Genomic DNA, 57,671 nt, shown 5'->3' on the forward strand with positions numbered 1-57,671 from the left:
GGGCAGCCGGGCCACCTCGACGCAGGCGCGCGCCGGGTGGTTCTCTTTGAAAAATTCGCCGTAAACTTCGTTGATCAGAGGGAAATCGTCCATGTTCTTGATGAACAGGGTTGTTTTGACCACCTTATCCAGGCTGCTGCCGGCCGCCTCGATGATGGTTTTCAGGTTGTTTATTGCCTGGCGGGTCTCTACCTTGATGTCATCGGTGACCAGGTCTCCCGTGGTCGGGTCGAAGGCCAGCTGGCCCGAAACATACACCATGGTGTCGGTTTTTACCGCCTGTGAATAGGGGCCGATGGCCGCCGGCGCATCCGGCGTGCTGACGATGGATCGCGTTGCATTCATGGGTCGATTTTCTCCTTTGTTGGAAATCCAGTAGATACCCGGGCCCTTAGTACCGGGATTTCAATACGTTGTTAAACCTGAGCCTTGCGGGCAGTCAGGCCCGCGATGGCTTTTCAAGTTTACCCGACGGCCATTCTACCATCTTTATCCCTCTGGTCAACGATGGATATGACCATTGACGGCATTCGCCATAGCAGTCTCCCGAAAAGACAAACCGCTGCAGCCGTGCTCCCTCAAGCGTTATGCGGGTTACGTCTTGACAGGTTTTTCAATCTCTTCTATATGTTGTCCTCATATGCCCAAAAAGATCAGGCCGTTATGAAACCGACCGAGACACGGCCATCTCGGCGCCAACCGGCAAGAGGGTCAACGCATGAAAAAAATAGCCAGGGCAACCGGCCTGTGCCTCCTTTCGCTCCTGCTCGGGGCCTGTTCTCCTTCTTCCGAAAGCAGCGGCCCTCCGGAACCGCCGCCGAAAGCGGTGCGTGTTATGGAAATCCGGCGCGACCCGATACCCATCGTGGCCGAGGCGGTGGGCCGGCTGGTACCCAACCGGGAGGTGACCCTGGCCGCCGAAATATCCGGGGTTGTTGCGGAATACAGTGTCGATACCGGTGACAGAGTTCAGGAGGACAGCATCCTCGTCCGCCTGGACCCCGTCGATTATCAACTCGCGCTGAAAGAGGCAGAGGCTAATTTCAGCGTGGCCCAAACCCGCCTGGACCTGGCCCTGAAAGCCTACAACCGTTCTAAAAACCTCTTGCCGCGCAAGGTCATCACCCAGGATGCCTTCGACCGGGCAGAATCGGAGTACCTGTCGGCCAGAGCATCGCTGGAGCGGCTGACGGTACTGGTGGATATTGCCAAGGCCCGTCTGGCAAAAACCAGGGTGCACGCTCCTTTCAACGGCCATGTTGCAGCCCGGATGATCGAAACCGGTCAGATGATCGGGGCCGGACAGCCCTTGATGAAAATCGTCGATGCGAACCCCATGCGGGTCAAGATCTGGTTGCCCGAAAAAGGGTATGTGCACCTGGACAAAAGCGACCCTGTTTCGATCGTGGTGGAAGCTTTTCCCGCAAGCACCTTCACCGGCACGATCGACCGTATCGACATTGTCGCAGATGAAAAAACCAACACCTTTGGCGTGGAAATCCTGCTGGACAATACCGAGCTTCTCTTGAAGGCAGGCATGAGCGCCAGGGTCCAAATTGTCACGGGCTTGATACCCGACGCCATCCTCATCCCCCAAAGCACGGTTCTCTACCGATCGGATCGAGAGGAAGTCTTTATTGCAGGCCCGGACAACCGCGCAATCCTGCGGCAAATCGAACCGGGCCTGAGCGCCGGTGATAAGATCGAGATCCGCAAGGGCCTCTCCGAGGGCGATCAGCTGATTGTCACCGGGGGACAGTTCCTCGAGCCGGGGGACAAAATATTGATCTCGGCTTTCACCAGGACCGCGGAAAAATGAGCATCTTCGGCTTCATCATCCGGCAGGGGCGCATCTTTACCCTTATCGTGATCGTCCTGCCCATCATCGCCGGCACTTTTGCTTATCAATCCCTTCCCAAGGAGGGGGAACCCGAGATCGCCATCCCGCATGCCATCGTGACCACCGTCTACCCCGGTGCTTCCCCTAGTGAAATAGAGAGCCTGGTGACCAATCCTCTGGAGGAGGCCTTGAGCGATCTCAAAGAAGTCGATGAGATGCGCTCCTCGTCGGCCGAGTCCGTGTCGGTTATCGTCATCGATTTCGTAGTGGATGCCAACCTGGAGCTTTCCCTCCAACGGGTCAGGGAAAAGGTGACCGATGCCCGGAAGGAGCTGCCCGAAGAGGCTGAAGATTCGACGGTGTCGGAAATCAGCTTCAGCGACGTCCCCATCATGCTCGTATCCGTGGTGGGGGACATGGATCCCGTTCTGCTCAGACGTCTGGCCGAAGATGTTGCCGATGAGTTAGCCTTGATACCGGAAGTGCTCTCAACGGACGTGGCCGGCGGGCGCACCCGGGAGATCCACATCTATCTGGATCCTAAAAGGCTCAACCAGTTCGGCTTGACGATTCTGGACGTTTACAATGCCGTCAAACACTCGGACATCAATATTCCCGGCGGCATGGTCAACATACCCGAGCGACGTTTTTTGCTGCGCACGCTGACCGAGATTAAAACAGTGGCCGATTTTGAGCGGGTCCCCCTGGTCCGCAGGGGGGACCGGGTGGTGTTTCTGGGTGACGTCGGCATGGTAAGGGACGGGCACCAGGAGGATATCAGCTATTCCCGCGTCGATGGCGAGTCTTCGGTCGCCATTGCCGTAAAAAAAAGGGACGGGGCCAACATCCTGCAAACATCGGCCAAGGTTCGGGCGGCCATCGAAGACCTGCAGCAAGACTTCCCGGCCGGCATCCACATGGTGGTCACCGCGGACCAGGCCAAATACATTCAGCAGGGGTTCGACACGATGAACAACTCCGCCATCACCGGGTTGATCATTGTCATCATCGTCCTCTATTTTGCCATGGGGTTCAGAAACTCCCTCATCACGTCCCTGTCCATCCCCCTGTCGCTGCTGATCACCTTTATTCTGCTCAAGGTTTTCGGGCAAACCAACAACAACATGGTTCGATTTTCACTGGTGCTCTGCATCGGTTTGCTGGTGGACAACGCCATCATCGTGGTGGAAAATGTCTATCACCATTATCAACTGGGCAAAGAGCGGCTGGCCGCTGTCATCGAAGGGGTTGCGGAAATCGCCGCTCCGGTCGTTTCCGCAACCCTGACCACCATGGCCGCCTTTCTGCCGATTTTGCTGATGACGGGCACCACTGGCGAGTATATGGGGTTTCTGCCCAAGACGGTCACCATCGCGCTGTCGGCATCCCTGATCGTTTCACTGGTCGCCAATCCGCTGCTGCTGTCCCGCTTTATGAAGCGCTCGGTCAAAGACGGCAGGATCGTCAGGCCCGAGGAGGATCTGGCCTTTTTGAAAAAGATTTATGTCCGGGTTGTCGCCTGGTCCCTGAACCACCGATTCAGCGTCGTTTGCCTGACCCTGGTCAGCATGGCCTGGGCCGTCGGCCTCGTCGGGCTGAACGTCATCAAGATAGAAATGTTCCCGGACATCGATTTCGATTACATCTATATACCCATCGAAACCCCCACGGGTACGGATGTGGAAATCACCGACCGTGTCGCCAGGCGGGTGGAATCCATCGTTGCCGACATGGTGCCGGAGGCCACTCAAGTGGTCGCGACAGTGGGGTACCGGGGTCAGAGCGCTTACGAACTGTCTTTCGGGCAGGGCGCCGTCAGCCATTTTGCAGAAATTACCGTGGAGTTGCTGGACGGCAAGGAGTTCGCCCGCGCCTCCCACCGGGAAATTCAGCGGCGCATCCGAGGCCGGCTGGACAGGATACCCGGTGCCGCCATCCGCTTTCGCCCGCTGTCCTGGGGCCCGCCCACCTTTGCACCGGTGGTGGTGAAAGTCATCGGTCCCGAGCTCGCGATCCTGCGGAAAATTTCCACCGAAATTAAGACGCGTCTATCCCGCATCGAGGGAGCTGTGGACGTGACGGACGACTTTTCGAATGCGCCCCCGGAATTACGGATAAAGGTTGATCGCGAGAAATCGGCATCCCTCGGCATCCCGCTGGATCTGTTGGCCATGACTCTCCGCGGTGCCACTGCCGGACTGGATATCCGGGAATTTCAAGATGAAATGGATATATCCAAAAAGTACGACGTGCGGGTTCGGTTTTCGCCTGCATCACGGACCACCGCCAGGATGCTGGAAGATGTCAAGGTGCGCTCGGACACCGGCATGCTGGTGCCCCTGTCCAATATTGCCGAATTTTCCCGGGGGCCGGGAATCAGCAAAATTGGGCACGTGGACCGGCGCAGGGTTGTACGCGTTTCGGCACGCAACGAGGGGCGGCCGGCGGTGGAAATCTCCAAGGAACTCATCAGAAAGCTTTCAGGGTTTGAACTGCCGCATGGCTACAGCCTCGATTTTTCGGGGGAACATCAGGAAACCGAAGAGTCCTTCGCCAGCCTGAAGCTGGCCTACCTGATCGCTTTTCTCCTGATCTTTGCGCTTCTGGTTACCCAATTCGATTCCTATTTTCAGCCGTTGGCCATCATGACCGCACTGCCCCTGTCGATTGTCGGCGCCATGCTCGGGTTGCTGGTAACGGGCAACAATTTCTCGATCATGAGCTTTGTGGGACTGGTAGGTCTTACCGGCATCGTCGTCAATGACTCCATTGTGCTGGTGGACTGCATCAACAGCAAGCGCACAGAGGGCATGCACATATTCGAGGCCGTCGTGTCTGCCGGTCAACAACGGCTGCGGCCCATTCTTTCAACCACCCTCTCCACCATCGGCGGCATCATCACCCTGACCATCACCGACAAGTTGTGGGAGGGGCTGGGCGTGGTGATCATCTTCGGTATCGGATTGGCCACCGTGCTGACCCTGGTCGTGGTGCCGGTGATGTACTCGCTTTTCGAAAATCTGGGCTACTACACCATTTCCGCCTTCAAGGGCCCCCGGTTTCAGGACGTACCCCAGGGAACCAGCTTTTTTCTGTCGAGAAGGCGCCGCGCAAAAATTTGGCTTGTCGCGACCGTCCTCGTGCAGGCGGCGGCTTTTGTTGCCGCGGCTTATGCGCTGGCCCCTGAAGTACTCCGGTTGTGGTCCACGACCCAGTTCCAGGCGCCGAACCTGATAAAACTGGTGATCGAAGTGGTGGTGTTTTTCCTGATTCTCGGGTTGAAGGCTGCCGGTGTGGTGGTGGTCGTCATGCTGCCGACCTGGATCGGGTTCTTTTTTCTGATGGGCCGCAGGACGACGGAAGAACACTATGTGGACGTCACCCCTGAGGGGCTGACCCTGACGTCGCCGGTGGAGTCGCTCTTCCTTTCAGCCGAATCGATTGAACGGGTAAGCTACTCCCGGGTCACCGGAAGATTGACCATTCGGGCGGGAAGACGACGCGTCAAACTGCACGGCGTTTTGCCCGCCAGACGAAAGCCTCAAAAAGTGCCGTTGAAAAAATGGCTCGCACATCGCCCGCCCTCGCGTGGAGAGCTTCGGAAGGGCATACGCGATCTGAAAACCGCCATAGAGGCGGTGGTAAGCGGTGTATAGAGTGGTTGCCAGAAAAACGTTCCGATTGTGTTGCATCCAAAAAATGGCGCTGTCGATTTTATATCCACTGTAATAACAAAGCATTATATACACTTTGCCATGTTGTTTGTGCAACCATGAGGTTAAGCGCCGATCCGCAAGACCTTGGCGCCCCGGATCTTGCGCTGCTTGAGTTCCAGCAGGGCGGTGTTGGCCTCATCCAGGGCGTACGCCTGGTATTCCGGTTTGATGGGGATGTCCGCGGCAATTTTCAGAAACGCCGACACGTCCCCGCGGGCCACGTTGGCCACGCTTTTGATCTCCTTCTCCATCCAGAGCTGCGCCGGATAGTCCAGCCCCATGAGCAGGTCATTGTCCCGGCTTTCCTTGCGGATGGCATTGATGACCAGCCGGCCGCCCGGCTTGAGGCACTTCAGGGCCTCCAGCACCGGTTTCCAGACCGGAGTGGTATCGATGACCGCATCCAGAAGCGCCGGGGGCTTATCGCCGATCTCCCCGGCCCAAACAGCGCCCAGTTCCAGGGCAAAGGCCCTTTCCCGGGCGCTGCGCGCAAACACATAAATCCGGGAGCGGACATAGCGATGCTGCATCATTTTCAGCACCAGGTGCGCGGACGCCCCGAATCCCGTCAATCCCAGGTGCTGCCCGTCCTCGATGCCGGTCAACCGGAGGGAACGGTAGCCGATAGCCCCCGCGCATAAAAGCGGCGCGGCCTCTGCATCGGCCATGCCGGACGGAATGGCAAAGGCGAATTTTTCGGGCACGCGCATGTATTCCGCATAGCCGCCGTGGGCGTCACGGCCGGTGGCTTTGAATTCCGGACAAAGGTTTTCTCTGCCGCTGCAGCAGAATTCACAGTTGCCGCAGGCGGAAAAAATCCAGGCCACGCCGACCCGGTCGCCGTTGTTGAACCGCGTCGCGTTCGCCCCCCTGCCCACGACCCTGCCCACGGCCTGGTGTCCCAGCACCATCGGAAAAAACGCCGGGGGGGTGCGCCCCTCGATCTCGTCCAGCTCCGTGTGGCACACGCCGCAGGTGCTCACCGCGATGACGATATCCCCCTCCCCCGGCTGCGGGTCCGGCAGCGTCACCGCCTTGAGCGGCCGGGTTTCCTTTTCCAGGTCGCAGAGTCGCTCCAATACCATTGCTTGCATACGATCAATCCTCGCTGATGGTCATCTTCCTACCCAAGTTGCAACCCCCATGGGGTTTATCCCCCGCCAGTTGCGCGCATCCGGGTGCTCGATATTCTTTTTATTGATTCAGGGTTGCATAGCATACCACATGACCCGTCACTTATGCAAAAATTACAGTACTGTTGGCGCGGAAAGCGTTTTGAACCTTGACAGCGGGAACAGCCTCATTGTATTTTTTGTTTACAGATTTGCACCAACAATGGAGAAATTCGAGGTTTGATGATAAACATGCGGGCAGATCCTGATTCAATTTAAATTTTCATGGGTGGGTATGAAGCATCGGTGGCCGTTAAGATCAGTTGAACATGAAAATTTACAACTATGAAATCACTCGGTATATGTCTCGGCGCTTCCTCGGTATCGATTGCCCGGCTTGAAACCGACGGCAGTGCACCCTCAACTTCCGGCAAGGCGAGAAAACAGCCTCCACGCATGATCGGCAACGCCGTCTACCCCCACGACGGCAACCCGAAAAGGACCCTCGTCGAGGCACTTGCAGGACTGGATGTAAACCGCTTCGACCGCATCGCCGTCACCGGCAGAAAATTCCGCAGCGTTCTCCGTCTATCGTCAATATCCGAACCCCGCGCCGTGGAATACGCCTACCGCTACACCCGCCCCCCCGGCGTGTCCTGCCCGGCCATCGTTTCCGCCGGCGGTGAAACCTTCATGGCCTACGTCCTGGACAGTTCCGGACGCATCGCCAACGTCCTCACCGGCAACAAGTGTGCATCGGGAACGGGAGAATTTTTCCTGCAGCAAATCCGCCGCATGAACGTATCCCTGGACGAAGCCGCCCGCTGGTCCTCGACGGAAAAGCCATACCATGTTTCCGGACGTTGCTCCGTTTTCTGCAAATCGGACTGCACGCACGCCACCAACAAAGGGGTTCCCAAGTCCCAGGTAACCGCCGGCCTCTGCAAAATGATGGCCGATAAAATTATCGAGCTGCTGAAAAGGGTGGATCGGCGCAACATCATGCTCACCGGCGGTACGACCAGGAACGGCATGATGGTGACTTACCTCAAACAGGCGATTCCCGGGCTGATTATCCCTAGCGAGGCACCGTACTTCGAAGCGCTGGGAGCCGCCTTGTGGGCCCTCCAAAACAGCACCCAACGTCCGGCCGACCAGGTCGCCGAGTGGTTTATCGACGGCGCGGCCGCTCCCGCTTGTCTGCCCCCGCTGAACGAAGCCGCCGATCAGGTCACCTTCAAAACCATAAAAAGCGGCCGCATCGTTCCCGGAAAGGATTGCATTCTGGGGCTGGACGTGGGCTCCACCACCACCAAAGCGGTGCTCATGCAAAAGGACAGCAACGCACTGCTGGCCTCGGTCTACCTGCGCACCGACGGCGATCCCGTGGGGGCCTCACGAAAATGTTACACCGCTATCCTGAAACAGGTAAAAGGCGTTGTCGACCCGGCCGAGCTTCCCATCGTGGGACTGGGGGTCTGCGGCTCCGGCCGCCAGATTGCCGGCCTGCATGCGCTGACCGACGGCGTCATCAATGAAATCGTCGCCCACGCCGCGGCCGCCGTTTTTTTCGATCCGGAAGTCGACACCCTGTTCGAAATCGGCGGCCAGGATGCCAAATACACCTACATCACCAACGCCGTGCCATCCGATTACGCCATGAATGAAGCCTGCTCGGCGGGGACGGGATCCTTTCTCGAAGAATCCGCCCTGGAATCGCTGGGCGTCGCCATGGAAGATATCGCCGGCATCGCCCTTCAGGGGAGCAGGCCGCCAAATTTCAACGACCAGTGCGCGGCCTTCATTGCCTCCGACATTAAAAATGCCATCCACGAGGGCATCCCGCATGCCGACATCGTTGCCGGCCTGGTCTATTCCATCTGCATGAATTACAGCAACCGGGTCAAGGGAAACAGGACCGTGGGACGCAAGGTGTTCATGCAGGGCGGGGTTTGCTACAACCACGCCGTGCCGCTCGCCATGGCCACGCTTGTCGGCAAGCCCATTGTCGTCCCCCCGGAGCCCGGACTCATGGGCGCCTTCGGGGTGGCCCTCGAGGTGAGCAAACGACTGGACCTGGGGCTTATGGAGCGTAAAGCCTTCGACCTTGCCCAACTGGCGGCAAGAGACGTCCGGTACTGCCGCGAGTTCACCTGCAGGGGCGGCAAAGAAAAATGCGATCGAAAATGCACCATCACGATGATAGAGCTGGAAGGCAAGCGCTATCCCTTTGGCGGTGCCTGCAACCGGTACGACAACCTGCGCCGCCGCATCGAGCACGACACGGCAAAACTGGATCTGGTCCGGGTACGCCAGGAACTCGTTTTCAATCTTGAAGGCACCCTGCCCCGCCGGCGTCAAGGCCAGGGATCCAGGGGGCGCATCGGGTTCAACCGCAGTTTCCTGGTCAATTCCTATTACCCGCTGTACGCCGCCTTCTTTTCACGCATCGGCTATGAACCGGTACTTCCGGACGAGCCCTCGCAAACCGGAATCGAACAGCGCAATGCGGCCTTCTGCTACCCCGGTGAGCTGGCCCACGGCTTTTTTCACAGCCTGATCGGAATGGAACCGGCGCCGGACTACCTTTTTCTGCCCCATGCCAAATCCATCCCCCTGGAAAACGGCACCCGCTCCTCGCAGGTATGCCCGCTTGTCCAGGGAGAAACCTTTTATCTTCAATCCACTTTTAGAGACAGGCTCAAAGAGCTTGAAAAAAAGGGCACCCGCGTGCTGGCACCGCTTCTCGATTTGAATGGCGGGTTCGAAAAAGCGCGCGCGCCTCTGCTGGAAACCGCCGGCCGCATGCATGTCGACAGAAAAATCGCCCGGCGCGCCTTCGACACGGCCGTGGCGCAACAACAGCTGTGCGTTGATAAAATGCGGGCCGCCGGCCTGCAGGCCCTGGCCGACCTCGAGGCCGACCCCGACCGGACCGGCGTGGTCATCTTCTCCAGGCCCTACAACGGTCTGGTGGCCGAAGCCAACATGGGGATTCCCGCAAAACTGGCCACACGCGGCATCACGGTGATTCCTCTGGATTTCCTGCCTTTTGAAAAGGAGGACGCCAAACGGCATATGTACTGGGGCATGGGTCAGATTATCCTCAGAGCGGCTCGCCTGGTCAAACGCCACCCCCAGCTGTTCGGGGTATTCATCACCAATTTTTCCTGCGGCCCCGACTCTTTCATCGTCGGGTATTTCAGGTCAATCATGGGCCGCAAGCCCTCCCTGACGCTCGAACTGGACAGCCATACGGCCGACGCAGGACTGGATACACGCATCGAAGCCTTTCTCGACATCGTTTCCGCTTATCGACAGCTCACCATGCAGAAGCGGATAACGGAAAAAGTCGATCCCTTCAAACCGGCCGAAATCAGCCTCGAGAGAGGCGTTTCCACGGTGGTGACCACTTCCGGTAAAAAAATCCCCCTGACCGATCCCCGGGTCACCCTGCTCGTCCCCTCCATGGGCAAGCTGGGGTCCGAAGGTATCGCCGCCGTTTTTCGGGGGGTGGGCGTCAACGCCGTGGCTCACCCGCCCTCCGACGAAAACGTTCTCAAAATCGGCCGGGGAAACACCTCGTGCAAAGAGTGCCTGCCCCTTATACTTACCACGGGTACCCTGCTGAACTACGTTAGTCACCGCAAACCCGGCGAGGTAATCGTCTACCTCCTGGCCACCGGCTCAGGCCCCTGCCGCTTCGGGCAGTACTACATTTTTATGGAAGACCTTATCCGGCGCCTGCAAATCCCCGATGTTGCCGTGTTCACCCTCACTTCCGAAAACTCCTATCTGGGGCTCGACAAAACCCTCGAGCGCAGAACCTGGTGGGCGGTGGTCGTTTCGGACATGATGGAGGACATTCGCTCCATGCTGCTGGCAAACGCCGTCGATGTCGTGTCCGCGCTTTCGCGGTTCGATACCGAATGGCAAGCCATCCTCGAGGCCTTGGAAAGCGGCCGCTTCAAGCACCTGGAAAATCAGCTGTCCCTGAGCACTGCCCGTTTCAGGGAGATCCCCCTGAAAAAGCCCGCCCGTGACGTTCCCACCATCAATCTGACCGGGGAGATATTCGTACGTCGGGACGGGCTCTCGCGCCGGTATCTTACCGAAAAACTGGCTGAAAAGGGTTTCGCCGCCACCTGCACGCCCGTCGCCGAATGGGTTTTCTATTCCGAATACCTCGTCGAGGAGGGCCTGAACGAGCACACCATGACCCTGTCTGAAAAATTGCGCTTCAAAATCAGGAAAAAAGTAATGCTGGCAACCGCCAACCGTCTGCGCGCCATTCTGGAAAAAACGGGTCTGTTCCATAGCGCGGCGGTGGACATTCCCACCATCGTCGGCAACGCCGTGCCTTACATATCAAGAGATCTCACGGGCGAAGCCGTTCTGACCATCGGCGGCTCCCTGACCGAAATCGGCACGCATGCGTGCGGGGTGATCGCCATCGGCCCCTTCGGCTGCATGCCCAACAGGCTTTCCGAAGCCGTGATGCACGAAACCATGCGCCGGAGTGAAAAACTGAAAACCGAACCCGACAATGACGATCTAAAGGCCGTACTGAACCGGGTTGACGACCTGCCGTTTCTGGCCATCGAAAGCGACGGCTCCCCCTTCCCTCAAATCATCGAAGCCAAGCTCGAGGCTTTCTGCCTGAGATCGCGTCGCCTGCACGAAAAAATGCTGCGGGCCGGTACCGCCCAGCCGAAAAGCACCTGAAAAAAGGAGATATGCTCTTGCGACAACACAGATCGTTAATAATGACCGCGCCGGCCAAAGCGTACAGGTTGCTTCTATCAGTGTTGCCCTTTTTCATACTCGCGATAGGTCCAACGGCGCAGGCCGTCAAACCGGAAAGGATTTTGATCCGCAACGTCGCGCTCATCGACCAGAGCGGCAGGCAGGAGGATGTGATCGTAAATATTCTGGTTCAGAACCACAAGCTTAAACTCGTCACCAAGGACGACATTCCAGACGATGACGTAGACCTGGCGTTCGATGCCAGGGGAGGCTATCTGATCGGCAAACTGGCCACGGGGCAGGCCCCCAGTTTCATGATCCTTGACCAAGACCCGCGAACCGACATTCAAGTCATGCTGGACACGGACACCCACGCGCGCTTTGCCATGCAGGAAGGCGTCATCGTCCGCAACCGGCTGAACCGCGCCCGGGCGGCCCATCCCCAGAAAAAGCAGGGTGAATGGTTTGCCTACTCCCCACCGCCCGTATCGCTTCCCGTGGGGTATCAGAGCGGATCGCGGTGGAACCAGTGGGAAAGTGGATGGACAAACGGGATTCTCATCGGCACCGTTGTCCTGGACCGTCAGTTCTGGCCCTACCAGAACGGCGGCAGCCGAGAGCGGGAGGGCGACCTCAGCGAATACGAAAGGGGTGAGATCAGGGCCCTGCGGCTGGGTGTGGTCGGGACCCTGAATTTTGAACTGCCTTGGGTGTACACCCTGTTTGCCGCCACCAACGCCTTCGACCAGGGCTTTGACGCCCGCAAGGACAAAAACATCAGCCTGCTGGACTGGCGCCTGGACATCCCCCTGTACGAGCAGACATCGCTGTCTCTGGGCAAGCAGAAAGAGCTGATTTCCATGGAACGCATCAGCAGCCTGGCCTATCTTCCATGGCAGGAGCGCTCGGCGCCGGCGGACGCCTTTCTCCCATCGCGCAACATCGGCGTAACCATAAGCGGCAACGGCTTCGACCAGCGCATGACTTGGGCCGGCGGTGTATACAACGACTGGTTCGACACCGGCAAGGTGTTTAACAAGAGCACCGACCATTACGTGGGGCGCTTGACCTGGCTGCCCTACCGCGAGGCAAATGAGGATGTGCTCCTGCACCTGGGCGTCGGCCTGCGGTATGACGACGCACACGAGGAGGTCCGCTACAAAACCCGGCCGGAATTTTATCAGGCGCCCTTTTTCGTGGATACCGGGCCCATGGCGGCGAACGGTGCCCTGACTTGCGCAACGGAAGTTTCCTACCGCATGGGACCCGTTTGGCTGGCCGGTGAGTATATTCGCAGCTGGGTGGACGCACCGGAACTGGGAGACCCCGTTTTAGACGGCTACCATGTCGGCATCAGCTGGGTGCTCACCGGTGAAATGCGCCGCTACAACAAGAAGAACGGCACCCTCGATCGCTATCCGGTGGCACGTTCGGTCTACCAGGGCGGTCCGGGTGCCTGGGAGGCGGCCACCCGCTGGTCCAGCATCGACCTAGCCGATGGAGCCGTATCCGGAAGCGCAATGGACATACTTTCCGCCGGTGTCAACTGGTGGCTGTCATCTTTTTTCCTGACGAGCATCAACTATCGGCGCATCTGGCTTGACAATGAAGAAGGCCATGGTATATCCGACGGTGTCAATTGGCGTGTTATGCTGATGCTCGAATAAACCACAGGGTAAAGCCGTGCGCCACGATTTTATGAAAGGAATGAACTGAAAATGGATAAAAAAGCAGAGGCTTGCAACGACGTTGACAGGTGGAGAAGCATGCTGTGCATGGCGGCCGTACTGTGCTGTTTTTTGTTTATCATCCCGAACAGTGCGTTGGCGGAGGGCGGAAAGCCGGTGTGGACCCCGGCGGGAGCAGCCCCCGAGGGTTTCGACTGGATCCAGCTGGCCAACGGCGAATGGTTCAAGGGGGATCTCAAGGTGCTCTACAACGACTCCCTGGAATTCGACAGCGATGAAGTGGGCCTCTATCAATTCGACTGGGAGGACGTGCAGCAGGTTATCTGCCATCAACCCCAAAGCGTCCGCATCGAGAGCCAGAATACCAAGGAGAAGGATCTGTTCAACGCGGGCGGCAATGGCCGGACGGTCGTCGGAATCCTGCGCATAAGAGGGGACAGGGTCTTCGTGGATACCGGAGAGGGGGTCGAGGAATTCGACCGCAGCAACCTGGTCTCCATTGCACCCGGCAAAGCCAGGGAACTGGACTACTGGGCGGCTAAAATCACCCTCAGCGTCGATATTGCCGCGGGCAACAGCGAAAAGGAGGATTACAGCGCCAACGCTAACTTCAAACGGCGCACCTCCCTGACTCGCTTCTACCTGGACTATCGCGGCATCTACTCGGAAACCGAAGGCGTGAAAACGTCGAACAGCCACAGGGCAAACAGCTATTTCGACATCTTCAGCACCCGGCGGTTTTTCTGGCGACCGGTTTTTGCCGAGTATTACCGGGACTCTTTCGCCAACATCGCCCACAGGGGAACCATCGGCGCCGGGGCGGGTTACACCATCATCGACACGGCTAAAACCGAGTGGCTCGTTTCCCCCGGAATCGCCTACATGTTCACCGAGTTCGACTCCGTTCAAGCCGGTGAAGATAAATCCACCTCGACCCCGGCTTTTGTGTTCTCAACCGAATTCGACACCGAGCTGACCAACAAAGTCGATTTCAATGCCCTTTACAACTTCAGCGTGGTCAACGAGGAATCGGGGCGCTACACCCACACGGCCAAATCGGGGATAGAAATAGAGCTCACCGGCCGTTTGGACCTGGACCTTTCGATCGTCTGGAATCGGATCCAAAAGCCCGAGCCCGCATCCGACGGCAGGGCACCGGAAAAAGACGACTTCTATTTCTTTTGCGGACTGACGTTCGAACTGTAAGGGCCGCTATCAAAGGCAGACAAACATGCATTTGCACAAGGTGAACATCATTCTGCTTGCAGCGCTGCTGGCTTTAATCCCCCTGTGCGCGGGTACGCCGGCATGGTCGGCTGATGAATCCGGCTCATCCGGCGTTGCCAGGCAGAAAATTATCGAGGCCTCTTCCGAGATCCCCGATGATGACACCGATCAAATGCTGAAGCGGATCAATGCGAGCTTCAAGCGGCTGAAACGTTATATGAGCCGCCTGAGTGACGCCGGCGCCGAAGACCGGGAGGTCCTGCAGCTGCAGATTTACAACGAACGCGTGGCAATTCTGCAAGCGATGCACAGGTTGGCCGATGTCCTTTTGGAGCTGGAAAAAAAAGCGCCGCAGCCCGAACTGCGACGAGAAATGGAAAGCGCCTTTACACGCATCGTGCCCCAATTCTGGCACCACATCGGTAGACTGCGCAACGACATCGACAAGGCCCGCGCCCAGCGGAGCGAAGCCGACGTGGAATCGCTGCAGAGCATCGAATACGAAATTGCCAAACTCACGAAACGGCTCGATGTGTTTTTCCGGCTGAGTTTTGAACACCTTCTCAAAATGGAAACCGTGGGAATGGCGGTGGAGACACCGCGCCGGAAGCTGTCCGTTTTACTGACGGACCGCAGCGATGAACTTACGGGTAGAATAAAGCTGGCCTTGATGCGTATCGAGGACCTGGAAAAACAGCGCAAGGATCTGCCGGATAGCGCCGCCATTAGCGCTCGCTTGGTTGCAACCCGCATGGGCCTGAATACCAACGTCGCCAGTCTCCAGGCCACGTTGGATCTGATGGAAAATCTGGACTTGGACACCAGGGCGCCCCGCGCCCTCCTGGTCACAGCCACCCACGATATCGGGTCCGGCCTGCTGGACACAGGCGTAGCCTTCAACCTGGCCCATCGCACGACGAAGCGTTTCACGGCCTGGATCATCGAAAAAGGGCCCGGGTACCTGATCAAGGCACTCGCCCTGCTCGCAATTTTGTCGGCCTTCATTTTTGCCTCCCGCGTTATCCGTGCCGGATTGGACAAAGCCCTCAGGGCCTCCAACCTGAACCTCTCGACCCTGGCCCGCCGAATGCTGATCTCGACGGCATCCAAGCTGGTTGTCATCTTGGGCATCATGGTCATTCTGTCCCAGATAGGTATCAGCCTGGGGCCGCTGTTGGCCGGACTCGGTGTGGTAGGCTTTATCGTCGGCTTTGCCCTGCAGGACAGCCTGAGCAATTTTGCGGCGGGCGTGATGATTCTTCTCTACCGCCCTTACGACGTGGGTGATTTCGTGGACGTGGGCGGCGTTTTCGGCGCGGTGGAGCGAATGAGTCTGGTATCCACCAGTTTGCTCACCATCGACAACCAAGTGTACATCGTTCCCAACAGCAAAATCTGGGGAGACGTGATAAAAAACGTCACGGCGCAAAAACTCCGCAGGGTGGACATGGTGTTCGGTATATCCTACCGTGACGACGTGGAAAAAGCCGAAGCGGTCCTGGCGGATATCTTAAAATCCCATGGCAAGGTGCTCGACTACCCGGAATCCAAGATACGGCTCCACAAGCTCGGCGAGTCGTCCGTCGATTTCGTCGTGCGCCCCTGGGTAAAGGTCGACGACTACTGGGATGTCTACTGGGATATCACCCGTGCGGTCAAATTGCGCTTTGACGAAGAAAACATTTCCATCCCATTCCCGCAGCGCGATGTGCATCTTTACAACGAAGACAAGGAGAAATAGGCTCCGCCGGCACAGTTGCGGCACTGAATCTTTCCTGCTTTGAAAACTTCCCGCTTGTCCCTGACCGTCACGCCGCAAACCTCGCAGACAGCCTTGAACTGCGTCGGACCGGGCATATCGCTGAAAGGAACGTCCACGACCACGGCCTGAACTTCGAAAAGCGCGTCCAAAGGCATTTTTTTATAAGCTTCCAGCTGCTGTTTTCTTTTATCCTCGATACCGGGAGCGTATTTATCCACGGCATCGCGCGAAGTCTCCCTGGAACGCACCCTGAAGGCCCTGCCCGTATCGAGGTTGACAAAGGTGGCCGCCATGATGCCGTTGTCCACATATTTCAGGGAGCGCCGCCCCAATTTTACACCCGTGACAAAGGCAATCGCATCGGTGGCGCAGCGGTCGATCTCCACGTACACCACCAGGGATTTTATCTGCGGCATCTTCGAGGGCTCGTCCAATCCGATCAGGTTGCAGCCCAGCATGGCCATGCGCACGCCGATGACCTGTCCCGCACACAGATGACCGTGGGCTTGGGCCGAGCCTTTCAACAGGGTCTCAAAATCTTCCATCGGTTGTTTCCTTCTTCCGCGCTGCGTGTTATTCTTATTGTTACATCTTTCAACGTAGGATTATGTTAATCTTAACATAACTTGGGTCTCAGCAAAAGGACCCTGAAAACGGGGACACACGTCATGACGGCTTATAGAATAAAATCAAGCCACTGGATAGTGGATGAAAAGAACCGCATCGTAATGGGTGAAGGCAGACTGGCCATACTGGACCGCATCGAAAGCACGGGCTCCATCAACCAGGCCGCCAAATCCCTGCGCATGTCCTACAAAACCGCCTGGAGCAAGATCAAGTCCACGGAAGGCCACCTCAAGATCAAAATTGTCGAGACGGACAGAAACAAGGGCACACGGCTGACCCGGGATGGAAAGGCGCTGCTCGAAAAATACCGCGGGCTCAAAAAGGAATGCGTGGCTGCCGACGACCGGATCTTCAAACGCATTTTCGAGCCGTAGTCCGGAAACACAAAATTTTTAACGACCCCAAGCTTGTGTAGATTCCCCCGGAAAAGCCCTCAGAAATACGTATACGCATCCGATCACCTTGCACCGGAAAAAAGGTTTTCATCGGTCTTGACTTATTAACCAGGCAATTAAGTAGACCAAGGCTTCAGCCCTGAAAAAACAAATCGCCTTATGCCGAAATTCACTTAACACCTGACACTGGATCACTCGGCCACTTGAACCCTCGGATCCTTGGCCCCTGGTTCATTAAAGCGTATACCGTAACCCAGAGTCTGCGACTGTCTGCGGTTAATAATCATTCTCTGCGTCCTCCACCACGCTCTACCGAAGTGGGCCAGAGACATATTCGCTAACCCAAATAACCCAGCAAACCCAATAACACGCTAACCCGACTACCGCCCGCCGTTCAGCGGCGCAGGTCTCTGCCACGGGCCCAAATGTGCACGCAACACCTCCGGCGCAAAATCGATATGAGTAAACAAGCGTTTTTCCAGCATCCGTGATTGTTCCCACAAGGACATGATACGCTGCCGGTGTTCCGCTGTCCGGCCATAGCGCTCGACAATGTAGTGCATGCGCCGTTCCAGCGAGACCACCTCGTCATGCAGAACACGCTTGTCGGCATAGTTGACGATCTGCGCTTCATCGGGGACCTGCAGAAGGTCCCCGGCGGGGATATGCACGTGCCGTCCAACGACACGCCCCACTTCAGGGTATCCGCGCTCCTTCAAGAGCTGTTCGCCCGTCAGAGCGTGATTTTCGCCGGTTTCAAAACTTCTCGTCTTGGTGATGTCGTGCAACAGTGCCGATGCGATGACGAGATGGCGGTCCAACGCGGAGAAACGCCCGTCGAGGCGGTCGGTGAGGCAAAGAGCCACCCGGCAAACCTGTTCGGAATGGGACACGATGTGATCGAGCATCCCCATCTCTTCAATCAATTGATAGCACGTCTGGGCTGATGGCACCATTTTCTGCTTCTCCCTGTCGTTACAAAGGTCTGTCAATTCCCTAAAAGCGTGACTATATCACAAATATAGCCATCGAGCGAATACACCATTGCAATGCCGGGGCACATGCAGCCTTGTTTTGACACCATCACTGAATTCATGCTACAAAACCCCCACGCTGCAAACTATGAGGAAAATTGAAGATTCCCAGCAGCATGCTGCAGGGTAGGCGCTCGTGAACGCGGTTCAACCCGTTACCCAATTTTAACAGAATAAGGAACGCATCCATGGACAAAAGCAAGAAAGCGATCTGGGGCTGGGCCATGTACGACTGGGCCAATTCTGCATTTGCATGTACGGTAATGGCCGGCTTCTTTCCGGTTTTCTTCAAACAATACTGGAGCCATGGCGTCGACGTCAACATGAGCACCGCGCAGCTGGGTATCGGCAACTCCCTGGCAAGCCTGCTGGTAGCACTGATGGCGCCGGTTCTCGGGGCCATCGCCGACAAGGGGTCTTCGAGAAAAAAATTCCTGGTTTTCTTCTGCTATTTAGGTGTGCTGATGACCGCCGCGCTCTTCACCGTCAATCAGGGTCAATGGGCGCTGGCGGTATTTTTCTATGCCATGGGCATCATCGGTTTCTCCGGCTCGAATATTTTTTACGATTCGCTGCTTCCAAGCATAAGCGACGAAAACAATATCGATTTCGTATCCGGCCTGGGGTTTGCCATGGGATACCTCGGGGGAGGCCTGCTGTTTCTTATCAATGTGCTCATGACCCTGATGCCGCAAAAATTCGGTCTGCCCGACGCCGGTGCAGCCGTGCGCTATTCCTTTATATCCGTGGCTGTTTGGTGGGGAGGTTTCGCGCTGATGACCATTTTCTGGGTCCCTGAGAAGCATACGTCCGCCGCCGCAAAAAAGGGCCTAAGCCCTATAGCGGAAGGATTTGGTCAACTCGCAGACACCTTTAAAAAAATCAGGCACCTGAAAACCATCATGCTGTTCCTCGTGGCCTACTGGTTCTACATCGACGGCGTGGACACCATCATCCGCATGGCGGTTGATTACGGCATGTCCCTCGGTTTCGACTCCAACGACCTTATCCTGGCCCTGCTCATCACCCAGTTCGTGGGGTTTCCGTCGGCCATCGTCTTCGGCAAACTCGGCCAGAAGTGGAGCGTTCGGAAATCCATTTACCTGGCCATTGCCATTTATATCGGCGTCACCGTCTGGGGCACCATGATGACCCAGAAGCACGAATTCTACATCCTGGCCATTGTCATCGGCCTGGTGCAGGGAGGCATCCAGGCCCTCAGCCGTTCCTATTATTCCCGTTTGATCCCTACAGAAAAGGCCGCAGAGTACTATGGCTTCTACAACATGCTGGGAAAATTTGCAGCGATTCTCGGCCCCCTTCTGATCGGGATTGTCGGCCTGGCAACGCGACACGCACTGATGCCCCCCGCCCCCACCCCCGAACAGGTCGTTGCCGTGGGAAGAATTGCCTCGCGTTGGGGTATCGGTTCCATCCTCATCCTGTTTTTCATCGGGGCGTTTCTGCTCCACTTGGTGGACGAGGAAAAGGCCAAAATAGACCTGACGTTTCTATCCGAATAGCCTTATTCGGGTGTGCGGCAAGGAGCGTCTCCTTCCCGCATCTTTATATCAACCCGGCAATTCGATGGAGTTATCATGAACCCTCTGCGTACCAGGCGCTACCCGTTTTATATCAGCATCGCCACCCTGGTGGTGGCCGTCATTGCCTCGCTGTCAGGCGTTTTCCTGTGGATCAGTGACAAGGAAAGCTCGGCAACGGCCATTAGCCTGGCCGACCGTTTATTTACCGAAGTCAACGACAAGGTGGCGGAGCGATATGAAAATGCGCTGCAATCCGTTTCCATCCTGGCGACTTCGGCCTCGCTAATGCCCGCCATGACCCGGCGACCGGAAAAAGACGGTCTCTCCCACCCGGGGTTGGCCTTCATGGTCAAGGCGCTGGAGAGCTTCGACTACCTCCTTTCCATGTATGCGGGATACGAAGACGGCAGTTTCATACAGGTAACGGCTTCAAGGGGCCATGCCGGCGTCAATGTCAGCTATGGTGCCCCCGAAAACACCTTTTACATCATCCGCACCATTTCACCGGACCCGAACGCCGATTTACGCCAATGTTGGACCTACATGGACCGCAACCGGAATCTGATCGCTTCACGCCTGGAACGCGGGGCCCATTACGACCCACGCCGCCGGCCGTGGTACATCGATGCGGTCAAAGCGGGTGAAACCGTCTACACAGACCCATACATATTCAGCGCCACCAAACTGCCCGGTATCACCTGCACCAGGCAACTTTTGGATGCCGGTGGCGTTTTCGGCGCCGACATCACCCTGGAACGCTTCTCTGAATCGCTGGCCCGGCAGCGGATCTCCGACAACAGCGACATGTTTCTGTTCGACGATTCAGGAAGAGTACTGGCCCACCCGGCTGAAAAAACGATAAAGTCGACAGTCTCCCGCAAGGAGGGGCTTTCCATCGAAGGCGCCCGTTTTCTCAAAGAGGCGGAAAGCCGTGACGCCGTCCTCAAGGCGGTGATGGCCTCCTACGCCAGCGCTCGGGGTATTCCGGTCAATAAAACCGAAATGATGACAATCCAAGACCGTCCCTACCTGGTGCGGTTGTCGCCTATGGAGTCATCGCACGGGTTGGAGGAAATTATCGGTAGTGCGGCCCCGTTGTCGGACTTCAATGGACACATTCGCCGCATGCAGACCAGAATCACCCTGTTTTCGCTGGCAGTGCTGGTAATTGCCCTGCCGGCGGTGCTTTTTCTGTCGAGACGCCTGGCGGGCTCGATGATGCGCCTGGAAAAGGAAGCTCAGAAGATCCAACAATTCGACTTTTCGGAATCCCCTCCCTTCGACTCGGCCATCAAAGAGATGCATTCCCTCATCAAGGCCTTCCGGCTGATGAAGGCAACCATACGGCAACGAACGGAAGCGCTGATCGCCACCCAGGGAAAGCTCGAAAAACTGGTGCAGGGCGGCATCTCCCTTTCCGCCGAACGGAACCTGACCAAACTTCTCGAGCAGATTTTCATCTCCGCCCGCGACCTCGCAAGAGCGGACGGCGGTTCGCTCTATCTGCGCGGTGAAGACGATGTGCTTAGGTTCGAGATTATGCAGACCGGTTCGAAAATGGCGCACTACGCGCAAGATCCGGACGGTGAAGGAATCATGTCGGACATCCCTCTTTACAAACCCGGGACAGGGGCCGAAAACCATATGAACGTCGCGAGTCACGCTGTTCTTTCCGGAGACACCGTTCGGATCAGCAACATCGGGAATGAGCGCCGTTTCAATCTTTCCAACGAGTACCGTTTCAACGAACTTTCCGGAACCGAGAGCATCAGCTTCATCGCCGTGCCGCTCAAGACGCGGCAGGGAAAAACCATCGGCGTGCTGCAGCTTTTCAATGCCCGCATGCCGGACACCGAAGCCGTCGTCCCCTTTGAAGGCGAAAGCGTCAGGTTCGTGGAATCCCTGGCAGCTCAGGCGGCGGTCGCCCTCAACAACCAGCAGCTGCTCGAAGCCCAGCGCAACCTCTTCAATGCGCTGATACAGATGCTTGCGGGCGCCATTGACGCCAAATCCCCTTACACGGGGGGACATTGCGCCCGCGTTCCCGAGGTGGCCGTCATGTTGGCCGAGGCGGCCAGCATGACCGAAGACGGCCCTTTTGCAGACTTCAAGATGGATTCCGAAGATGCACGGCGCGAGTTTCACGTGGCGGCCTGGCTGCACGACTGCGGCAAGGTAACCACCCCTGAATACGTAGTGGACAAGGCCACCAAACTGGAAACCATATACAACCGCATCCACGAAATCCGCACACGCTTTGAAATTCTATGGCGGGATGCGGAGATCGACTACTACAAAAAATGCCTGGAAACCGGTGAGAACGAGGCCGATCTGAGGGCCGAAATGGAAAGCGAACAAGAGTGGATCAGGGAGGCGTTCGCCTTTGTAGCCACCTGCAATATCGGCGGTGAATTCATGGGCGACGAAAAGGTGCAGCGGCTGCAGCAGATCTCCCGCCGCACGTGGCTGCGTCACCTGGACGACCGCCTGGGCCTTTCCCAGGAGGAAACCGGCAGGATGTCCGCCGAGCCGCCGGAGGATCTCCCGGCAAAAGAATACCTGCTGACCGACAAACGGTTCCACATCATACCACGCGGTATGGCCGACCCCTTCGATGGCAACAGATACGGTTTCAAAATGGACATTCCCCAAAACCTCTACAACCACGGCGAACTGTACAACCTCAGCATCCGCAAGGGCACCCTCACCGATGAGGAACGGTTTAAAATCAACGAACATATCATCCAGACCATCATCATGCTCAACAAGCTGCCCTTTCCCGATTACCTGAGCAGGGTACCCGAGTTTGCCGGAGCCCATCACGAAACCATGATCGGCACGGGATATCCCAAGCGGCTCAGGAAGGAGGAGATGTCCATACCTGCCAGGATCATGGCCATAGCCGACATCTTCGAAGCCCTGACAGCTGCGGACCGCCCCTACAAAAAGGCCAAAACCCTGAGCGAGGCTTTGCGCATCATGAGTTTCATGCGCAACGACCGGCACATCGACGCCGATCTGTTCGATCTTTTTCTAACCAGCGGCGCCTGCATGCGGTATGCTGAAAAATTTCTGGAGCCGGGGCAGATAGACATGGTAGACTTCCGGGATTATCTCCAATCGCCATGAGAAGTCAGCCATCCGGAAAACCGAATTACAATTGGGACTTCTGGCGTAGCAGCGGCTGCCGGGCCGGTCCGAAGCAGCCTCGAGGATAATGTCACGCTTCATTTTTCATCTTCCCGCCGTCCCGCTTTCCAGCCTGTGTCTGCAATCGTCGACAACCCGCTGCATCGCCACGGCATGGTTGGAGAAAATCCATTCCACACCGCGGTTGGCCTCCCTGAAAAGACAGTTTGCCGATCGGGGATAGCCCGTTCCCACACACTGCCCGGCCGCCGCATGCAGAGCGGCCGTCCTTCTGCCCACAAGCAGGTAATGGCCGGCGACGCCGGCATACCCCCGGGCCAGTGCCAAGCGGCTTAAGGTTCTTATATTGGTCTCCGCCACCGGAAGCAATGCTGCGGCGGGCACAAAACCGACATGCCTGAACATTTCCGGAACAAGGGAAAGGAAATGGTAGTCCTTTACGGGCTTCAACGGGGACAAAAGGGCGGACAGGTTTTCCGCCTGGCGTTCAGGGCGGGGATAGGTCTCCTCCTTGAGTTCCACCATCAGGTGTACCCGCCGTCCATACCTTGCAAGCACTTCTTCAAGGGACGGAATCATGGGGAATCGCGCGCGCAGATCCTGAAAATCAGCTTCACCGACAACCAGCGGCTCGCCGAATAGTCTTGAAAGATCCCTGTCATGAAAAACGACGGGCTTGAGGTCGCGCGTCCAGCGGATGTCGAATTCGATCCCCCACACACCGGCCTGTATCGCTCTGTCAAAAGCGTTCAGCGTATTCTCGAAGACGGTTCTGTTGTCATGCTGGCCGCGGTGAGAAATGATTTTACACCTCTCTAGAACCGGCAGAGCCGGTTTCGGCTGAGGTCGCGCGGCAAAGAAGGCATCCACTACCGAAAGCAATAATGTTTCCAACAGCTTACGCATGGGCGTCAATCCTCGTTATATAATCCGGCGGTCGAGATGTTTTCCATGTACCTTCGCGCCAGTGGTTCCAGCCTGTTGAGCAAAAATCCGGCAACCCGGTCAATGTCATAATCGGCATCGGACAGGTCCACGTCGTCAATGTCGAGGTAGATCCGGTTGACCGCCGGCAACGTGTCCTTTTTTTCATCCAGGGGGACGGATAGATACACGTTTTTCCCCAGTATAATGAAGCTGAAGTCGGCATCCGGGCAGAGGGTCCCAATCACCGCCTCGGCATTGCCCGGGTAGATGACCAGCGGACGTTTGTCCAGTTCGAGAAACCGCAGATGCGCATGCACCGCATCTGCAACGGCCGCCCCGTGTTGTTCGGGCGGCAGGCGCCCTCCTGCATCGGGCATAGCGCCCAGAATACGCTGTTGCAGCGACGCCATGAGCTTGTGTTTTAATACCTGTATCGCACGGGTGTAATCGTCGGTTGCTCTGAAACCCATAGGATAACCCGGCGAGCCTTTTTCCGCAAAATCGTACGTACCAATCATGGAAGGCAGAATGGCCACCCTGACAACGTCGCTCGAAGGCTTCCGCCCGGGGTAGCGCTCTGCCAGGTCTCCGTAATCTGCCGCAAGGATTTTCGATAACACGTAGGCGTCCATTTCAACCAAACCGACCCTGTAAAGTGCATCGACCAGGAAAGGGTCTTCCAGGTACGCCATGAAGAAAGGTTCCGCGTGGACGACATCCCGCAACAGCTTCAGTTCTTCATAGCTGATTTTGAAAGAGTCCAGGTCCGCCTGCGACGGTTCGACCAAAACACTCCGGATAAGCGCCTTGCGCGCCATCAGATTCCCCAACCGGACCTTTTCGCCACGGGCAATTTTCTGTACCATGAGCAGGCGTATGGTCAGCAGTTCCTCGGAAGGCCAAACACTCTGCTGCAATGCCTGCCCTTTGAAAAGGTTCAAGCGCTCGTTGTAGTGGAAAAGCACCTTGGACAACCCCAGGATATTGGGGTCGTACACCATCAGTTCGGATACTTTTCTCTGGGGGTCGCTCATGATATTGACGACCTCCTTATAATCCGGCCTCGCGAAAAGCGATCTCGTCCTCCATGCCTCCCTGACGGTGGGATCCCCCGCGGCCCCCACCACAATCTGCATCAGATAGGAAAGAATTTCGGCAGCATACTTTTCAGCCGGTGTCAGATGCGGAGGGCTACCAGCCGCTTCCGGCTCGGAGGGAGCGCTCCTGCCTGGATCCCAAACACCGCCGCATTGCAACAAAAGCAGCATCATCATGGAAGCAACGGTCACTCCGGCCGCATGGGCCGCTTTTCTGTAATAACCGTTTTTTACCTGGCACAAATTGAAATAGCCCATCCCCAAAATTTGAAACGCTCGGCTTAGAATGATGAAAGAGGCGGATAAAGTCACATGTAATGGACCGATTTGTCAACAACCACCCTAAGCTTTGAAATGATTGTCCGCAACCGGAAAATTGTCCCTTGAAAATGCAGATGTTTTTTTTGTAAAATAAATGTCAAACTCCCTATACGCCTTGATATCCTTCCCGGTTTCGCCTATCAGGGCTCATGAAGTTATTATCGCACACAATACGTGGTACGCTGGCTCTGGCGCTCTATGTCATCAACACGTTTTTTTTCTGCGTGCCGCTTTTCGCCGTGGCCCTCTTGAAGGTGGCCGTGCCGTTCGCCCCCTGGCGCAGGCTGTGCAGCCGGGCACTAAACGGCATTGCCGGCGGATGGATCGGGGTCAACATTTTCAATCAGAATTTTTTTTCCTCGACACCCATACACGTGAGCGGCCCGTTGTCTCTGGATCCCGATGGTTGGTACCTGGTTATGGCCAATCATCAATCCTGGGTGGACATACTCGTCTTGCAACGCATCTTCCACTCCCGCATTCCCATGCTGAAATTTTTTCTAAAAAAGGAGTTGATCTGGGTTCCGCTGCTGGGGCTGGCCTGGTGGGCGCTGGATTTTCCATTCATGAAACGCTATTCGAAATCGTTTCTTGAAAAAAATCCGCATCTCAGGGGCAAAGACATCGAAATCACCAAACGGACCTGCCAGAGATTTAAAACCATCCCGGTGTCAATTATGAACTTCGTGGAAGGTACCCGCTTCACGGTGCAAAAGCACAGCCTGCAGGGCTCCCCCTACACTCACCTGCTGAAAACCAAAGCGGGGGGAATCGCTTTGGTGCTGACGGCCATGGGGGAACAAATCCGCACCATTCTGGATGTCACCATTGCCTACCCCGGCAGGTCAGGCAGCTTCTGGCGGTACATTTCGGGCGGAATTCCGGAAATCAGGGTCGCTGTCAGGCCCCTGCCCGTTGATCCTTCGCTGATGGGCAACTATGCCATGGATGACGATTTTCGGACCCGTTTTCAAACCTGGTTAAACGAGCTGTGGGCTGCAAAGGATGCACGCATGGGCCGTATGTTGTCCCTGAACGCTGCAACTGTCCGAACCCGCGCGCAAAACGAGGAATGTCCGCGCAATGAAGTACCAGAGGCGCAAGGCTGATTTGCAATCACTTGAATCCTCGAGCCCTCGAACCCTTTTTCCACCCATTCCCGTTTGGAACATTAATATATATTGAATTCCACTCCTTTTTTGTATACGGTTGCCCCTCGGCAACGTTCTTCGACCGGCGCACATTTTACAAGTGCCCAAGTTGAATTCTGGAAGTGGTTAAATTGAGGAAGGAGTTTCATATGCCAGTGGTGGGTATCATCGGCGGGTCCGGACTGGACGACCATGACATTCTCGAAAATGCCGACGTATTGGATGTGGAAACACCCTTCGGTAAACCTTCCTCAAAACTGGCAACGGGCCGCATAGCAGGCCAAGACGTCGTGCTGCTTTCCCGTCATGGAACCCGCCATCAGTTGAGCCCGACCCAGGTCAACAACCGGGCCAACATCCATGCCCTCAAGGAGGCGGGGGTAACCCATATCCTGGCCACAACCGCCTGCGGCAGTCTTCGCCGCAAAATAGATCGGGGGCATTTTGTCATCATCGACCAGTTTATCGACTTTACGCGTTTCAGAAAAACCACTTTTTTCGATTCCTTCGAAGGGGGCGCCAGACACACGGCCATGGCCGAACCCTTCGATGCGGCCCTGAGGCGTGTACTTTACAGGACCTCGGTCGATCTCGGTTATCCCACCCATGACGGCGGAACCGTTGTCACCATCGAAGGCCCCCGCTTTTCCACCAGGGCCGAATCCTGCATGTTCAGGGCCTGGGGGGCGGACATCATCAACATGTCGATCGCTCCCGAAGCAGTGCTGGCCAACGAGGCGGAAATACCTTACGCCGCCGTTGCCATGTCCACCGACTACGACTGCTGGAAGGAAGATGAAGATCCGGTATCATGGGAAGAAATCCTGACCGTGTTCAATAAAAATGCCGAAAGGGTGAAACAGTTGCTGGTCAAGGTCATTGAAAAAATAGAATGACGGACAAGGAGCTTCACATGAACTTAAAAGATACCATTCGATCCATACCCGGATGGCCGATCGAAGGCGTTATTTTCAGAGATCTCACGACCCTCATGCAGAACCCGGCGGCATTCAAGGACGCCTGTGACGTTTTTTACGACCGCTACCGGGATCGGGGCATCGACAAGGTGGTCGGCATCGACGCCCGGGGATTCGTATTCGGAGCCGTGCTGGCATACCGTTTGGGCCTTGGTTTCGTGCCGGTTAGAAAAAAGGGCAAGCTTCCCTATAAAACGATCGAGGAAAGCTATTCACTGGAATACGGTGAAAATGTCGTTGAAATGCACGCAGACGCCATCGAAAAAGGCGAGCGCGTGGTTATCATCGACGATCTCATCGCCACCGGCGGCACCATAGAGGCGGCCGTAAAACTGGTTAGAAAGCTGGGAGGCGATATTCTGGAATGTGGATTTATCGTCGAGCTGCCGGACCTGAAAGGGCGTGAGAAAATAAAAGACGAATACGTCTTTGCCATGTGCGCGTTCGAAGGCGAATAAAATCGTGTTCCACGATTTTATGAAACGCGACGACGTCGCTCCTGTACAAAAGACCAAAATTACGCAAACAAATGGACCCTTCTCCTGAAACATATATAGATCGTTGTTGCTCGCACTCCCGGCGGTGCCCAGGCCGACCGTGACGCCGGCCTTCAGGTATTTTGTCACCGGTGCAACGCCGGCGGCCAGCTTCATGTTGCTCTGCGGGTTGTGGAAGCCCCTTTGCGGATAAACGCGGCGGCCTTCTCCACATTATGCCGGTATTGATCCATCGTCATTTTGAAAGAATTACAAAAATATCTTGTAGTTGTCAATGCGGTTCATTTATCCCTCACCACAAATCCTGCCGTTGACTTTCCTTTCATTTTATGAAATATTGGCGCCCTATGAAAGTGTCGGAAGTATGTGAAATATTGAAAGCGGACCTCCTGACGGGTGAAACCCATATGGAGGACCGCGTCGCAGGCGGCGGCAGCGCAGACCTGATGGAGGATGTGTTGTCGGCGGCAACCGAAGGCTGTGTGCTGCTGACAGGCGTTACCACCGAACAGGTCATCCGTACGGCAAAGGTGGCGCGCGTCGGTGCCGTTGCTTTCGTACGCGGGAAGAAACCGGCGCCGAACGTGATAAAGCTGGCCGAATCGTATGACATGCCGATCCTGCTGACCCGTTACTCCCTATTTGTCGCCAGCGGCAGGCTGTATATGGGCGGCTTAAGGGGACTCGACGGATCCTGGTAAGGATGTCTTCACGGCCCCCTGAACCAGGGCTCCGGAACCGGAACATCCCTGCAGGACGGCGGCACCAAACATCGTACGACCACGGTGAGCGACGAAGCCACTTGGCTCGTACCTGACCCGAGTGAGCGAACTTTTTTACTGAAACGAATTTATGATGGTACATCCTGGATCGGGAGTTGGAAAATGATTGAAGCTTTGTTTATGTTGGGCGGATTGGGCCTCGTTGTCGGTGTCGGCCTGGCCGCGGCGTCGAAGATATTCTATGTATACGTTGACCCGATGATCGTCGCGATAGACGATGTCCTGCCGGGCGCCAACTGTGGCGGGTGCGGGCAACCCGGCTGCTCGGCTAACGCGGAAGCGATCGCTGCCGGCAAGGCCGCGCCAAATTCCTGCGTGGCCGCCGGGCCGGAAGTTGCCGAAGCCATCGCCGCCATCATGGGTGTCGCCATCGAAGCCAAAGAACCGGACATCGCCAGGCCCGGCTGCACCTACGGTGTTGAAGACGCGGAAACCAAGTTTATTTACGACGGCCTGGGAGACTGCCGGGCGGCGGCATTGATGAACGGCGGCATGAAGGTCTGCAACATCGGCTGTCTGGGTCTGGGGACCTGCGCCAAAGCTTGTCCCTTCGGTGCCATTACTATGGGGCCCAAAGGGCTCCCCGTTGTCGACGAAATCAAATGTACCGGATGCGGTACCTGCGAAAAAGTTTGTCCCAAGCACATCATCACACTTTCGTCAGTCACCCGGCGGATTCTCCGGGAATACACCACCGACGACTGCACGACTCCCTGCCAGCGGGCCTGCCCGGCAGGCATCGACATCTGCGACTACATACGCCAGATTTCACTGGGAGACTATCCGGGCGCCCTCCAGGTAATCAAAGAACGCAACCCGTTCCCTTCGGTCATCGGCAGAATCTGTCCGCGGCCATGTGAGCAGGACTGTCGACGGCAGCTGATCGACGAACCCGTTGCAATCAACTTCCTGAAGCGCTATGCGGCCGACCATGAAAGAGAGTCCGGCCAGCGGGTGCAGCCTTACAAAGCACCCGATACGGGGAAAAAGATAGCCGTTGTCGGCGGAGGCGTCGAAGGCCTTTCAACCTCCTTTTTTTCAGCACGCTTGGGTCATTCCGTCGATGTCTACGAAGCCGCCCCTCGGCTAGGTGGTCTTCTTAGAAGCGCCATTGCCGCTTACAGGCTCCCGTCGGAAATTCTGGACTGGGATATCGACGGCATCCTGGAAATGGGCGTAACCGCACACACGGAAAAAAAGCTGGGCATCGACTTCACCATAAACTCACTGCTCTCCGAGGGATGCCAGGCCGTTTTTACCGCCCTGGGCGGTTGGGACAGCCGGCTTGCCAGAAATGCCGGACGTACGGTTGAAAGCCCCATCCCCGGCGTTTTTTTGCTGATGGACGTCATGAAGTCGCACAAAGCCGCCTCCGGCAAGGAGGACCTCCCGCAAATCCAGCCTGCATCCCGGGTGGTCATCTTCGAAGGAGGCAAGTTGGCTCTCGAAGCGGCTGACCTGTGTCTCCAAAAAGGGTCCAGCCAAGTGACCGTTCTCTTCAGGGGGGCGGAAAGCGATCTCGACCTCGAAAAGGAGGAAGTCGAAGGCCTCCGCAGCAAAGGCGTTGAAATTATTTTCGCCGCCGCCGTCAACACGCTGGCCGGTGAGCGGGACAGCCTTCAGCAAATCGAATGGGTGGACCTGGAAGAAAAAGTCTTGAAAGAAATACCGGCCGACATGCTCGTCGTGGCCTCGGGCCGCTTTCCGGAACTGGTATTCACCAGACCCCGGGACACCCACGACGAAAATGGTGAAAATGAGCTCCCCCGAGATCAGGAGGACACGGAAGAAAGCGCAACCGGCGCCGGCGACCTGGAGGCCGCAGACAACCGCTGGATCGGTGCCTATACCTACAAACGCCCCGAGCACCGTCATGAGATAGGTTGGCTGTCCGAGGGCGATTCCATCAGCGACTACAGCGGGGCCATCAAGGCCATTGGCGGCGGCAGGCGTGCAGCGGCGACCATTCATAAAATCATCTACGGCATCGACCTAGCTCTGCCGGAGAATGTTGTCGACTCACATGCGTTGATTCAGAATGTCGACCATGTCCAAAACGTAGCGGCGTCGCCGCGAACCCGCATGCCTCAGGCAGGCCCCAAAGAACTTGCAGCCGCCATGGAAATAGAAAAGGGCCTTTCCAAAGAAGACGCCGACAGGGAGTCCAAAAGGTGCCTGCAGTGCGGCCTGATATGTTACGAACACACGGAACTCAAACCGGATCTGGCCCAGGCAACGATTCAGTAAAGAATCCTGGCCTGAGGGTCAGGTTTTACATACTGGAATAAATAGGTATGTAAGCCCCTGGTGGCAAGCATGGCAACAGAAGAAGGTATCGTCATAAAACTGGGTAGCGGCAGCGCCTGGGTAAAGACTACCCGGTCGAGTGCTTGCAAATCCTGTTCTTCCAGGGAATCCTGCCAGGCAAGCGAGCAGGGCAAAGCCATGGAAGTCGAGGCCGCCAACCCGGTGGATGCTAAAATCGGGGATCGGATCCTCCTCTACTTTGAGACGTCGTCCCTTCTTAAGGCCGCCTTTCTTTTGTACATCTTTCCAGTGCTGTGCATGCTTGGGGGGGCCGCCCTGGGGCACTGGCTCTCCCTTAATTATTCCCTGAACACATCGTTGGGATCGGCGGCCGCGGGATTCGGCTGTCTGGCCCTGTCGTTCATGCTAGTCAAAAAACGGGGCGATAAAATGGCTTTGAAGGACAGTTACAAACCCCGAATCATCAGGATACTGAGAAATCTCCCAGCCATGGAGAAAGAGGCTCACAAAACCGTTACCGGGTGATAAATGAAAGCATGAAACTTACACACCTAATCTGAGCGATTGTCGAGGCGTGTCACCTATGGCGGCGTTGCTGCCTTTACAAAGAAGATGCTTTTCCGCAAATTTGAAACGCTCACTTTGGGTACAGCCTGAACGTATGGTGTCACAAAATGAAGACCGTATACCTATCGCCGACAAACCAAATCACGATTACCTGCCCTCGATGTGAAGCCACCAAAACCGTTGACGCTTCCAAATACGCAACAATAAAACATACGGTAAAAGTGAAGTCCAAATGCTCCTGCGGCCACACCTGGACATCCGTCTTGGAGAAACGCAAGCAGTATCGCAAAGGGGTCAGCCTGCCGGGAACCTTCACCCAAATTGTCGGCAGTAAACCCACGCGCAAAGGCACCATGTCGGTAACCGACATTTCGGCCGGCGGACTGAAAATAAAACTGGACCACCCCCTCGATCTCCGGCAGGACGACAAGCTGAAAGTTGAATTTCGTCTGGACGATGCCCGCAACACACTGATCAGCAAGCACGTACTGGTAAAAAATATAGACGGCCTATACATCGGGACCGCCTTCAGCCATCGCGAGCGGAATGACCCTGCACTCGGGTTTTACCTGATGGGCTAACCAACCCCTGCATCGGGGCTATTTCAGCACCTATTTGTACAAATCCCATCATGTTTGCGAAAGATTTTAGTTTAGGTATTTAACCGCCGGGTTAATATGTACCTCAGCTATGAAATTTAGTGGGAGACAGCCATGAACAAGTGCCCTTACTGCAACTCGGTTCACAACGTAGGCTTCGTATCCATGCGACTGGCGGGCACGGATGGCGTATCTTTAGAAACTGCCAAATGGGCCCGGATTTTTGAACTGGAAGGGTTCCGTTGCCACTACTTTGCCGGGGAACTCGACCGCCCCAGGGAACGCTCTTACCTCCTTCCTGAAGCTCATTTCTCTCATCCTGCAGTCAAAGAGATCTACCGCAACTGCTTCGGTGCGCATAAAAGACCCAGGCGCATCACCCGCGAGATTTACCACCTGAAAGAAAAGATCAAGGATCACCTTTACGATTTTATCCGCAGGAACCATATCGACATCCTGGTCCCGGAAAATTCCCTTACCATCCCCCTCAACCTTCCCCTGGGCATTGCTATCACGGAAATGATATCGGAAACGCAAATCCCCACCATCGCGCATCACCACGACTTCTTCTGGGAGCGTCAGCATTTCATGACCAATGCGGTATGGGAATACCTCAACATGGCATTTCCACCTCACCTCCCCAGCATCAAACATGTCGTCATCAACTCCTCAGGCGACAATCAGTTGAGCCTGCGCACGGGTATATCCGCACATATCATCCCCAATGTCATGGATTTTGAAAACCCTCCGCCGCCGGTGGATGCCTATGCAGCCGACGTACGCCAGGCGCTTGGCATCGCCAACGATGAACTGTTGATTCTCCAGCCCACACGCGTGGTCAAACGCAAAGGCATCGAACATGCCATCGAACTCGTTCGTCGCCTGGAGAAAAAGGCCAAGCTGGTCATATCCCATGCTTCCGGGGACGAAGGCTTCGACTATGAAATGCGGATCCGTGAATACTCTGATATGATGGGTGTGGACACCCGCTTCGTCTCGAACATCATCAATGAAAGAAGAGGCGTGACAGATGACGGGAGAAAGATCTATACGCTCGAAGACGTCTACCCGCACGCAGACCTCGTGACCTACCCATCGAATTTCGAGGGGTTCGGCAATGCCTTTTTGGAAGCCATTTACTTTTCCAAACCCATCGTCGTCAACAACTACTCGATCTATTCGACCGACATAAAACCCAAGGGTTTCGATGTCATCGAAATAGACGGCTACGTGACGCAGGAAGCGGTGGAAAAAGCCGGGCAGGTGCTTAGTGATCCCCAAAGAAGCCGGGCGATGGTGGAACACAACTACCGCGTGGCTAAAAAACACTATTCTTACCGGAACCTCCACCAGCATTTGAAAACCATAATCTTCGAATCGCTGCTCTGCATTCAGGCATGATTTTCTTGCTTGACCCGGTATACCAGAATGTGAAACATGTGTACTTTCTGCAATTCGCGAAAGGATGTGCAAACAACAATTTAAATGATCGCACGGCGCGACAATCAAACAGCTGAAGGAAAACCGATGAAATACATGACGAAAAAAAACCTTGTGACGCTCCTGCTATTCATCTTTATAACCATCCCGGTAACGGACCTTCGTGCAACGGAATCGAGCGATGTACTTGCCCGGGTCAACGGAAACGCCATCACCAGCAAGGATCTGGACATGGAACTCGCGCGGGTGGAAAAGCAGGCGCAAATGAAGCAGAGTCCCATCCCTGAATCACAGTATCCGCAAATCCGGGCGGAACTTTTAGAAACCCTCATCAACCGCGAGCTGTTGTACGAGGAGAGCGTTAAAAACGGATACGCGGTTTCGCCGGCGGAACTTGACAGTGCCGTCGATGGGATCCAGGCACGTTTTGCCGATCGTAAGGGGCTCAAGGAGGCGCTTGCTGCGATGGGCATTACCGAAGCCGATTTCAGAATACAGGTTAAAAAAGGGCTTTGCATTCAGAAACTGCTTCAAAAGGAGGTTTTCGAAAAAATCGAAGTGACAGAGAAAGAAAGCCGCTCTTTTTACGACAACAACCCCAATTTATTCCAAAAGCCCGAGCAGGTTCGCGCGAGCCACATTTTGATCAAGGCAGCCCAGAATGACGACGATGAAAAAAAGGCCGCAGCCAGAAAAAAAATCGAAGAGATCCAACTGAAGATTGACGCCGGAGAAGACTTCGCCCAGTTGGCTCGCACCTATTCCGAGGGCCCCAGCCGGTCCCAGGGCGGAGATCTGGGGTATTTTGACCGCAAAAAAATGGTCAAACCCTTTTCCGATGCAGCCTTCCAGCTTCAACCAGGGCAGGTGAGTCCCATTGTCAAAACGCGCTTCGGATATCACCTCATCAAAGTGGTCGACCGCAAGCCTGAGGCCAAACTGACGTATGAATCGATAAAAAACAGGCTTGAGGAATCTCTTAAAAACAAAAAAATGCAGGCTGCAGCCGCCGAATTCGTCAATCGGCTCAAACAGGGCGCAACCATAGAAAGGATTTCGGGATAGTTAGCTTTTTTCTTGACCTTGAACCTACAAATGTCATAATACTAAATCCAATTCAGATTATAAACAGGCAACGGAATCCCCGAAGATACGACCGGCCGATTCTCAAACGCATGCGTGTCCACGGAACCGGCATGGCCGCCCAACGCTCGGGTCAACAACAACGTTCATCAGAGGAGGTCAGCGCTTTGGCACAAGGAATTGTTAAATGGTTCAATGACAGAAAGGGTTACGGTTTCATCAGCCAGGAGGAAGGCAACGACGTCTTTGTACATTTCTCTTCCATAGAGTCAACCGGGTACAAGACTCTTTCAGAAGGGGATCGGGTCGAGTTTGACATCGAGGAAAGTGATCGGGGGCCTGAAGCCAAGAATGTAAGAAAGCAGTAATTGACAGCGCGTGGAAGTGCCTAACGAGCGCCATGCAAATTCATTTTCAAATGCATGCCCCGTCAGCCTGCCCGGCAGGGATGACGATCAAAAAACAAGACAAAACCGCGTAAGCGTTTGCTGCCCGCCAGCCTGCCGCGGGGGCAGCGGGTGCTGCCGCGGTTCAACCTTCGCGGCTGCTTACCGTATCTTGAGGCGTTGAAGGGCAATATAGCACCGGAGTTGCGCCAAAAGATAGGTGGGCGAGACCGTTCAATCACGAAGGCGAGCATACGTGTTTATCTATTCCCAACCGTGAAATCCAAATGAAGAAGCTTCTGAATGCAGCCATTGTTCTTTTTTTATTCTTCGCGGCACAGGGTGTAAGCGGGCAGGAGTTCAACGCCGTCGTTTTGATGTACCACAAATTCGGCGAAGATCGCTACCCCAGCACCAGTGTCAGCCTGGAACAGTTCCATGCCCATCTGGAATACCTCGCAACCAACGGCTTTCATGTGCTGCCGCTGGAAGAAATCGTAACGGCGTATCGCAACAAAAGCCCGCTGCCGGACAAGTGCATCTCCTTCACCGTGGACGATGCCTACCTGTCCGTATACACACAAGCCTTCCCGCGCATGAAAAAGCGCAATTGGCCGTTCACCGTTTTTGTATCCAGCGATGCGGTGGACAAGGGGTATCGATCCTACATGACCTGGGATCAGATGCGCGAAATGAGAAAAAACGGCGTCTCCTTTGCCAACCACACCGCCAGTCACGACTACCTGGTACGCAGAAAGCAGGGAGAGTCGGCGCAAGCCCATATCGATCGCGTGCGCAACGATATCGAACACTGCCAGAGGCGCCTCCTCGAAGAATTGGGCGACGCCCCCATGTTGTTTGCCTATCCCTACGGCGAATACAACACCGAAATTGCCCGGTTGGTGGAATCCATGGGTTTCACAGCCTTTGGTCAGCACTCGGGCGCCGTGGGTCCCTTCTGCAACCCCGCAACCCTGCCCCGGTTCCCCGTAAACCAGCATTACGGCGATTTGAAAAGCCTGAAAACCAAATTCTACTCCCTTGCCCTGCCGGTGTCGTCCATAGTCCCCTTCGAGCCGGTGACGGCGGAAAGACGTCCTGTGCTGAAAGTTTATCTTGAGGAGACGGATGCGCGCTTGAACGAGCTGGCCTGCTTCGTAAGCGGTCAAGGAAGAACCATGCCCAAATGGATAGAGTCAAACAGACGTTTCTCCATTCAAGCGGCAAAAGACCTTGGCAACGGTAGAAATCGCTATACCTGCACGGCCCCCAATCGGGAACGCAGCCGGTATTACTGGTTCAGCCACCAGTTCGTTATTACCCCCCCGGTAGATTAGCGGGCCCTCGAGAGATGCAATTGAAGGATATTCTCTGGCACCACCGTGGCGGAATGGAATAAGTAATGGAATAAGTGTTGATCGCAGCAGCTTGATTGGATTTATCGGGCAGCTGTATAGTAACGTCAGTGTTCGAAAAAAAATCTTTATCCGGACAGATCCGGGAAAGGCGTCTGAAATTGACCACCACGACATGGAATTACCGCTGCCAGCAAGACAATGACGATGAATACGATGAGGAAAAGCAGCACCTGACATACACCCAGGAACCACCCGAAGATGAGGATGACGACGAGGAAATGGATGAAATGGGATAAAAGCGTGTACCACGCTTTTATGAATCGCCGTATCTAGCGTGCCAGAACTTCCCGGCAACGCACATGGCAGCCATGCTGCCGGCGGCTTCGATGAGTTCGGGAACCGATATCGCGGCATTGAATGCTCCCAGGTGCGGTCCGCTGTTAATGACGATGTCGGCCCGGTCCTTTTCGTAAGTTCCGACCCTCTCCTCAGCTACCCCCCTGTCGATCAAGAACGATCTGAATTCAGCGGTGGTCATCGTCTGCTGGTCGGCCACCCTGACCAGTTCTTCCATGTGGCGGTCAACGCCCATCTCCTCGATCATGCGGTTGGACAACCGTTTCGGATCGAGGGGTACGGCACCCTGGAAACGCCTCCCGACAAACCCTTTATAGTAGTTGCGAAAGAGGCCGGTAATAATTTTCTCCAGCACTGTTTTCTCGAACAACCCCCTCGCATCCACAGGCCTCCCGTCGGCATCCAGCCCCACGAGATTCGTATCCTTGTTCCTGAAATAGCTCCCGGCCACCAGCAGGAGGCTCAAAAAATGCTGGCCTATGGTCAGGTAAAAATGTCCGTTTTTCCCGTCCGACGCCAGCAGGTGTTCGAAATCCCTGACGCCGCTGACGCCGATGTTGGGATAAGCGCAGGAGTGCAACCACCGATCCAGGCGACCGGCACGCACCCATTGGTATGCCCCCCGATCGTCTCGGCGCCCACGTTGTGTCCTGTTGTGAAAAAGGGGAATCAGGGCATCGTGCAGTATTCCCATGGCGGCCATCCTGCCCAGGATCCGGGCATTTCTGAACATCACCTCCCGGAACCTCCGGCTGCCCAGACGTCTGCCGGGGCAGGTTTCGTTGGGATAACCGAAATAAGTGTTGTCCGCCCAGAAACAGATGGCATATCCTTTGGGATGCAGCTCCTGCTCTGTGGGCAAGCGGGATGCAGGCACGCCGTGCAGCCGGAACACGAACGCATTGCCGATTTTGACGGGTTTGGGGATGGCGAACCTGCGTCCAAAGGCACTTTTTCGGAAGTGCAACAGTTCCAGCCAGATGGATTCCCTTTGCAGTGTCGGGGGCGTGTCCCCGGATCGGGCCATTTTGAACACCAGGACGAGGCCGTCCGCCCGCGGGCCAAAAATCAAACTTCTGCCGACGGTATCGAATCCCCGCTCCCTGTTTTGCATGCCTGCCTGACGCAGCGCATCGTCTATGTGTACCGCCGGGAGCCTGTCGGTGGGGGGCACTTCGATGTCGGGCCCTTTTATTTTAAGGGGCAGCGCACCCAGAGCACCGGCTACCGCCCTGTGAACCTCGCCGGACGTGGTCCCCAGCACCTCGATCAGCGTCCCCAAAGCCTCGCGGACGATTTTTCGCTCTCCTGCCCTTACAACGCAGGTGGTCAAGGTTTCCGCGGCTTCACGGTATAAAAAAAATCCCTGGCGCTGATGGTCGTAGGCCCGCTTCAGGAGCAGCTTTTTAATATCGACCGCCACCCGGCTGTCCATCGGTTCGGAATGGGCTTTGAGGCGCTCGTGCAACCGCACCAGCGCCATATACCTGGCGGAAAAATCCGTTGACCTGCCCGCAAAAAGATCGTCCGACGTCATACCCGATTCCATATTTCAGCATAGCATCAACGCCCTGCGATTTGAAAGCTTGAAAAACCGGCGGGGAAGCATTAACGTAGTGCTATCGTTCGTTGCCAATAATATCCCGACGGCAAATCGGCGACCTCCGGTAGAGCCTTAAGGTATTGGGGAGGCATCTTGAAGTGGCCGCTCTGCCCTCGATTCCGATGCTTTTCTATGGGGTGCACATGAAAACCGAAGGTTACTGGGCCGACAATTACGTCGAAAAAAAATGCAATGCGGAACATGCCATTAAAAAGATAAAAGCGGGGCAGCGCGTGTTCATCGGCTCCTCGTGCGGCGAACCCCAACATCTGGTTCAGGCCCTGGGGGAAGCCTCCAACCGCTATACCGACATCGAAATCGTCCGCCTCCTGGCCCTTGAAAGCACCCCCCTGACACTGATTGCCAACAAGTCCAAAAGTCAGAACCTGACCATACGGTCCTTTTACCTGGGGTCGGCCAAGGCGGAGCGGTTGTCGAGAAACCAGCGCTTCATCACCCCCATCAACCTGTCGGCCATACCGCGTCTGTTCCGCAGCCGTTTCCTACCCATCAATGTGGCCCTGATCCAGGTGACGCCGCCGGATGATTTCGGCTGGATGAGCCTGGGGGTATCGGTGGACATCACCCTGGCCGCAGCATTGTCGGCAGACATCGTCATCGCCCAGGTGAATACCAACATGCCGCGCGTGCTGGGCCAGAGCTTCGTCCACGTGAACGACGTGGACTACATCGTCGAGCACGACGAACCCCTGATCAGCATCGACAAGCGTCCGGAAAATGAATCGGCCGAGGAGGTCGGCAGGCTGATCGCGCGGCTGATAGAGGACGGTTCCACGCTCCAGTTCAGCCCGGGAACGACTCCCCAGGCCACCCTTCTGGCGCTGGCCGACAAGAACGACCTGGGGGTGCACACGCACTACCTGACGGATGAAATCATGCACCTGGTTTCACGGGGCGTCATCAACAACCGGAAAAAGGGATTCAACGACGGAAAACTAGTGGCCAGCACCGCCTTGGGGACAAAAAACCTGTTCGAGTTCATCGACAACAACCCCAGTATCGAATTTCATCCGTCGGACTACGTCAATGACCCCTCCGTCATCAGCCGCCACAACAAAATGGTGTCATTCAGCGTGGGCATGGCCATGGACCTTACCGGCCAGGTGGCCGCCGATGCCTTGCCCCACAACAATTTTTCGGGTGTCACCGGCATGCTGGACTTCATCAGGGGCGCCTCGCAGTCCCCGGGCGGCAAATCCTTTATTCTAATGACCGCCACGGCCATGCAGGGGAAAAAAAGCCGCATCGTGCCCATGCTTGACCACACCGCCGTGGTGGTTCCCCGTGGGGACGTGCATTACGTAGCCACCGAATTCGGCGTTGTGAACCTCTTCGGCAAAAGCCTTCAGGAAAGGGCCACGGCCATGATCAGCATCGCCCATCCGGATTTTCGCGATGAATTGTTCCACGAAGCCAAGCAGCAGGGCCTCTTCGGGGCCGAACGGACCCTGGCGGAATCCATATCCGGTATATACCCGCGCCACCTGGAGGAGAATATCCTCATCGACAACCAGACCGTAACCGTCCGACCGTCCAAGCCTGTGGACGAACGCCGCATTCAGGAACACTTTTATACCCTCGAGAAAAACGATATCGTGGCCCGGTTTTTTCACGAAAAAACCGCATTTGTTCACGACGAGGTAGGCAAGGTTTCCCAGGTGGATTACGTCAAGGATCTGACCATCGTGGCCGTCGTCGGGGAATTCGGCTTCGGCAAGGTCATCGGTGTGGGGGAATACCTGCTGGACCCTTCCAATAATATGGCCGAGGTGGCCTTTTCCGTGTCCAAGGAATTCAAACGCAAGGGCCTGGGGAAAATCCTGATGAAAAAACTCTGCCAGGCGGCCCGGGAAAAAGGCATTTCCGGCCTGTTTGCCTACACCTCCCACGAAAACAAGGGAATGATCAATCTTTTCAAGACGCTGCCCTACAAAGTCAAAAAAATATTCGAAGAGGACATGATTCTTTTGAAATGCAGCTTCGATGAACCGTTAACCAGCGACAATGATCAAGCGAGGTAATTTAGAAATGACAAGCTACACCGTCCGTTTCCTTCCCCACGATAAAACCGTCCAGATCCCCGAGGGGGAAATCCTTATTCGTGCAGCCATAGAAGCCGGCGTGCATGTCAATGCCTCCTGCGGTGGCGAAGGGGTATGCGGAAAATGCCGCGTGATTGTAGAAAAGGGGGAAGTGGAAGGCGGTCTCAGTGAACGGCTCAGCGATGACGACCGCCGTAAGGGGTACCGGCTCGCCTGCCAGAGCCGTGTCATGCAGGATATCACCGTACGTATTCCGGTCGAGTCCACGGTGGATGCCAGCGTATTGAACACCCGCAGCACCCCCAGGCAGACCGCCCGCATCCGGCAAATGGATCTCGACGACCTCAAGGAAAAGGGCCTTTTCCTGGCACCGGTGGAAAAGAAATATCTCGAACTTCCCGAGCCTACGGCGGACGACCACCTGCCGGACGTCACCCGGCTGGTCAGTTTTCTGAAGCTGAAGCACGATGAACGCCGCATCAAGGTCAGCCTGCCCGTCATTCGCAAGATGCCTGATTTGTTGCGAAAGGATAATTTCAAAATTACAGCCACCCTGGAACGGCCTGTTCGTGAAATCGGCAAGACCGACATCATCAATGTGCAGCCGGGCGACACCAGCGACCGCAACTACGCCATTGCCGTGGACATCGGTACTACCACCGTCTACGGCCAGCTCATCGACCTCGTAACCGGCGATGTTCTGGCTGAAAACGGGGACTTCAACGCCCAGATCAGCTATGGGGAAGACGTGATCAGCAGGATTGTCTACGCTGAAAAAGAGGGCGGGCTCGAAAAACTGCACCAAATCGTGGTGGGCACGATCAACACAATTATCGGCAAACTTTTTAAAAAGTCGGGTGTGGACAGGGACGACATCTCAGCCATCACCCTGGCCGGCAACACCACCATGACACAGCTTCTGCTGAAAGTGAACCCGCGCTACATCAGGCGTTCCCCCTATGTTCCGGCGGCCACCCTCTACCCTCCGGTAAAGGCCGTCGACCTGGGCATCGAATTGAACGACCATGTGTCCGCCCTGGTTTATCCAGCGGTTTCCAGCTACGTGGGCGGTGACATCGTTGCCGGCGTCATGGGATCGGGCATGTATCTCACGGATAAGCTGACCCTGTTTATGGACATCGGCACCAATGCGGAGATCGTCGTGGGAAACCGGGAATGGTTTGCCTGCGCAGCCTGTTCCGCGGGGCCGGCATTCGAGGGCGGCGGCATCGAATTCGGCATGCGGGCCTCCAAGGGGGCCATAGAAGATTTTTCCATAGATCCGGATACGCTGGAGCCCATGAACATCTGTATTGGCAATGTCCGACCCAAAGGCATATGCGGCTCGGGCCTCATCATCATGGTGGCCACCTTCTTCGAAATGGGAATTATTAACAATCTCGGAAAGTTCGATCGCGATCTGGAAACGCCGCGCATCCGTGAAAAAGACGGTGTATACGAATATGTCCTGGCATGGAAGAATGAAACCCAGATCGACAGGGACATCGTGCTGACGGAAATCGACATCGAGAACCTGATTCGCGCCAAGGGAGCGATTTACAGCGGCTGCCTGACCCTCCTGGAGGAGGTCGGTCTTTCGGTTAAGGATCTGGAGCACATCATTCTGGCGGGAGGATTCGGCAGCTACATCGATCTGGAACGCGCCATGGTGATCGGCCTGCTCCCGGAGATCGACCCCGCAAAAATCACCTATATCGGCAATGGGTCACTGATGGGGGCGAAAATGAGCTCCCTCAGCAACCACATTCGCCGCAATGTCGTCGAAGTGACCAAAAACATGACGAATTTCGAGTTGTCTGAAACCGTGTCCTACATGGACAATTACATCGCCGCCCTCTTCCTGCCCCATACGGACATGGAACAGTTCCCCAAATTGAAGGCACGGATGAAAAAAAATATAAAATTAACAGCCGGTTATAAATCAAAACCGACATCCCTCCCTTAACGTTGATCCGTTTTTTGAGGCGTCAACCTGCAGGCGTTGGAAGGCAGCCGTTATCTATTGACAAAGCCGCATCCCTAATATAGATAATCATATTTGTAGTAATTTGCTGTAAATTGCGTTTGTTGGAATCAATTTAGTCGGAATTGGCAGTATGAAAGCGGTGGTGAAACACGATGCCGCCGGAGAGCAATTGAACAAGGTTTCCAGGCCGATCAGGCCGGAACTTTGCGAACGTTTAATTTCCGAATGCCAAAAAAATTGAAAAAAAATAATCACTAGGAAAGGGGGGTGTAGACTTAGAGTAATTGCTAAAAAATGTCAGTAAAATCAGTTCAACATCGCAAGACCTCAATCATTAACCGGTATTTTGATAAGGAGGTATAAAATTGGGTTTCGAATTCACTAAAGAATCTTATACCGGCGCCGTAAAAGAAATCACACTAGGTGAGGGCGCCAAGGCTGTTACCGTTGGGGGAGAGACCTGCTACCCGTTCTACCAGTTTGAAGGTGACATGCCCCACAAACCGAAAATTGCCATGGAAGTGTGGGATATGGAGCCTGAGGAATGGGCGCCGGCAGCACTTGAACCATTCAAGGATGTCGTGTCGGATCCGGCCGCCTGGGCAAAAAAATGTGTGGACGACTTCGGTGCCGAACTCATCGTTCTGCAGCTCAAGAGCATCGATCCCAACGGGGATGACGCCAGCCCCGCGGATGCGGCCGCCAGGGTCAAGGCCGTGGCCGAAGCCATCGATGTCCCCCTGATCGTCTGGGGTTGTGCCAACCCCCAGAAAGATGAAGACGTGCTCAAAGCGGTTGCCGAAGCCTGCCAGGACTTCAATCTGGCCATCGGCCCGGTGGAAGACACCAATCACAAGGGGATCGGAGCGGCTGCCATGGGCTACGGCCACATCGTGATCTCTTCCTCACCCATCGACGTCAACATCGCCAAACAGGTCAATATTCTGCTCGAGAACCTGGGCATGCCCATGGACCGGGTGATCATCGATCCCACCACCGGCGGATTGGGTTACGGACTCGAATATTCCTATTCGGTCATGGAACGGTTGCGCATGGCCGCCATGGCCCAGGGGGACGACAAGCTGCAATTCCCCATCATCAACAACCTGGCCAATGAGGTCTGGAAGTGCAAGGAGGCCAAACAGGGTGTCGACGAAGCGCCTGAACTGGGAGACCCCGAAAGACGCGGGATTCTCATGGAAGCCGTGGGCGCCGTCTCCTATCTGATGGCGGGCACCGACATCATGATCATGCGCCATCCGGAAGCCATCCGCATGGTCAAGGCCTTTATCGACCTGGTAGTCGATGGCGGCAGTGCCGCCGACGTCACCCCCGTCGCCAAGGCCCTGGACGATGTAGAGATCGACTTTGCCGCCATCTCCCCGAAACCGGATCTTACCATCGAAGAGGAAAAAGAGGCCAAGACCGCTCCGGCCAAGAAGGCCGAGGCCAAACCCAAGGCCGAGAAGAAAGCGCCGGCCCCAAAAGCCGCTCCCAAGCAGGAGGCTCCCGAAAAGGCTGAAGCTAAAAAAGCCGAGCCGAAAATAGAGGAAGCCCCCGCGGTAGACGAAAAAGCCGATGCAGAAGCCAAGGCCAAAGCCGAGGCCGACGCCAAGGCCAAGGCCGAAGCCGATGCCAAAGCCAAGGCCGAGGCCGAGGCCAAGGCCAAGGCCGATGCCGAAGCCAAGGCCAAGGCTGATGCCGAAGCCAAGGCCAAGGCCGAGGCCGATGCCAAGGCCAAAGCCGACGCCGACGCCAAAGCGGCCCGCGAGGCCGAGGAAGATTCCCTCCGTCAAAAACGCGCCGCCGAACGCGAGGCGCTGGAATCCAAACGGGAAAAAGGGGAAGCCAAGGTGGTTTCCCTCACCGCTGCAGCCGCCCAGAAGGATCAAAATGAAAAGATTCTGGAAAAACTCAACTGGGTACACCGTCGGGTGAAGCTGTATTAACGCGCGGCCGTCAAACATTAACGCCAACGTTTTAAAATTAATCAATATGAGGAGGAACCTCTAATGGCAGTAGAAAAAAAGGAAAAAGCCCCGAAATTAGCAGATCCGGTAGCGGCGTCCATCGATGTCGCCAGCCAGGAAATGATTGCTCGCGCCCAGGAACTGGGTGTGGAAACCGTTTTCGACCGGGCCGTCAAAATGAAGCCCTGCAACATCGGCATCCAGGGAATCTGCTGCAAAAATTGCGCCATGGGCCCCTGCCGCCTGCCGCTCCCCAAGGGTGGCATCCAGGGCGAGGATGACCGCAAGGGCCTCTGCGGCGCCACCGCCAACACGATCGCGGCGCGAAACTTCATCCGTATGATCGCCGGCGGTGCTTCGGCCCATTCCGACCACGGCCGCAGCGTCGCGCACGTATTCATGTCGGCCGCCAGGAAAGAGACCGACGCCTACAAGATCAAGGACACCAACAAGCTGCTGCAGATCGCTCCCTATCTGAACGTAGCCACCACCGTGGAGGTGGACGGCGAGACCAGGGACCGCGACATCGACGAAATCGCTCTCGAGGTAGCCGAAGTGGCTCTCAAAGAGTGGGGCAAGCCCGAAGGCGAACTGCTGTACGCCAAAAGAGCACCCGCGGCCCTGTACGAAAAATGGAAAAAAACCGGTGTCGTCCCCCGCAATATCGACCGTGAAATCGTCGAAATCATGCACCGGACCCACATGGGCGTGGACCAGGACTACAAGAACCTGATGAAGCAGGGCACCCGCGCGGCCATCGCCGACGGCTGGGGCGGCTCCATGCTGGCGACCGATCTCCAGGACGTCTTGTTCGGAACCCCCTACCCCCTGCAGTCCGAATCCAACCTGGGTGTCATGAAAGAAGACCATGTCAACCTCGTGGTCCACGGCCATGAACCGGTTCTGTCGGAAATGATCGTGGCGGTATCCCAGAAACCCGAAATCGTCGAATACGCCAAGTCCAAAGGCGCCAAAGGCATCCAGCTCAGCGGTATCTGTTGCACGGCCAACGAGATCCTGCAGCGCCACGGCGTTCCCCCCGCAGGCACCTACCTGCAGCAGGAACTGGCCATCGTCACCGGCGCCTGCGATGCCATGGTGGTGGACATCCAGTGCATCTTTCAGAACCTGGCCAACGTGGCCAAGTGCTTCCACACCAAGCTGATCACCACCCACCCCATCGCCAAGATGGAGCAGGACAATGTGATTCATATCGAGTTCGACGAGCACTACGCCCTGGAAGATGCGGAGAAGATTATACGCATGGCCATCGACAACTTCGAGAACAGGGGCGCGGAGGTCATGATTCCAAGGCACAAAACCACGCAGGTAGCCGGTTTTGGCGTGGAATCGATTCAGTATCACCTGGGCGGCACGTTCCGAGGCGACTACTACACGCTCAACGACAACATCATCAACGGCCGTATCCGCGGCATTGCCGGCGTGGTCGGCTGCAACAATGCCCGGGCCCGGCACAATGAAGCCCACATAACCGTGGTCAAGGAGCTCATCAAAAACGATGTGATCGTGCTCACCACCGGATGCAACGGCATCGCCTGCGGCATGGCAGGGCTGCTGACACCGGAATCCGCGGCGGTCTACTGCGGACCGGGCCTGGCGGAAGTGTGTGAAACCGTCGGTATTCCACCGGTTCTCAGCCTGGGATCCTGCGTCGACAACAGCCGTATCCTGCTGGCGGCCACCGAAGTGGTCAAGGCCGGCGGATTGGGCAACGACATTTGTGACCTGCCGGCGGCGGGCAGCGCCCCGGAATGGATGAGCGAGAAGGCCATCAGCATCGGTCACTATTTTGTCGCCTCCGGCGTCTACACCGTTTTCGGGCTGCATCTACCCACGTCCGGGGCACCGGTTTTTCATGATTACATCTCCAAAGAAATGGAAAAGCTCTATGGAGGCAAATGGGATCTGGAAGCCGATCCGATCAAGCATGCACAACTGATGATCGCCCATATCGACAAAAAACGGAAAGAACTGGGCATTGACAAGGCCAGAGAGAGGGTCCTCATGGACATGGCGGACCGCCAGGCCCTCGAGGCTTAAGGTCTGAACAGACTTGCCATGACGGAATTCTTAAACCTTAACACTAAATCCTCAGCGAAGGAGGACACATATGTCTAAGTTAGTCGCATTTGCCGCCATACAGGGTGGCTACAAAGTCGTATCAGCCGCCGAAGGCGCTTTCCACAATGCCCTGGAGTCTTACAATGCAGACACCAAGATCGAGTTCCCCAATACCGGTTACTATCTCCCGGTGATCTACTCCCTCACGGGCATGAAGGTGGAAAAACTGGAAGACCTGAAAAAACCACTGGATTTTGCACGCGGCCTGTTGCCGCCGCACGTCAAGGGCAAAAACCATCTGCCCTATCTGGGGCCCCTGCTGGACGCCGGTATGGCCGCCATCTTTGCCTATGAAATCATCGAAGCCATCCGCATCATGAAAGACCCCGACTTCTACCTGCCGGGGGAGGATCCCGACATCGAAGCCGGCAAAATCTGGCTGGGGCCGGCGGACGACGTCATCCTCAGAAAGAGGGGCGTCGAGTTCGTGGACGGCAGCGCCCCCGGTTTTGCCGCCGTCGTCGGCGCCTGCCCGGATCCGGAAACCGCCAAGATGATCGTGGAGGACTACCAGAAGAAAAACCTCTACATCTTCTGTGCCGCCAACCACAACGGAACGTCGGTCATTCAGCAGCTGCTGGAAGCCGGTGTCCAGGTGGGCTGGAGCACCCGCATCGTGCCCTTCGGCCCGGATATCTCCTCGGCGGTGTTCGCCCTCGGGTTCGCCAACCGCGCCGCCATGGCCTTCGGCGGCATTCAGCCGGGCGACTACAAGAAAATTCTGCATTACAACAAGGACCGCGTATTCGCCTTTGTCAATGCCTTCGGCGACATCGGCACCGAATGGGGCGTCGCCGCGGCCGGTTGCGTCAACTGGGGCTTCCCAACGCTGGCCGACACCGACATCCCGGAAATCCTGCCCACGGGTATCTGTACCTACGAGCACGTGGTGGCCAACGTTCCCCACGATGAAATCTGCCAGAGATCCGTTGAAGTTAGGGGCCTCAAGGTCACGGTCTCCGAAATCGACATCCCGATGTCATTCGGCCCGGCCTTCGAAGGTGAGCGTGTCCGCGGCGCCGACCTGCACTGTCAGATGGGCGGCGGCAAGACCCAGGCCACGGAGCTGGTCAAGATGGCCGACATGAAAGAGATCGAAGACGGCAAGGTCGTGATCGAGGGACCCGACGTCAGCGATCTGAAAGAAGGCGAGACCCTGCCTCTCGGGATCTTCATTCAGGTGGCCGGCCGTGAAATGCAGGTCGATTTCGAGCCTATCCTGGAGCGTCAGATCCACCATCTGATCAACTACATCCAGGGCATCATGCACATCGGCCAGCGCGACATCGCCTGGATTCGCGTGAGCAAGGCCGCCATGGAAAAGGAGTTCTCCCTCAAGCACATCGGCGTGGTCCTGCATGCCAAATTCCACCAGGAGTTCGGCAAAATCCTGGACAAGGTCCAGGTGACCCTCTACACCGACAAGAAAAAGGTGGATGAGCTGACCAAGACCGCCCGCGCCGAATACAAGACCCGTGACGAACGCGTCGAGAACATGACCGACGAGGATGTGGAAACCTATTACTCCTGCACCCTCTGCCAGTCCTTTGCGCCCACCCACGTGTGTACGGTCAGCCCGGAAAGAACCGGCCTGTGCGGCGCCTACAACTGGATGGACTGCAAGGCCTCCTTTGAAATCAACCCCACCGGCCCCAACCAACCCATCGAAAAAGGTGAGGTCCTCGACCCGGTGCTGGGGCAGTTTAAGGGCGTCAACGAGTTCGTTAAAAGTGCCTCCCGCGGGGCCATCGATCACTACAATTTCTACTCGATGGTAATTGACCCCATGACCACCTGCGGCTGCTGCGAGTGCATTGCAGCCATGCTGCCGTCCTGCAACGGCGTCATGACTGTCAACCGGGACTACACCGGGGAAACCCCCTGCGGCATGAAGTTCACCACACTGGCCGGGGTGATGGGCGGCGGGGCTTCTTCGCCGGGCTTCGTGGGCCACTCCAAATTCAACATCACCCAGCGTAAGTTCATCAAGGGTGACGGCGGCCTGCTGCGCATGGTTTGGATGCCCAAAATGCTCAAGGAAGAAATCAAAGAGCGCATCGACAAGATGGCCGCAGAGCTGGGTGAACCGGACCTGTACGACAAGATCGCCGATGAAACCGTGGGTATCACCGAAGAAGAGATATTGCCGTGGCTCGAAGAAAAGGGCCACCCGGCACTCTCCATGGATCCTCTGATCGGCTAAGAGTGGTCTGGAAAGAAAGGACCCACCTATACATAGACTTGGAGAAATATTACCTGGAGGGGCCGCCGGTCGAACGGCTGCCCCTCCGGCGGGCTCTTTTTTGAATAGCTGAAAACACATAAGGAGACAAAAATGGCATTAACCGGTATTCAAATTTTCAAACTCCTGCCAAAAACCAACTGCAAGGAATGCGGTGTGCCCACGTGCCTTGCTTTTGCCATGAACCTGGCTTCGGGCAAGGCGGAGCTGGACAGTTGTCCGTACGTTTCGGACGAGGCCAAGGAGCAACTGGCCGAAGCCTCGGCACCGCCGATTCGTCCGGTAAAAATCGGTAAAGGCGTCAGAGCCTTTACCACCGGCGGTGAGACCGTTCAGTACCGTCATGAAAAAACCTTTTTCAACCCAACCGCCCTGGCGGCCATGGTCGCATCTGACATTGCGGACGCCGACCTGGAAGCCAAACTCAATGTCTGGAACGCCTTCCAGTTTGAACGGGTCGGCCTCAACTTGAGGCCCGAACTCGTCGCCCTGAAAGACGCCAACGGCGATGCCGGCGCCTTCGCGGCCAAAGCCAAAACCATCGCGGAAACATCCGAATTCAACCTGGTGCTGATGTCCGACAGCCTCGATGCCATGAAGGCCGCCGTCGAAGCCGCCGGGTTCAAGCGCCCCCTGATCTATGCCGCCACCGAGGCCAATGTCGATGATTTCGGCGCCCTGGCCAAGGATAACGATCTGCCGCTGGCGGTCAAAGCCGATTCGGTCGAAGCTCTGGTGCCATTGACGGAAAAACTGACGGAAATGGGCCTCAAGGATCTGGTGCTCGACCCCGGTTCCCGCGATGTCAAGCAGGCCCTGGAAGACCAGATCGCCATCCGGCGGGCCTCCCTCAAAAACGGCAACCGCGCCGTGGGATTCCCGACCATCACCTTCCCGTGCGAAATGGCGTCCAATCTGGAGATGGAAACCCTTCTGGCTGGCATGTTCATCGCCAAATACGGCGGCATAGTGGCCCTGTCCGATTTCACGGGGGAAAGTCTGTTCCCGCTACTGCTTGAACGCCTGAACATCTTCACCGACCCGCAGCGGCCCATGACCGTCACCGAAGGCATTTACGAAATCAACAACCCGGACGAAAACTCGCCCGTCCTGGTCACCACCAACTTCGCCCTGACGTACTTCATCGTCAGCGGCGAAATCGAAGGCAGCCGCGTTCCGGCTTACCTGTTGATCAAGGACGCCGAGGGTCTTTCCGTCATGACCGCCTGGGCGGCCGGTAAATTCGCCGGTGACGACGTGGGCATGTTCGTCAAGAAAAGCGGCATCATGGACAAGGTCAAGCATACCGAGCTTGTCATCCCCGGTTATGCAGCGGCCATCGCCGGCGATGTCGAGGAAGAGCTTCCCGGCTGGACTATTACCGTCGGTCCCAGGGAGGCGGCGCATATTTCGGGATTTCTGAAATCCAAATAAGGATTTTCGCAATCCAACCCGGGCTGAACGATATATAGGTTTAACTGTGTCGACCATTCAGCCAAGGATCAAATTGTTTTGACGTCTAAAGAACGGGGGGTATCTGGATTGCCCCCCGATCCCTGGATTTAACCCGTCAATTAAGCGTAGGGAGGTTATATGTTACTCATCGGCGAAAGTTTAAACGTAATTTCCAAGAAGATCGGCCGCGCATTCAAGGAACGCGACCCCAAGCCGATCCAGGAGGAAGCCCTTTTTCAAAAGGAAAAAGGCATGGACTACATCGACATCAATCTCGGGCCGGCCAAGAAAGACGGCCCCGAACTGATGCCCTGGGTGGTGGAAACCGTTCAGGAAGTCGTGGATGATGTCCCGCTGGTCCTGGACACCTCCAACATCGATGCCATCGCAGCGGCACTCAAGGTTTGCAAGCTGCCGCCCATCATCAACTCCATCATGGTCCGGCCCGAGCGCTATGAAAAAATGGTGCCTCTGACGGCGGAACACGGTGCAGATTTCATCGCCCTGATGTGGGGGCCCGACGGCCTGCCGCGTGATGAAAACGAACGCGCCGCCCTGTGTGTGGAACTGCTCTATTTTGCCAACGAGGCCGGTATTCCCAATGAAAAGATCTGGGTTGACGGTATTGTCACCCCGGTCAACATCCAGCAGCCCCAGGCCATCAGCCTGATGGAGTTCCAGGGAATGATCCAGGACATCGCCCCGGGCGCCAGGAGTACCTGCGGCCTCTCCAACATCTCCAACGGTCCTCCGGACCATCTGCGGCCCATCCTCAATCAGACCTACATGGTTATGCTGCAGAAATACGGTATGGAGTCGGTCATCGCCGATCCCAGGGACGACCAGCTCATCGACATCGCCAAGGGCAATCGTCAGGACATCGTCGACCTGATTTACGGTATTATGGACGGTGAAGCCCCCGACATTGACAGCCTTTCCAAGGAACTGCAGGACTATGCCAAGACCACCAACGTCATCCTCGGCAAAACCCTCTACTCCGATTCATGGCTGGAGATCTAATCCGGTTTCGACTTGAAGCTACGAACTGAAAAAGCCCTTCCGAAAACCGGAAGGGCTTTTTCAGTTCGGTACTACCTACCAAAAAAGGGGTTCACTTGCCGGTCAACGCCCACTCCTTACTATTGTAGATAGGTCCATTTTATTTTTTCTTTCCACAAAATCAGTCCTCCACCTCTCCTGCCCCGCCACCGCTTTCCGGCTCCCCCCGCGGATCCAAGTGGCTGGCCACAGGCGACGTCCTGTGAAGGGGCACAAAGGCCACCTGATTTTCCACATTACTGGGCAGCTTATAGCGGACGAGCCAGGCGCTCACACCCAGCACCCCGCCGCAGCAAGCCGTAAAATAGTAAAGTCCCCAGGGGCCGAAGGCGGCAATCGCCCAGGAAGCCAGCAGGGGACCGAAGCAGGCCCCCACACCGAAAAAGAGAATCAGGGCGGCACTGGCCGGAACGATCTCCTCCTTTTCGAGATTGTCCTGAGCCCTTGCAACCGACACCGGATAAACCGTGAATGCGACGCCGAAACCAACCGTCAGCGGCATCAGAACGCCCATACCGCCGCCGCCCAATTGGGCAAGGGCCAGACTCACCAAGGCGATCGCAAATCCGAGTCCGGACAAAATCATGAGACGATCGATACGGTCCGACAAGAACCCAACCGGAAATTGAAACATCAGGCCGGCCCAAACCGTCACGCCCATGAACAGGGACACCTGAGAAATCTGCAGCCCGATGTCCAAGCCGAAGACCGGGCCCATGGAATAAAAGGCGCTGTTGATCAGCCCGGCGAGAAAACTTCCCGCCATGCCGACAGGGGCCAGGCGAAACAGCTTGATCAGGTTGTACGTGGGGACTTTGAGGGGTTCGGGGTTTACGGCGCGTGTCATGCAGATCGGCACGAGGCACACAGCCGACAGGATGGCCGCAATCATGAAAAGGGTCGGGCCCTGCACATCACCGGCGTTCAGCATAAGCTGGCCGCTGCCGGTGCCCAGGTAGACCAGCGTCATGTAGACAGACAACAGCCTCCCGCGAAAAACAGGCTCCACCTTTTCATTCAGCCAGCTTTCGAGGACCATGTAAACACCCGTGACGCACAGCCCGTTGCAGATTCGTAAAAAAGCCCAGAGCCAGGCCGACACATACAAGCCGTGCAACAGCGATATGGCGGTAATACTGGCGGCAAAAGCGGCAAAGGATCTTATGTGTCCCACCCGATGAACGACCCGCTGGGAAAAGAAGATCCCCAGGACAATCCCCAGGTAATTGCAGGAGAGAACCAGGCCGATGACCTGGTCACTGGTGCCGGCGAGCCGCAGGTTGATGCTCAACAGACTGTTCATCAATCCACCGGCCATACAGAGGAAAATTGTGGCTGCCAGCAGTGCCAGGAATGACCTGATGATGACGATCATCAGAATTGCCCCCCGCCAAAAAATGTGTCCCCAGTCTATATTTCCATACGTGTGGGTAGAGATTTCCCGTTACCAGATTGCGCTTTTGAAATAAATAGATTTATGAAGCATCGACCCATTATTTTTGCATTTTCTGGCCACCCTGTTTTTTATCTTGACATCCATGCAATTATAAGTGTATCTTTCTCCATCAGTTGATGGAAACATTTAATGGGACAATATTGCTGGAACAGGGGATGTAACCGTGCCCTCACCGCTTGAAAAAGCCCGTCAGGATCCCGGCTCCATGAAAGCCCGCATCCTGGCCTCCGCCAGGAAATTGTTCGGGGAATACGGATACAACCGTACGACCACGCGCATGATTGCCGCGGACGTGGGCATCGATATTTCCACCCTTTACTATCACTGGGGGGAAAAGCTGGATCTTTACGAAGCCCTCATCACCGATCTCAACGACGAAATCCTGGGTAAATTCGAAGAGGTCGAGAAGCAGGCCCGGGGCAAATCCCTTTCAGAACGCCTGGAAATATCTATCGATCTTCTCACGGCCTACCTGTTCAAACACCCGGAAGTGTCCAACCTGATTCTTTTCGGCTATTTCAACAAAACCGAGCCGGGAAGCGTTCCCGACATAAAAATAAAAATCGACGACTACACATCGGGCATCGCCGTTGCCATGGACCTTGCGAAAGACAAAGCCCATGTGGCTGTTCAGGACAAGGCCCGCATCCTGGCCGTCTGGAACTGCGTGCTCAACTTCATTTCAGGCGAAAATTTTTTCAGGCCCATCTTGAAAGTGGACCGCGAAGGCTACCGGTCGGTGGTCCGGGAAACAGTCAAATTCATGATGGTGCCGGCGTTCACAAAATAAATTTTCATGGATGGCTGAAAAAGCCATTCATGCAGTTAACAGTAGTTTCCGTACAAACTGATCATCATCGTTCCTTTTAATCAAGAAAATTTATTTCCAAAGGAGGAATCCCATGGCGTTGAATCTTGATGCTGTCGGAAAAAAAATCGGCCCTGTTTCCAAAGACTACACCTGGAAGGACGCCGTGTTGTACGCCTTAGGCGTCGGTGCCGGTTTTTCCGATCTGGAGTACTGCTACGAAAAGGACCTGAAGGTTGTCCCCAGCTTTGCCATCACCACAATTTATGATGTCATGCCCGAGGCCGTCTCGCTGACCAATGTCAACCTGGCCGGCATCCTGCACGGTGAACAGGAGATCGTCTTTCACAACCCCATACCGCCTGATGGCACCATGATCTCGGAAGGAAAGATCCTCAACTACTACGACAAAGGCAAAGACAAAGGTGCCCTGGTGGTTGCCGAGGCCGAGACAAAACACTCCAACGGCCAGAAGCTGTTCACCTCCAGCATGACCATCTTCTCACGCCTCGACGGCGGCTTTGGCGGCGAGAACCGGCCCCGGGAAAAATTCGAATTTCCGGACAGAGAGCCGGATTTCAGTGTCAATGCGTCCCCGTCCGAAAATCAGCCCCTCCTCTACCGGCTCTCCGGGGATGTCTTCCAGCTTCACGTGGATCCGGAATTTGCCAAAATGGCCGGCTTCGAAAAACCCATCATGCACGGGTTGTGCACCCATGGATATGCCTGCCGGGCATTGATCCAGAGCCTCATTCCCGGGGAACCCGAAAAAGCCCGGCGTATGTGCTGCCGCTTCTCGAGACCCCTCTATCCGGGCATGCCGCTTGCCATACAAATCTGGAAAACCGAAGAGGGCAAAGCCGTCTGGCGCGTCCAGAATATAGAGACCCAGGAGATCGTTATCGACAACGGTATTTTCGAATACGGTGACATCCCCCGGGACGAGATCCGCTTTGACGGCCGTGTTGCCGTGGTGACCGGTGCCGGTGCGGGGTTGGGACGCGTGTATGCCCTGGAATTGGCCAAACGGGGTGCCAAGGTTGTGGTCAACGACCTGGGTGGCGCAAGGGATGGCGCGGGGGAAGGCTCCTCCAGCCCGGCCGACAAGGTTGTGGAGGAGATCAAGACCGCCGGTGGAGAGGCCGTAGCCAACTATGACAACGTGGCCACGGCGGAAGGCGGTGAAAACATCGTCAAAACCGCCCTGGATGCCTTCGGCACCGTCGACATCCTGATCAACAACGCCGGCATCCTGAGGGACAAGAGTTTCCTCAAGATGGATCCCGAAAATTGGCAAGCCGTATTGAACGTACACCTCAACGGCGCCTACAACGTCACCCGTCCGGCGTTTGCCGTCATGAAGGAAAAGGGCTACGGACGCATCCTCATGACCACCTCGGCCGCCGGCCTCTACGGCAATTTCGGTCAGACCAACTACACGGCCGCCAAAATGGGCCTCATCGGCCTGATGAACACCCTAAAAATCGAAGGCCAGAAATACGGCATCCATGTCAACACCATCGCCCCGGTAGCCGCCTCCCGGCTGACCGAAGACGTGCTGCCGCCTGATTTTTTCGAAAAATTGAAACCGGAATTCGTGGCGCCCATTGCCCTGTATCTCTGTTCCGAGGCGTGTGATGAAACCGGCGGTATCTACAATGCCGGCATGGGCTGTTACAACCGGGCGGCCATCGTTACCGGCCCCGGTGTGGTCGTCGGCGACGGCCAGGCCGTCCCCACCCCGGAAGAGCTTGTGGCCCAGTGGGATAAGGCCAAGAGCCTCGAGGGAGCCAAAACCTATTTTCAGCTGAACGAACAGATCGGCGACCTCATCGGCGCCCTGGCGAAACCCGCCGACGACGCCGGCGTCGCAGTGCCGGCCGAGGTCTCCGTCGCCGACATTTTCAAAGGCCTGCCCGATGCCTTCGTGCCCGAAGCGGCCGGCGGCGTGGAAGTCGTCTTCCAGTTCACCATCACGGGAGACGACGGCGGCGAATGGTACTGTGACATCAAGGACGGTGCCTGCACCATCAAATCCGGCAAGCATGCCAAACCGGTCTGCACCCTGGAAATGGGAGACAAGGATTTCGTTGCCCTGATGACCGCCAAGCTGCCGGCCATGCAGGCCTACACCTCCGGCAAGCTGAAAATCGGGGGTGACATCATGAAATCCCAGCTCATCGAAAAACTCTTCAAAATGTAATTTTTGCCAAGAAGAAATTACTTGACGCGGCTTCCGTCTTCGCTCTGCAAGCTACGCCGGACAAGACACCGAACCAAGCCGCCGCTATAAAACAATACATTTTCCAAACACTTTTTTCTAATACTGATGGCAACAATTTTTCGACCACAGCGACATGCGGCAAACACACGAAACAATCTTTGTGACCTTTGTGCCTTTGTGGTTCGAACGTATACAGAATAAGGAGGAATCACACGATGATTGGAATTACTTCATACGGCGCATACATCCCCCGCCTGAGACTGGACAGGATGTCCATTTTTCAATCCATGGGCTGGTTCGCACCGGCCATCATGATGGTTGCACAAGGGGAGCGCTCCATGTGCAACTGGGACGAAGACACGATCACCATGGCCGTGGCCGCATCGAGAGACTGCCTGAAGGGCGTCGACAAATCCGCCATAGACGGCCTCTACCTGGCGTCGACCACCCTGCCCTTTGCCGACCGGCAGAACGCCGGCATCGTCTCCGCGGCCCTGAATCTGGGGAGCCGGCTCATCACCTCGGACTTCTCCGCCTCGCAAAAGGCCGGCAGCACGGCGCTGATCACGGCCCTGGAATCGGTCAAGAGCGGCGAGCGCAAGAACGTGCTGGTAACGGCTTCCGACAGGCGCGAAACCAAGACCGCCTATTTCTACGAGATGTGGTTCGGCGATGGCGCCGGAGCCTTCACGGTGGGCGCCGAAAACGTCATTGCCGAATACAAGGGGTCCTTTTCCGTGTCCCACGACTTCGTGGACCACTACCGCGGCGCGCGGAAGGCCGTCGACTACATGTGGGAGGAACGCTGGACCAGGGATGCCGGTTATGCCCTCATCATCCCCGAAGCGGTCAACGGACTGCTGGAAAAACTCGCTATGTCCATGGACGACGTGGACAAACTGGTCTACCCGTGCTTTTTCAAGGGCGACCACAAGAAGATTGCCGCCAAACTGGGAGCGGCCGATAAGCTAGTGGACAACCTGCACGACGTGTGCGGCGAGTGCGGTGTGGCCCACCCCTTCCTGATGATGATGTCGGCCCTGGAAACCGCCAAGCCCGGCGACAATATCCTCATGGCCGGTTTCGGCCAGGGCTGCAACGCCATGCTTTTCACCGCGACCGACAACATTGCCGCGCTGCCTCCCCGCAACGGGTTCCAGGGAACGCTGGCCAACAAGAAAACCGTTTCCAACTACGAAAAATGGCTGAAATTCAGGGATCTGATCCAGACCGAGATGGGCATTCGCGCCGAAGCCCCCACCCAGACCGCTACCACCGTTTTGTGGCGCAAGAACAAGATGATCCTGGGACTGGTGGGCGGAAAATGCCGTGAATGCGGCACGCTGCAATTCCCCAAACATGACATCTGTGTCAACCCCACGTGCGGGGCCGTCCACAGCCAGGATGATCATGAATTCGCCGATGAACCGGCCGTGGTTAAAACCTTCACCGGCGACATGCTGTCCGTTTCCGTGGACCCGCCGGCCATCTACGGCATGGTGCAGTTCGAGAACGGCGGCCGGCTGATGGCCGACTTCACCGATTGTGAACTCGACGACATGAAGGTGGGCCTGCCCGTCAAGATGGAGTTCAAACGCAAGGGGGTGGACGTCGAACGAGGGTTCACCAACTATTTCTGGAAAGCGGTCCCCGTACCCGGGGCTGCCGCCGCTGCCGACCGGATAACTTTCGACGGCCGCGTCGCCGTCATTACCGGCGCCGGTGCCGGCCTGGGCCGGGTGTACGCCCTGGAGCTGGCCAAGCGCGGTGCCAAAATCGTCGTTAACGACCTGGGCGGCGCCCGGGACGGCTCGGGAGAAGGCTCTGCCAGTCCGGCCGACAATGTCGTGGCCGAAATCAGGGAACTGGGCGGAGAAGCCGTTGCCAACTACGACAATGTCGCCACCCCCGAAGGCGGCGAGGCCATCATCCGGTCCGCCGTGGACGCCTTCGGCGGCGTGGACATCGTGATCAACAACGCCGGCATCCTGAGGGACAAGAGCTTCCTAAA

Annotated in this window: 39 protein-coding genes and 1 pseudogene (1 of these 40 running past the window's edge); 31 read left to right on the forward strand and 9 right to left on the reverse strand. The window is 56.2% G+C overall.

Annotated elements, in window-relative coordinates:
* A partial coding sequence (locus tag LJE94_14110) for a Rid family detoxifying hydrolase (GenBank protein MCG6911242.1) occupies window positions 1-345 on the reverse strand: 345 nt, incomplete at its 3' end.
* A gap of 373 nt (window positions 346-718) precedes the next feature.
* Here LJE94_14110 and LJE94_14115 point away from each other — a divergent pair.
* Together LJE94_14115 and LJE94_14120 are read left to right on the forward strand one after the other, a co-directional pair.
* Window positions 719-1,819, forward strand: coding sequence for an efflux RND transporter periplasmic adaptor subunit (locus tag LJE94_14115; protein MCG6911243.1), 1,101 nt, complete (start codon window positions 719-721; stop codon window positions 1,817-1,819).
* Window positions 1,816-5,496, forward strand: coding sequence for an efflux RND transporter permease subunit (locus tag LJE94_14120; protein MCG6911244.1), 3,681 nt, complete (start codon window positions 1,816-1,818; stop codon window positions 5,494-5,496). The genes LJE94_14115 and LJE94_14120 overlap by 4 nt, the downstream gene beginning before the upstream one ends.
* Before the next feature lie 122 nt (window positions 5,497-5,618).
* On the opposite strand, the gene LJE94_14125 is transcribed toward LJE94_14120, so the two are convergent.
* A complete protein-coding gene (locus LJE94_14125; GenBank protein ID MCG6911245.1) occupies window positions 5,619-6,650 on the reverse strand; it encodes a zinc-dependent alcohol dehydrogenase family protein in 1,032 nt (343 codons plus the stop codon).
* A gap of 363 nt (window positions 6,651-7,013) precedes the next feature.
* On the opposite strand from LJE94_14125, the gene LJE94_14130 reads away from it, so the two are divergent.
* From LJE94_14130 to LJE94_14145, 4 genes are all read left to right on the forward strand, one after another.
* Window positions 7,014-11,393: an acyl-CoA dehydratase activase gene (locus LJE94_14130; protein MCG6911246.1), complete on the forward strand. Its 4,380-nt coding sequence runs from the start codon at window positions 7,014-7,016 to the stop codon at window positions 11,391-11,393.
* A 143-nt stretch (window positions 11,394-11,536) separates the two neighbouring features.
* A complete protein-coding gene (locus LJE94_14135) occupies window positions 11,537-13,081 on the forward strand; it encodes an OprO/OprP family phosphate-selective porin (GenBank protein ID MCG6911247.1) in 1,545 nt (514 codons plus the stop codon).
* A 51-nt stretch (window positions 13,082-13,132) separates the two neighbouring features.
* Window positions 13,133-14,308: a DUF481 domain-containing protein gene (locus tag LJE94_14140; GenBank protein MCG6911248.1), complete on the forward strand. Its 1,176-nt coding sequence runs from the start codon at window positions 13,133-13,135 to the stop codon at window positions 14,306-14,308.
* 25 nt (window positions 14,309-14,333) lie between these two features.
* The gene (locus LJE94_14145) at window positions 14,334-16,070 is read left to right on the forward strand and encodes a mechanosensitive ion channel (protein MCG6911249.1); all 1,737 of its coding nucleotides are present in this window, start codon (window positions 14,334-14,336) and stop codon (window positions 16,068-16,070) included.
* On the opposite strand, the gene LJE94_14150 is transcribed toward LJE94_14145, so the two are convergent.
* Window positions 16,046-16,636, reverse strand: a complete 591-nt coding sequence (locus LJE94_14150; GenBank protein ID MCG6911250.1) for an FmdE family protein — start codon at window positions 16,634-16,636, stop codon at window positions 16,046-16,048. The two genes, LJE94_14145 and LJE94_14150, sit on opposite strands and share 25 nt — an antisense overlap.
* A 123-nt stretch (window positions 16,637-16,759) precedes the next feature.
* On the opposite strand from LJE94_14150, the gene LJE94_14155 reads away from it, so the two are divergent.
* Window positions 16,760-17,092 (forward strand): LysR family transcriptional regulator, encoded by a 333-nt coding sequence (locus LJE94_14155; GenBank protein ID MCG6911251.1) that lies wholly within the window; start codon window positions 16,760-16,762, stop codon window positions 17,090-17,092.
* A gap of 401 nt (window positions 17,093-17,493) precedes the next feature.
* Here the strand turns inward: LJE94_14155 and LJE94_14160 are convergent, their stop codons facing one another.
* The gene (locus LJE94_14160; protein MCG6911252.1) at window positions 17,494-18,069 is read right to left on the reverse strand and encodes an HD domain-containing protein; all 576 of its coding nucleotides are present in this window, start codon (window positions 18,067-18,069) and stop codon (window positions 17,494-17,496) included.
* A gap of 266 nt (window positions 18,070-18,335) precedes the next feature.
* Between LJE94_14160 and LJE94_14165 the strand changes: the two genes are divergently transcribed.
* Window positions 18,336-19,670: an MFS transporter gene (locus LJE94_14165; GenBank protein ID MCG6911253.1), complete on the forward strand. Its 1,335-nt coding sequence runs from the start codon at window positions 18,336-18,338 to the stop codon at window positions 19,668-19,670.
* Between the two features lie 75 nt (window positions 19,671-19,745).
* A complete protein-coding gene (locus LJE94_14170; GenBank protein MCG6911254.1) occupies window positions 19,746-22,820 on the forward strand; it encodes a GAF domain-containing protein in 3,075 nt (1,024 codons plus the stop codon).
* Between the two features lie 105 nt (window positions 22,821-22,925).
* Here the strand turns inward: LJE94_14170 and LJE94_14175 are convergent, their stop codons facing one another.
* Both LJE94_14175 and LJE94_14180 read right to left on the reverse strand, forming a co-directional pair.
* Complete coding sequence (locus LJE94_14175) at window positions 22,926-23,747, reverse strand: glycerophosphodiester phosphodiesterase (GenBank protein MCG6911255.1); 822 nt, start codon at window positions 23,745-23,747, stop codon at window positions 22,926-22,928.
* 5 nt (window positions 23,748-23,752) lie between these two features.
* Window positions 23,753-25,123, reverse strand: coding sequence for a hypothetical protein (locus LJE94_14180; protein ID MCG6911256.1), 1,371 nt, complete (start codon window positions 25,121-25,123; stop codon window positions 23,753-23,755).
* Window positions 25,124-25,335: 212 nt separating this feature from the next.
* Between LJE94_14180 and LJE94_14185 the strand changes: the two genes are divergently transcribed.
* The 3 genes from LJE94_14185 to LJE94_14195 all read left to right on the forward strand — a co-directional run bounded on the left by LJE94_14185 (window position 25,336) and on the right by LJE94_14195 (window position 27,772).
* Window positions 25,336-26,295, forward strand: a complete 960-nt coding sequence (locus LJE94_14185) for an acyltransferase (GenBank protein MCG6911257.1) — start codon at window positions 25,336-25,338, stop codon at window positions 26,293-26,295.
* Window positions 26,296-26,486: 191 nt separating this feature from the next.
* Entirely contained in the window at window positions 26,487-27,233 is a 747-nt protein-coding gene (gene mtnP, locus LJE94_14190; protein ID MCG6911258.1) for an S-methyl-5'-thioadenosine phosphorylase, read from the forward strand.
* 17 nt (window positions 27,234-27,250) lie between these two features.
* Window positions 27,251-27,772: an adenine phosphoribosyltransferase gene (locus tag LJE94_14195; protein ID MCG6911259.1), complete on the forward strand. Its 522-nt coding sequence runs from the start codon at window positions 27,251-27,253 to the stop codon at window positions 27,770-27,772.
* Between the two features lie 81 nt (window positions 27,773-27,853).
* Here LJE94_14195 and LJE94_14200 read toward each other — a convergent pair.
* Window positions 27,854-27,985 (reverse strand): annotated as a pseudogene (locus LJE94_14200) (amidohydrolase family protein).
* Between the two features lie 173 nt (window positions 27,986-28,158).
* Between LJE94_14200 and LJE94_14205 the strand changes: the two are divergent.
* From LJE94_14205 to LJE94_14245, 9 genes are all read left to right on the forward strand, one after another.
* Entirely contained in the window at window positions 28,159-28,512 is a 354-nt protein-coding gene (locus tag LJE94_14205) for a hypothetical protein (GenBank protein MCG6911260.1), read from the forward strand.
* A gap of 183 nt (window positions 28,513-28,695) precedes the next feature.
* The gene (locus tag LJE94_14210; protein MCG6911261.1) at window positions 28,696-30,840 is read left to right on the forward strand and encodes an FAD-dependent oxidoreductase; all 2,145 of its coding nucleotides are present in this window, start codon (window positions 28,696-28,698) and stop codon (window positions 30,838-30,840) included.
* Window positions 30,841-30,909: 69 nt separating this feature from the next.
* The gene (locus LJE94_14215; GenBank protein MCG6911262.1) at window positions 30,910-31,386 is read left to right on the forward strand and encodes a SoxR reducing system RseC family protein; all 477 of its coding nucleotides are present in this window, start codon (window positions 30,910-30,912) and stop codon (window positions 31,384-31,386) included.
* Between the two features lie 149 nt (window positions 31,387-31,535).
* Complete coding sequence (locus LJE94_14220; GenBank protein MCG6911263.1) at window positions 31,536-32,009, forward strand: PilZ domain-containing protein; 474 nt, start codon at window positions 31,536-31,538, stop codon at window positions 32,007-32,009.
* A gap of 132 nt (window positions 32,010-32,141) precedes the next feature.
* A complete protein-coding gene (locus tag LJE94_14225; protein ID MCG6911264.1) occupies window positions 32,142-33,428 on the forward strand; it encodes a glycosyltransferase family 4 protein in 1,287 nt (428 codons plus the stop codon).
* 135 nt (window positions 33,429-33,563) lie between these two features.
* Window positions 33,564-34,532: a peptidylprolyl isomerase gene (locus tag LJE94_14230; protein MCG6911265.1), complete on the forward strand. Its 969-nt coding sequence runs from the start codon at window positions 33,564-33,566 to the stop codon at window positions 34,530-34,532.
* A gap of 185 nt (window positions 34,533-34,717) precedes the next feature.
* The gene (locus LJE94_14235) at window positions 34,718-34,918 is read left to right on the forward strand and encodes a cold-shock protein (GenBank protein ID MCG6911266.1); all 201 of its coding nucleotides are present in this window, start codon (window positions 34,718-34,720) and stop codon (window positions 34,916-34,918) included.
* A 305-nt stretch (window positions 34,919-35,223) separates the two neighbouring features.
* On the forward strand, window positions 35,224-36,273 hold the full coding sequence (locus LJE94_14240; protein ID MCG6911267.1) for a polysaccharide deacetylase family protein: 1,050 nt from the start codon (window positions 35,224-35,226) through the stop codon (window positions 36,271-36,273).
* 179 nt (window positions 36,274-36,452) lie between these two features.
* The gene (locus LJE94_14245; protein MCG6911268.1) at window positions 36,453-36,590 is read left to right on the forward strand and encodes a hypothetical protein; all 138 of its coding nucleotides are present in this window, start codon (window positions 36,453-36,455) and stop codon (window positions 36,588-36,590) included.
* A 17-nt stretch (window positions 36,591-36,607) separates the two neighbouring features.
* Here LJE94_14245 and LJE94_14250 read toward each other — a convergent pair whose 3' ends face one another.
* Window positions 36,608-38,188, reverse strand: coding sequence for a SidJ-related pseudokinase (locus tag LJE94_14250; protein ID MCG6911269.1), 1,581 nt, complete (start codon window positions 38,186-38,188; stop codon window positions 36,608-36,610).
* A 209-nt stretch (window positions 38,189-38,397) separates the two neighbouring features.
* On the opposite strand from LJE94_14250, the gene LJE94_14255 reads away from it, so the two are divergent.
* The 7 genes from LJE94_14255 to LJE94_14285 all read left to right on the forward strand — a co-directional run bounded on the left by LJE94_14255 (window position 38,398) and on the right by LJE94_14285 (window position 51,133).
* The gene (locus LJE94_14255; protein MCG6911270.1) at window positions 38,398-40,296 is read left to right on the forward strand and encodes a GNAT family N-acetyltransferase; all 1,899 of its coding nucleotides are present in this window, start codon (window positions 38,398-38,400) and stop codon (window positions 40,294-40,296) included.
* Window positions 40,297-40,303: 7 nt separating this feature from the next.
* On the forward strand, window positions 40,304-42,283 hold the full coding sequence (locus LJE94_14260) for an ASKHA domain-containing protein (GenBank protein ID MCG6911271.1): 1,980 nt from the start codon (window positions 40,304-40,306) through the stop codon (window positions 42,281-42,283).
* A gap of 386 nt (window positions 42,284-42,669) precedes the next feature.
* Window positions 42,670-44,253, forward strand: coding sequence for an acetyl-CoA decarbonylase/synthase complex subunit delta (locus LJE94_14265; protein MCG6911272.1), 1,584 nt, complete (start codon window positions 42,670-42,672; stop codon window positions 44,251-44,253).
* A gap of 63 nt (window positions 44,254-44,316) precedes the next feature.
* The gene (cooS, locus tag LJE94_14270) at window positions 44,317-46,335 is read left to right on the forward strand and encodes an anaerobic carbon-monoxide dehydrogenase catalytic subunit (GenBank protein MCG6911273.1); all 2,019 of its coding nucleotides are present in this window, start codon (window positions 44,317-44,319) and stop codon (window positions 46,333-46,335) included.
* A gap of 70 nt (window positions 46,336-46,405) precedes the next feature.
* Entirely contained in the window at window positions 46,406-48,619 is a 2,214-nt protein-coding gene (gene cdhC / locus LJE94_14275; GenBank protein MCG6911274.1) for a CO dehydrogenase/CO-methylating acetyl-CoA synthase complex subunit beta, read from the forward strand.
* Window positions 48,620-48,751: 132 nt separating this feature from the next.
* Window positions 48,752-50,092, forward strand: a complete 1,341-nt coding sequence (locus LJE94_14280) for an acetyl-CoA decarbonylase/synthase complex subunit gamma (GenBank protein MCG6911275.1) — start codon at window positions 48,752-48,754, stop codon at window positions 50,090-50,092.
* Window positions 50,093-50,251: 159 nt separating this feature from the next.
* Window positions 50,252-51,133, forward strand: coding sequence for a dihydropteroate synthase (locus tag LJE94_14285; GenBank protein MCG6911276.1), 882 nt, complete (start codon window positions 50,252-50,254; stop codon window positions 51,131-51,133).
* Window positions 51,134-51,293: 160 nt separating this feature from the next.
* Here the strand turns inward: LJE94_14285 and LJE94_14290 are convergent, their stop codons facing one another.
* On the reverse strand, window positions 51,294-52,547 hold the full coding sequence (locus tag LJE94_14290; GenBank protein ID MCG6911277.1) for an MFS transporter: 1,254 nt from the start codon (window positions 52,545-52,547) through the stop codon (window positions 51,294-51,296).
* Window positions 52,548-52,791: 244 nt separating this feature from the next.
* Between LJE94_14290 and LJE94_14295 the strand changes: the two genes are divergently transcribed.
* The 3 genes from LJE94_14295 to LJE94_14305 all read left to right on the forward strand — a co-directional run.
* A complete protein-coding gene (locus tag LJE94_14295; protein ID MCG6911278.1) occupies window positions 52,792-53,418 on the forward strand; it encodes a TetR/AcrR family transcriptional regulator in 627 nt (208 codons plus the stop codon).
* Between the two features lie 112 nt (window positions 53,419-53,530).
* Window positions 53,531-55,639: an SDR family NAD(P)-dependent oxidoreductase gene (locus LJE94_14300; GenBank protein MCG6911279.1), complete on the forward strand. Its 2,109-nt coding sequence runs from the start codon at window positions 53,531-53,533 to the stop codon at window positions 55,637-55,639.
* A 236-nt stretch (window positions 55,640-55,875) separates the two neighbouring features.
* A protein-coding gene (locus tag LJE94_14305) for an SDR family NAD(P)-dependent oxidoreductase (protein ID MCG6911280.1) crosses the window boundary here: on the forward strand, window positions 55,876-57,671 show its 5' portion. The gene runs 931 nt beyond the window's last position; the window shows 1,796 of its 2,727 coding nt (coding positions 1-1,796); it begins with the start codon at window positions 55,876-55,878; its stop codon lies off the right edge, out of view.

The sequence above is a fragment of the Deltaproteobacteria bacterium genome (assembly GCA_022340465.1).
Taxonomy (GTDB): Bacteria; Desulfobacterota; Desulfobacteria; order Desulfobacterales; family B30-G6; genus JAJDNW01.

Excerpts from the sequence above, each read along its gene's own strand:
- LJE94_14170 (MCG6911254.1), top strand. The coding sequence starts at position 19,746 with ATGAACCCTCTGCGTACCAGGCGCTACCCGTTTTATATCAGCATCGCC.
- LJE94_14150 (MCG6911250.1), bottom strand. The coding sequence starts at position 16,636 with ATGGAAGATTTTGAGACCCTGTTGAAAGGCTCGGCCCAAGCCCACGGT.
- LJE94_14145 (MCG6911249.1), top strand. The coding sequence starts at position 14,334 with ATGCATTTGCACAAGGTGAACATCATTCTGCTTGCAGCGCTGCTGGCT.
- LJE94_14250 (MCG6911269.1), bottom strand. The coding sequence starts at position 38,188 with ATGACGTCGGACGATCTTTTTGCGGGCAGGTCAACGGATTTTTCCGCC.
- LJE94_14175 (MCG6911255.1), bottom strand. The coding sequence starts at position 23,747 with ATGCGTAAGCTGTTGGAAACATTATTGCTTTCGGTAGTGGATGCCTTC.
- LJE94_14220 (MCG6911263.1), top strand. The coding sequence starts at position 31,536 with ATGAAGACCGTATACCTATCGCCGACAAACCAAATCACGATTACCTGC.
- LJE94_14140 (MCG6911248.1), top strand. The coding sequence starts at position 13,133 with ATGGATAAAAAAGCAGAGGCTTGCAACGACGTTGACAGGTGGAGAAGC.
- LJE94_14120 (MCG6911244.1), top strand. The coding sequence starts at position 1,816 with ATGAGCATCTTCGGCTTCATCATCCGGCAGGGGCGCATCTTTACCCTT.
- mtnP (MCG6911258.1), top strand. The coding sequence starts at position 26,487 with ATGCCAGTGGTGGGTATCATCGGCGGGTCCGGACTGGACGACCATGAC.
- LJE94_14290 (MCG6911277.1), bottom strand. The coding sequence starts at position 52,547 with ATGATCGTCATCATCAGGTCATTCCTGGCACTGCTGGCAGCCACAATT.
- LJE94_14215 (MCG6911262.1), top strand. The coding sequence starts at position 30,910 with ATGGCAACAGAAGAAGGTATCGTCATAAAACTGGGTAGCGGCAGCGCC.
- LJE94_14180 (MCG6911256.1), bottom strand. The coding sequence starts at position 25,123 with ATGGGCTATTTCAATTTGTGCCAGGTAAAAAACGGTTATTACAGAAAA.
- LJE94_14280 (MCG6911275.1), top strand. The coding sequence starts at position 48,752 with ATGGCATTAACCGGTATTCAAATTTTCAAACTCCTGCCAAAAACCAAC.
- LJE94_14155 (MCG6911251.1), top strand. The coding sequence starts at position 16,760 with ATGACGGCTTATAGAATAAAATCAAGCCACTGGATAGTGGATGAAAAG.
- LJE94_14240 (MCG6911267.1), top strand. The coding sequence starts at position 35,224 with ATGAAGAAGCTTCTGAATGCAGCCATTGTTCTTTTTTTATTCTTCGCG.
- LJE94_14205 (MCG6911260.1), top strand. The coding sequence starts at position 28,159 with ATGAAAGTGTCGGAAGTATGTGAAATATTGAAAGCGGACCTCCTGACG.
- LJE94_14165 (MCG6911253.1), top strand. The coding sequence starts at position 18,336 with ATGGACAAAAGCAAGAAAGCGATCTGGGGCTGGGCCATGTACGACTGG.
- LJE94_14130 (MCG6911246.1), top strand. The coding sequence starts at position 7,014 with ATGAAATCACTCGGTATATGTCTCGGCGCTTCCTCGGTATCGATTGCC.
- LJE94_14300 (MCG6911279.1), top strand. The coding sequence starts at position 53,531 with ATGGCGTTGAATCTTGATGCTGTCGGAAAAAAAATCGGCCCTGTTTCC.
- LJE94_14195 (MCG6911259.1), top strand. The coding sequence starts at position 27,251 with ATGAACTTAAAAGATACCATTCGATCCATACCCGGATGGCCGATCGAA.
- LJE94_14230 (MCG6911265.1), top strand. The coding sequence starts at position 33,564 with ATGACGAAAAAAAACCTTGTGACGCTCCTGCTATTCATCTTTATAACC.
- LJE94_14125 (MCG6911245.1), bottom strand. The coding sequence starts at position 6,650 with ATGCAAGCAATGGTATTGGAGCGACTCTGCGACCTGGAAAAGGAAACC.
- LJE94_14160 (MCG6911252.1), bottom strand. The coding sequence starts at position 18,069 with ATGGTGCCATCAGCCCAGACGTGCTATCAATTGATTGAAGAGATGGGG.
- LJE94_14185 (MCG6911257.1), top strand. The coding sequence starts at position 25,336 with ATGAAGTTATTATCGCACACAATACGTGGTACGCTGGCTCTGGCGCTC.
- LJE94_14260 (MCG6911271.1), top strand. The coding sequence starts at position 40,304 with ATGACAAGCTACACCGTCCGTTTCCTTCCCCACGATAAAACCGTCCAG.
- LJE94_14210 (MCG6911261.1), top strand. The coding sequence starts at position 28,696 with ATGATTGAAGCTTTGTTTATGTTGGGCGGATTGGGCCTCGTTGTCGGT.
- LJE94_14115 (MCG6911243.1), top strand. The coding sequence starts at position 719 with ATGAAAAAAATAGCCAGGGCAACCGGCCTGTGCCTCCTTTCGCTCCTG.
- cooS (MCG6911273.1), top strand. The coding sequence starts at position 44,317 with ATGGCAGTAGAAAAAAAGGAAAAAGCCCCGAAATTAGCAGATCCGGTA.
- LJE94_14285 (MCG6911276.1), top strand. The coding sequence starts at position 50,252 with ATGTTACTCATCGGCGAAAGTTTAAACGTAATTTCCAAGAAGATCGGC.
- cdhC (MCG6911274.1), top strand. The coding sequence starts at position 46,406 with ATGTCTAAGTTAGTCGCATTTGCCGCCATACAGGGTGGCTACAAAGTC.
- LJE94_14255 (MCG6911270.1), top strand. The coding sequence starts at position 38,398 with ATGAAAACCGAAGGTTACTGGGCCGACAATTACGTCGAAAAAAAATGC.
- LJE94_14225 (MCG6911264.1), top strand. The coding sequence starts at position 32,142 with ATGAACAAGTGCCCTTACTGCAACTCGGTTCACAACGTAGGCTTCGTA.